The sequence below is a fragment of the Blautia sp. Sow4_E7 genome, from assembly GCF_052116245.1.
In the GTDB taxonomy this organism is placed as follows: domain Bacteria; phylum Bacillota; class Clostridia; order Lachnospirales; family Lachnospiraceae; genus Blautia_A.
The window spans coordinates 1-57,671 of the sequence record NZ_JBQKLL010000008.1 but is presented as its reverse complement, the minus strand read 5'-3'; the positions used below and the strand labels follow the sequence as shown (position 1 = coordinate 57,671).

52 protein-coding genes (1 of these 52 running past the window's edge) are annotated in these 57,671 nt (G+C 45.2%); 46 read left to right on the top strand and 6 right to left on the bottom strand.

Annotated features, from left to right (window positions below; translation table 11 throughout):
• On the top strand, window positions 1–1,550 hold the 3' portion of the coding sequence (locus ACTQ50_RS06975; protein WP_441483579.1) for an ATP-dependent helicase. The gene continues 601 nt to the left of window position 1, outside the view; only the last 1,550 of its 2,151 coding nucleotides appear in the window; the start codon falls outside the window, past its left edge; the stop codon is at window positions 1,548–1,550.
• A 3-nt stretch (window positions 1,551–1,553) separates the two neighbouring features.
• Here ACTQ50_RS06975 and ACTQ50_RS06970 read toward each other — a convergent pair whose 3' ends face one another.
• Complete coding sequence (locus tag ACTQ50_RS06970; RefSeq protein WP_441483578.1) at window positions 1,554–2,225, bottom strand: TetR/AcrR family transcriptional regulator; 672 nt, start codon at window positions 2,223–2,225, stop codon at window positions 1,554–1,556.
• 398 nt (window positions 2,226–2,623) lie between these two features.
• On the opposite strand from ACTQ50_RS06970, the gene ACTQ50_RS06965 reads away from it, so the two are divergent.
• The 25 genes from ACTQ50_RS06965 (at window position 2,624) to recN (ending at window position 29,429) form a co-directional block, all read left to right on the top strand.
• A complete protein-coding gene (locus ACTQ50_RS06965; protein ID WP_441483577.1) occupies window positions 2,624–6,229 on the top strand; it encodes a hypothetical protein in 3,606 nt (1,201 codons plus the stop codon).
• Window positions 6,230–6,444: 215 nt separating this feature from the next.
• The gene (locus ACTQ50_RS06960) at window positions 6,445–7,626 is read left to right on the top strand and encodes an FtsW/RodA/SpoVE family cell cycle protein (protein ID WP_441483639.1); all 1,182 of its coding nucleotides are present in this window, start codon (window positions 6,445–6,447) and stop codon (window positions 7,624–7,626) included.
• Between the two features lie 103 nt (window positions 7,627–7,729).
• Window positions 7,730–7,963 carry an acyl carrier protein gene (gene acpP / locus ACTQ50_RS06955; protein WP_021924300.1) on the top strand — a complete coding sequence of 78 codons (234 nt, stop codon included), beginning with the start codon at window positions 7,730–7,732 and terminating at the stop codon, window positions 7,961–7,963.
• A gap of 222 nt (window positions 7,964–8,185) precedes the next feature.
• Window positions 8,186–9,640 carry a glutamate--tRNA ligase gene (gene gltX / locus ACTQ50_RS06950; protein WP_441483576.1) on the top strand — a complete coding sequence of 485 codons (1,455 nt, stop codon included), beginning with the start codon at window positions 8,186–8,188 and terminating at the stop codon, window positions 9,638–9,640.
• Between the two features lie 18 nt (window positions 9,641–9,658).
• Window positions 9,659–11,485, top strand: coding sequence for an ATP-dependent helicase (locus tag ACTQ50_RS06945; protein ID WP_441483575.1), 1,827 nt, complete (start codon window positions 9,659–9,661; stop codon window positions 11,483–11,485).
• A gap of 75 nt (window positions 11,486–11,560) precedes the next feature.
• Entirely contained in the window at window positions 11,561–12,700 is a 1,140-nt protein-coding gene (locus ACTQ50_RS06940; protein WP_441483574.1) for a hypothetical protein, read from the top strand.
• 104 nt (window positions 12,701–12,804) lie between these two features.
• Window positions 12,805–13,728 (top strand): stage III sporulation protein AA, encoded by a 924-nt coding sequence (gene spoIIIAA, locus ACTQ50_RS06935; RefSeq protein WP_441483638.1) that lies wholly within the window; start codon window positions 12,805–12,807, stop codon window positions 13,726–13,728.
• The gene (locus tag ACTQ50_RS06930) at window positions 13,725–14,240 is read left to right on the top strand and encodes a stage III sporulation protein AB (RefSeq protein ID WP_441483573.1); all 516 of its coding nucleotides are present in this window, start codon (window positions 13,725–13,727) and stop codon (window positions 14,238–14,240) included. Before spoIIIAA ends, ACTQ50_RS06930 begins: the two co-directional genes overlap by 4 nt.
• Before the next feature lie 16 nt (window positions 14,241–14,256).
• Window positions 14,257–14,451: a stage III sporulation protein AC gene (gene spoIIIAC, locus ACTQ50_RS06925; protein ID WP_021924294.1), complete on the top strand. Its 195-nt coding sequence runs from the start codon at window positions 14,257–14,259 to the stop codon at window positions 14,449–14,451.
• A gap of 134 nt (window positions 14,452–14,585) precedes the next feature.
• Window positions 14,586–14,972, top strand: coding sequence for a SpoIIIAC/SpoIIIAD family protein (locus tag ACTQ50_RS06920; RefSeq protein ID WP_295305335.1), 387 nt, complete (start codon window positions 14,586–14,588; stop codon window positions 14,970–14,972).
• Window positions 14,969–16,225, top strand: coding sequence for a stage III sporulation protein AE (locus ACTQ50_RS06915; protein ID WP_441483572.1), 1,257 nt, complete (start codon window positions 14,969–14,971; stop codon window positions 16,223–16,225). The genes ACTQ50_RS06920 and ACTQ50_RS06915 overlap by 4 nt, the downstream gene beginning before the upstream one ends.
• Before the next feature lie 82 nt (window positions 16,226–16,307).
• Window positions 16,308–16,874, top strand: coding sequence for a stage III sporulation protein AF (locus ACTQ50_RS06910; RefSeq protein ID WP_441483571.1), 567 nt, complete (start codon window positions 16,308–16,310; stop codon window positions 16,872–16,874).
• The gene (locus tag ACTQ50_RS06905) at window positions 16,849–17,205 is read left to right on the top strand and encodes a hypothetical protein (protein ID WP_441483570.1); all 357 of its coding nucleotides are present in this window, start codon (window positions 16,849–16,851) and stop codon (window positions 17,203–17,205) included. Before ACTQ50_RS06910 ends, ACTQ50_RS06905 begins: the two co-directional genes overlap by 26 nt.
• 11 nt (window positions 17,206–17,216) lie before the next feature.
• Window positions 17,217–17,912 carry a SpoIIIAH-like family protein gene (locus ACTQ50_RS06900; protein WP_441483569.1) on the top strand — a complete coding sequence of 232 codons (696 nt, stop codon included), beginning with the start codon at window positions 17,217–17,219 and terminating at the stop codon, window positions 17,910–17,912.
• A 165-nt stretch (window positions 17,913–18,077) separates the two neighbouring features.
• Window positions 18,078–19,667, top strand: a complete 1,590-nt coding sequence (locus tag ACTQ50_RS06895; protein ID WP_441483568.1) for a peptide chain release factor 3 — start codon at window positions 18,078–18,080, stop codon at window positions 19,665–19,667.
• 140 nt (window positions 19,668–19,807) lie between these two features.
• The gene (locus ACTQ50_RS06890) at window positions 19,808–20,194 is read left to right on the top strand and encodes an Asp23/Gls24 family envelope stress response protein (RefSeq protein WP_441483567.1); all 387 of its coding nucleotides are present in this window, start codon (window positions 19,808–19,810) and stop codon (window positions 20,192–20,194) included.
• A gap of 85 nt (window positions 20,195–20,279) precedes the next feature.
• Complete coding sequence (nusB, locus tag ACTQ50_RS06885; RefSeq protein WP_441483566.1) at window positions 20,280–20,837, top strand: transcription antitermination factor NusB; 558 nt, start codon at window positions 20,280–20,282, stop codon at window positions 20,835–20,837.
• Window positions 20,830–22,044 (top strand): exodeoxyribonuclease VII large subunit, encoded by a 1,215-nt coding sequence (gene xseA, locus ACTQ50_RS06880; protein ID WP_441483565.1) that lies wholly within the window; start codon window positions 20,830–20,832, stop codon window positions 22,042–22,044. Before nusB ends, xseA begins: the two co-directional genes overlap by 8 nt.
• A complete protein-coding gene (gene xseB, locus ACTQ50_RS06875) occupies window positions 22,037–22,261 on the top strand; it encodes an exodeoxyribonuclease VII small subunit (protein ID WP_295310199.1) in 225 nt (74 codons plus the stop codon). Before xseA ends, xseB begins: the two co-directional genes overlap by 8 nt.
• Complete coding sequence (locus ACTQ50_RS06870) at window positions 22,245–23,141, top strand: polyprenyl synthetase family protein (protein ID WP_441483637.1); 897 nt, start codon at window positions 22,245–22,247, stop codon at window positions 23,139–23,141. Before xseB ends, ACTQ50_RS06870 begins: the two co-directional genes overlap by 17 nt.
• A 13-nt stretch (window positions 23,142–23,154) precedes the next feature.
• The gene (gene dxs, locus ACTQ50_RS06865; RefSeq protein WP_441483564.1) at window positions 23,155–25,026 is read left to right on the top strand and encodes a 1-deoxy-D-xylulose-5-phosphate synthase; all 1,872 of its coding nucleotides are present in this window, start codon (window positions 23,155–23,157) and stop codon (window positions 25,024–25,026) included.
• On the top strand, window positions 25,023–25,847 hold the full coding sequence (locus ACTQ50_RS06860; protein WP_441483563.1) for a TlyA family RNA methyltransferase: 825 nt from the start codon (window positions 25,023–25,025) through the stop codon (window positions 25,845–25,847). The genes dxs and ACTQ50_RS06860 overlap by 4 nt, the downstream gene beginning before the upstream one ends.
• An 85-nt stretch (window positions 25,848–25,932) precedes the next feature.
• Window positions 25,933–26,811 carry an NAD(+)/NADH kinase gene (locus ACTQ50_RS06855; RefSeq protein WP_441483562.1) on the top strand — a complete coding sequence of 293 codons (879 nt, stop codon included), beginning with the start codon at window positions 25,933–25,935 and terminating at the stop codon, window positions 26,809–26,811.
• A 123-nt stretch (window positions 26,812–26,934) separates the two neighbouring features.
• Window positions 26,935–27,390: an arginine repressor gene (gene argR, locus ACTQ50_RS06850; protein ID WP_441483561.1), complete on the top strand. Its 456-nt coding sequence runs from the start codon at window positions 26,935–26,937 to the stop codon at window positions 27,388–27,390.
• Between the two features lie 356 nt (window positions 27,391–27,746).
• Complete coding sequence (gene recN / locus ACTQ50_RS06845; RefSeq protein ID WP_441483560.1) at window positions 27,747–29,429, top strand: DNA repair protein RecN; 1,683 nt, start codon at window positions 27,747–27,749, stop codon at window positions 29,427–29,429.
• Between the two features lie 94 nt (window positions 29,430–29,523).
• On the opposite strand, the gene ACTQ50_RS06840 is transcribed toward recN, so the two are convergent.
• Entirely contained in the window at window positions 29,524–30,825 is a 1,302-nt protein-coding gene (locus tag ACTQ50_RS06840; protein ID WP_441483559.1) for a SpoIVB peptidase S55 domain-containing protein, read from the bottom strand.
• A gap of 503 nt (window positions 30,826–31,328) precedes the next feature.
• Here ACTQ50_RS06840 and spo0A point away from each other — a divergent pair.
• From spo0A to xerD, 9 genes are all read left to right on the top strand, one after another.
• On the top strand, window positions 31,329–32,135 hold the full coding sequence (spo0A, locus tag ACTQ50_RS06835) for a sporulation transcription factor Spo0A (protein WP_441483558.1): 807 nt from the start codon (window positions 31,329–31,331) through the stop codon (window positions 32,133–32,135).
• Between the two features lie 65 nt (window positions 32,136–32,200).
• The gene (glgA, locus tag ACTQ50_RS06830; protein WP_441483557.1) at window positions 32,201–33,646 is read left to right on the top strand and encodes a glycogen synthase GlgA; all 1,446 of its coding nucleotides are present in this window, start codon (window positions 32,201–32,203) and stop codon (window positions 33,644–33,646) included.
• A gap of 230 nt (window positions 33,647–33,876) precedes the next feature.
• On the top strand, window positions 33,877–34,062 hold the full coding sequence (locus ACTQ50_RS06825) for a hypothetical protein (protein WP_441483556.1): 186 nt from the start codon (window positions 33,877–33,879) through the stop codon (window positions 34,060–34,062).
• Between the two features lie 12 nt (window positions 34,063–34,074).
• On the top strand, window positions 34,075–34,323 hold the full coding sequence (locus ACTQ50_RS06820; protein ID WP_226819117.1) for a spore coat protein: 249 nt from the start codon (window positions 34,075–34,077) through the stop codon (window positions 34,321–34,323).
• Window positions 34,324–34,755: 432 nt separating this feature from the next.
• The gene (recA, locus tag ACTQ50_RS06815; RefSeq protein ID WP_441483555.1) at window positions 34,756–35,829 is read left to right on the top strand and encodes a recombinase RecA; all 1,074 of its coding nucleotides are present in this window, start codon (window positions 34,756–34,758) and stop codon (window positions 35,827–35,829) included.
• Between the two features lie 3 nt (window positions 35,830–35,832).
• Window positions 35,833–36,324: a regulatory protein RecX gene (locus tag ACTQ50_RS06810; protein WP_441483554.1), complete on the top strand. Its 492-nt coding sequence runs from the start codon at window positions 35,833–35,835 to the stop codon at window positions 36,322–36,324.
• A 188-nt stretch (window positions 36,325–36,512) separates the two neighbouring features.
• A complete protein-coding gene (gene rny / locus ACTQ50_RS06805) occupies window positions 36,513–38,057 on the top strand; it encodes a ribonuclease Y (protein ID WP_441483636.1) in 1,545 nt (514 codons plus the stop codon).
• A gap of 264 nt (window positions 38,058–38,321) precedes the next feature.
• Window positions 38,322–38,939 (top strand): stage II sporulation protein M, encoded by a 618-nt coding sequence (locus tag ACTQ50_RS06800; RefSeq protein ID WP_441483553.1) that lies wholly within the window; start codon window positions 38,322–38,324, stop codon window positions 38,937–38,939.
• 277 nt (window positions 38,940–39,216) lie between these two features.
• On the top strand, window positions 39,217–40,098 hold the full coding sequence (gene xerD, locus ACTQ50_RS06795; RefSeq protein WP_441483552.1) for a site-specific tyrosine recombinase XerD: 882 nt from the start codon (window positions 39,217–39,219) through the stop codon (window positions 40,096–40,098).
• Window positions 40,099–40,244: 146 nt separating this feature from the next.
• Here xerD and ACTQ50_RS06790 read toward each other — a convergent pair whose 3' ends face one another.
• Both ACTQ50_RS06790 and ACTQ50_RS06785 read right to left on the bottom strand, forming a co-directional pair.
• Window positions 40,245–41,276, bottom strand: a complete 1,032-nt coding sequence (locus ACTQ50_RS06790; protein ID WP_441483551.1) for a 3-deoxy-7-phosphoheptulonate synthase — start codon at window positions 41,274–41,276, stop codon at window positions 40,245–40,247.
• Between the two features lie 91 nt (window positions 41,277–41,367).
• Window positions 41,368–42,693 carry an MATE family efflux transporter gene (locus tag ACTQ50_RS06785; RefSeq protein ID WP_441483550.1) on the bottom strand — a complete coding sequence of 442 codons (1,326 nt, stop codon included), beginning with the start codon at window positions 42,691–42,693 and terminating at the stop codon, window positions 41,368–41,370.
• Between the two features lie 242 nt (window positions 42,694–42,935).
• Here ACTQ50_RS06785 and nifS point away from each other — a divergent pair, with 242 nt between their 5' ends.
• The 3 genes from nifS (at window position 42,936) to ACTQ50_RS06770 (ending at window position 47,550) form a co-directional block, all read left to right on the top strand.
• The gene (nifS, locus tag ACTQ50_RS06780; protein WP_441483549.1) at window positions 42,936–44,117 is read left to right on the top strand and encodes a cysteine desulfurase NifS; all 1,182 of its coding nucleotides are present in this window, start codon (window positions 42,936–42,938) and stop codon (window positions 44,115–44,117) included.
• 185 nt (window positions 44,118–44,302) lie between these two features.
• On the top strand, window positions 44,303–44,749 hold the full coding sequence (nifU, locus tag ACTQ50_RS06775) for a Fe-S cluster assembly scaffold protein NifU (protein WP_226819099.1): 447 nt from the start codon (window positions 44,303–44,305) through the stop codon (window positions 44,747–44,749).
• A gap of 209 nt (window positions 44,750–44,958) precedes the next feature.
• Window positions 44,959–47,550 (top strand): cation-translocating P-type ATPase, encoded by a 2,592-nt coding sequence (locus ACTQ50_RS06770; RefSeq protein WP_441483548.1) that lies wholly within the window; start codon window positions 44,959–44,961, stop codon window positions 47,548–47,550.
• 144 nt (window positions 47,551–47,694) lie between these two features.
• Here ACTQ50_RS06770 and ACTQ50_RS06765 read toward each other — a convergent pair whose 3' ends face one another.
• Complete coding sequence (locus ACTQ50_RS06765; protein WP_441483547.1) at window positions 47,695–48,528, bottom strand: histidinol-phosphatase HisJ family protein; 834 nt, start codon at window positions 48,526–48,528, stop codon at window positions 47,695–47,697.
• A gap of 365 nt (window positions 48,529–48,893) precedes the next feature.
• Here ACTQ50_RS06765 and gap point away from each other — a divergent pair, with 365 nt between their 5' ends.
• From gap to ACTQ50_RS06745, 4 genes are all read left to right on the top strand, one after another.
• Window positions 48,894–49,913, top strand: a complete 1,020-nt coding sequence (gene gap, locus ACTQ50_RS06760; RefSeq protein WP_117851616.1) for a type I glyceraldehyde-3-phosphate dehydrogenase — start codon at window positions 48,894–48,896, stop codon at window positions 49,911–49,913.
• Between the two features lie 144 nt (window positions 49,914–50,057).
• Window positions 50,058–51,251, top strand: a complete 1,194-nt coding sequence (locus ACTQ50_RS06755; RefSeq protein WP_441483546.1) for a phosphoglycerate kinase — start codon at window positions 50,058–50,060, stop codon at window positions 51,249–51,251.
• A 34-nt stretch (window positions 51,252–51,285) separates the two neighbouring features.
• Window positions 51,286–52,038: a triose-phosphate isomerase gene (gene tpiA, locus ACTQ50_RS06750; RefSeq protein ID WP_441483545.1), complete on the top strand. Its 753-nt coding sequence runs from the start codon at window positions 51,286–51,288 to the stop codon at window positions 52,036–52,038.
• A 432-nt stretch (window positions 52,039–52,470) separates the two neighbouring features.
• Window positions 52,471–54,279 carry a Na/Pi cotransporter family protein gene (locus ACTQ50_RS06745; RefSeq protein ID WP_441483544.1) on the top strand — a complete coding sequence of 603 codons (1,809 nt, stop codon included), beginning with the start codon at window positions 52,471–52,473 and terminating at the stop codon, window positions 54,277–54,279.
• A 265-nt stretch (window positions 54,280–54,544) separates the two neighbouring features.
• On the opposite strand, the gene ACTQ50_RS06740 is transcribed toward ACTQ50_RS06745, so the two are convergent.
• Entirely contained in the window at window positions 54,545–54,823 is a 279-nt protein-coding gene (locus ACTQ50_RS06740) for a helix-turn-helix domain-containing protein (protein ID WP_295306968.1), read from the bottom strand.
• 104 nt (window positions 54,824–54,927) lie between these two features.
• Between ACTQ50_RS06740 and ACTQ50_RS06735 the strand changes: the two genes are divergently transcribed.
• From ACTQ50_RS06735 to ACTQ50_RS06720, 4 genes are all read left to right on the top strand, one after another.
• Complete coding sequence (locus tag ACTQ50_RS06735; RefSeq protein ID WP_441483543.1) at window positions 54,928–55,146, top strand: hypothetical protein; 219 nt, start codon at window positions 54,928–54,930, stop codon at window positions 55,144–55,146.
• A gap of 297 nt (window positions 55,147–55,443) precedes the next feature.
• Window positions 55,444–56,310, top strand: a complete 867-nt coding sequence (locus ACTQ50_RS06730; protein WP_441483542.1) for a hypothetical protein — start codon at window positions 55,444–55,446, stop codon at window positions 56,308–56,310.
• A 19-nt stretch (window positions 56,311–56,329) separates the two neighbouring features.
• Complete coding sequence (locus ACTQ50_RS06725; RefSeq protein ID WP_441483541.1) at window positions 56,330–57,310, top strand: U32 family peptidase; 981 nt, start codon at window positions 56,330–56,332, stop codon at window positions 57,308–57,310.
• Window positions 57,291–57,569 carry a hypothetical protein gene (locus ACTQ50_RS06720; protein WP_441483540.1) on the top strand — a complete coding sequence of 93 codons (279 nt, stop codon included), beginning with the start codon at window positions 57,291–57,293 and terminating at the stop codon, window positions 57,567–57,569. Before ACTQ50_RS06725 ends, ACTQ50_RS06720 begins: the two co-directional genes overlap by 20 nt.
• The last annotated feature ends 102 nt before the right edge of the window (window positions 57,570–57,671 follow it).

The window sequence follows — 57,671 nt, the reverse complement described above, 5'->3', positions numbered from 1 at the left end:
TTACCCTGTATATCTTCGAAAATAACGAAGAAATCAAACAAAAATGGCAAAAACGCCTGGAATACATTATGATCGATGAGTTCCAGGATATTGATGATCTGCAGTACCGTCTCATGTGTGTATTGATGGGATATCACAAGAATCTGTTTATCGTAGGGGATCCGGACCAGACTATTTACACCTGGAGAGGTGCAAATGTGAAATATCTTCTTGATTTTCACCGGAATTTTCCAGATGTACAGACCATTATGATGATGGAGAATTACCGTTCCACGCCCCAGATCCTGAATGCAGCCAATTCCCTGATCAGCAGGAATCTCCTCCGTATGAAAAAGGACCTTCTTCCTACTCTGCCAGATGGAGAAACGGTACTTTGCGCCCATGGGGAGAATCAGGAGCAGGAGGCTCTCTGGATCGCAAAGGAGATTAAGAAACTAAAGAAAAGAGGCATTTCCTATAAGGATATTACCATTTTATACCGCGCCCACTATCTTACCAGAAGTATTGAGCAGGTCTTTTTGAAAGAAGAGATTCCTTATACCATTTACAGCGGGGTACAGTTCTTTGGCCGGATGGAGATTAAAGATGCACTTTGTTATCTGCGCATGATCGCTTATAAGGATGACCTGTCTTTCGTGAGAATTGCCAATGTTCCAAAGAGAAACCTTGGGGAGAGGAGAATGAAATTCATTCAGGAATATGCGGCTGAGAATGCGTGCAGCTTGTATGAAGCCATGTGCAGGAATCTGGACCAGGATATTTTTAAGGGCACAAAGGCCAGAGAGTTTGTGAAATTGGTGGAGACCTTTGCCTCTGATTACCGGGAAAGACCGGTATCGGAAGTGCTCTCAGCCATACTGGATCTGTTCGGATATGAGAGAATGCTCCGTACAGAAGGAAACCAGGAGAGACTGGATAACCTGGCGGAATTGAAGCAGTCTGTCTATGAATATGAGACGACCTGTGGGGAAGAAGCCACATTAGAGCATTATCTGGCTCATGTAGCTCTTTTTTCCAACAGTGACGTACAGCCAGAGCATGATAAGGTGAAGATGATGACGGTACACACCTCCAAGGGACTGGAATTCCCCTATGTGTTTCTTTGTGGACTGAATGAGGGAATCTTCCCATCCAGAAAGACAAGAACCAGGGAAGGAATGGAAGAAGAGCGCAGGCTGGCATTTGTGGCTATGACCAGAGCGAAGAAGCGTCTGTATCTTTCCGAAGCCAAGGGGCGGAATCTGGATGGTTCGCCCAGATATCCCTCCAGATTTATTCTGGAAATTGACCAGAACCTGCTGGAATACGCCCAGAAGCCAGAAGAGGGCTTAATAAAAGAGGCCAGGGAATATATTGAGCTGAGCAGCCGTTACCTTATGGAAGAGGAGGCACCGGCCCATTATCCAGCAGGACAGAAGATCCTGCATAAGATTTTCGGACCAGGCACCATTGTGGATGTGGATATTCAGAAGAGTGCCTATGCTATTCTTTTTGATGGAATGGAGACACCGCGGACCATATCCTTCCGGGTAAAATTGGAAAAAATATGAAAATTAATCCTTATCAAAATGCCGGTCCGGAATGACGTCCATCTGACTTACCGGAAGATAGTCTTCCCCGCCTGCACCATGAGTAAAGGCCTGCAGAATACAATCAATCGTCCGGTGGAGATAAGGGCGGTATTCATCAAGACAGACTGGTTGTGAATGAAGAATACAGCTATAGCTTGTGGAGCTTACCAGTTCAATGATGGTGAAGAGCAGCAGCTCTGGGGAATCGTAATGGATATCCGACTGTCCCAGAAGATTCAGGTATTCCTGAAAGAACGGAAAATCCTCTTCGTCTGCCTGTTCCTGAAAGGCATCTTTAAACACACCCCAGGACAGATTCTTGGAAATAAAGCCAAGCAGACTGCTTTCTGTCTGAAGACGGTCCAGAATATTATCTACAATAAAATGAAGCTGGGCAGTGAAGCCGGTAATATGGGCAGCTTCCAGAGCATCCCGGGCTTCCGAGAAAAGCTCGCCAGCCTTATGCGAGATCAGTTTATTCCGAATATCATATTTATCTTTAAAGTAGAGATAGAAAGTGCCTTTTGCAACCCCTGCATTTTCCACAATATCGGAAATGGTTGTCTTAGCAAGTCCTTTTGTAGTAAAGAGTTCAAAGGCAGTGTTGTACAGAGCACTTTTCTTTCTTTTCTTATTTAACTCCAGTTTTCCCATGCCTGTTCCTCCTAAAACCCTGTCTGCCGGGCAGACACTATATAAATAAAGGTAACTGTTCCGTACCTTCACATCTGCAAGCTTCGCGCTGCGCTTCTCAGCTTTTATGTGAAGACCGCAGCCGTAACGTTAAATATTTTACATTTATGACATTGCTGTCTGGATTTTCTACGTAATTACGCAGGTTTGATTTTTATTTTAAACAAAAATGACCAAAAGTCAATATCAAAACAGGAAAAGATTTGGATAAAAAACAGATATTGACTACTGGTCAGTTTTGTTGTATAACTTTCATAGGCTAAGAGATGACTAACTGATGTCGAAAAAAATAGGCTGCAAGGCAGTAGAAAGATTCACAGACGTCAGATATTTAACTAAGAATTAAGGAGTTGGCTAACATGAACCGAAATAAAAAAATTCTGAATGTTACTATGGCTGCTGGAATGGCTGCCGTCCTTGGAACTACACCAGTGATCGCTGCAGCACAGGAAGCAGACAATGCAGTGTCCAAGGAAGAAACCGTATATGTAAATGCCACTGCAGAAGGTGAAGTAAAGGACATCACCGTATCTGACTGGCTGAAGAACTCCGGATCTGCAGAGGGAGATGTATCCGATGTATCTGATCTGGAAGGAATCAAGAATGTAAAAGGTGATGAGACCTTTACCCAGGATGGCGACAAGGTTACCTGGAGTACGGACAGAAGCGATATCTACTATCAGGGAACATCCAATAAAGAGCTCCCGGTAGATATGAAGATCAAATATTATCTGGATGATCAGGAAATCACTCCTGACGAACTGGCAGGCAAGAGCGGTCATCTTCGTATGGAAGTTTCTTATACAAACAAATCCAAGAAAACAGTAAAAGTTGACGATAAAGACGTAGAAGTGTATTCCCCATTTGTTATGGTAACCGGAATGATCCTTTCTTCCGATAATTTTTCCAATGTTACCATTGACAACGGAAAAGTAATTTCAGACGGTGACAAAGAAATGGTTGTTGGTGTTGCAGTTCCTGGTCTGAAAGCCAGCCTGGATTTAAGCGATGACCTTTCCGATAAGATCGACATTCCAGAAGGCTTTACCATGGAAGCTGACGTTACCGACTGTTCCATGGGAAATACTTTTACCCTGGCAGTGACAGACCTGCTCAGCAGTCTGGATCTGGATGAGTCTGATGATCTTGATGACCTTCAGAATTCCCTGGATGAGCTGGACGACGCAGCTGTGAAGCTGGTAGACGGATCAAAAGATCTTTTCGATGGAACAAAAGAGCTCTATGATGGAACCAAGGATCTGAAGGATGGAACCAGCCAGCTTTATGATGGAGCGACGGATCTGGATGACGGAGCCAAAGAACTGGCAGACGGAACCGATACTTTATATGATGGAACGAAAGAACTGGATGATGGAGCCAAGACATTAAATACAGGTGCCGGAGAGCTTTATGATGGAACCTCTCAGCTGTACAGCGGAACCAAGACACTGTATGATGGAACCAGAACTCTTTATGGCGGCGCAAGCACACTTGCTTCCAGCTACAATGAGTTTGATGCAGGCGTTGCAAGTGCCAAGAGTGGTGCTTCCCAGTTAAACAGCGGAGCGAAATCTCTTCAGAGCGGTATTGCACAGTATACTTCCGGTGTAGGCAGCCTGGCATCTGGTGTAAACAGCTACACCAAGGGTGTTGATACTGTAAACAGCAACATGAAAGAGTATAATAAGGGAATGAAATCCCTGACAGATGGTGTGAACCAGTATGTGGCAGGCGGCAATCAGCTGGCATCTGGTGTGACTTCTTATGTAAATGGAGCCCTTCAGCTGACAGATGGTGTAAGCCAGTATGTAACAGGTGCACACAAACTTGCAGAAGGAACGAAGTCCTATGTAGATGGAACCAGCGCCCTGGTAGAAGGTGTTGGGAAGCTGGCACCTGGAATCCAGCAGGCTTCTGACGGACTTACAAGTGCGGCCGAAGAGTTATCTGGAATCGCAGCCAATGTAGCCAAAGCAGATATTCCAAATATGACTTCCAATCTGAAGACATATGCAGCAGGTGCTACTTCCCTTGCAACTGGAATCCAGCAGTATACTGCAGGTGCTGAAAAGATTGCCGAGGGAGCAGAGAGTGTAGCAGCAGGAGCACAGAGTGTGGCAGCAGGAGCACAGAGTGTAGCAGCAGGAGCACAGGACGTAGCAGCAGGAGCACAGGGCGTGGACGCAGGCGCAGGACAGCTTGTAACAGCGACTAAGAGTGTTAAAACTGGTGTGGACGGATTGGAAAGCGGACTTCAGAACTTGCAGGCTATGTTAAGCAATGATAATTCTTCCGCAGCAACTCAGCAGTTGAGTGGTCTTGCACAGTCTGTCCGTGACGCAGCAGAAGGAATCCAGACCAGCGTGAAGGTTGAGACAGCAGGTGTTTCTACAGATGCAGCTTCTGGTTCTGTAAACGGAGCACTTGGAACTCTGGAGGGAATTGATACTTCCAGTCTGGATGAGGGAACTGCAGCAGCAATCCAAAGTGCGATCAGCCAGTTGTATGGAGCACAGAGTGCTATCGAAAATATAGGAGCACAGTCAGGCGGCACTGTTACTGCACAGACAAACGGAGCTGATGTTCAGGCAACCTTAAATGCAATTGCAGATCAGATGGATGGCGCTGTCAGCACATATGCAGCTGACAATAATAGTGCTGCAATTACTGCAGTAAATCAGCTGATTGCAGCAGCTGGACAGGTATCAGATGGAGCTTCTGAGACAGTAAAAGGGGCTGAAACCTTAAAAGCAGGAACTGAAAAATTAAGCACAGGAGCTGCAAACTTAAATGATGGAGCCACAACCTTAAGTACAGGAGCCGCAAGCTTAAATGATGGAGCCGCAAGTCTTAACAGTGGCTTAAAGGAACTGACCAGCCAGGACGAAAAACTGAATAGCGGTGCAAAAGCTGTGATCGCAGCCGGTGACCAGGTTAATACCAGCGCAGACGCAGTAAGTGCAATTGCTTCTGAACTCACTGAAGAAAAAGTAAAAGAAATGCAGGCTCAGGTCAAAGCATTAAGTGACGGCGCAAAACAGATTTCTGAAGGCAATGAAACCCTTCAGGCAGGTTACAATAAATTACAGAAATCCGGTGCAGCGAAACAACTGACAGACGGAGCTGATCAGCTGCTCGCCAACGAGAGCACTCTTACAAACGGTATTACAGCCCTTCAGGGTAAAGATAATGCAAATGCAAACGCACTTCTTAGCGGTGCAAACACACTGCAGAAAGCAAAATCCAGTCTTGACAGCGGTCTTAGCTCAATCAGCAAGGCAACAAACCAGCTGGTATCCGGTGTTGGTACAATTGCTGCAAACAGCGTAGCACTTAGAAGCGGTGCATCCCAGCTGACTTCAAGCAGTGATGACCTGAATGATGGAGCAGCACAGCTGAAGGCAGGAACCAGCAGCCTTGTAAGCGGAGCTGGTACACTGGTAGCAGCCAGCGGACAGGTGAAATCCGGTATTGCCCAGTTAAAGAGCGGTGCTGGTGATCTTAGAAGCGGTGCATCTCAGCTTAGAAGCGGAGCAAACAGCGTAAATAACGGAACCCGTGAACTGAAGAGCGGTACAGCTTCCCTTGCAAGTGGAACCAGCGAACTGAAGAGTGGAGCTAAGGACCTGAATGACGGAGCCAAGACTCTGAAAGACGGAACCAGCACACTGAAAGACGGAGCTAAGGATCTGGATGATGGAGCTAAGGATCTGCAGGATGGAGCAAAAGAATTAAAAGACGGTGCAAAAGAGCTGAAAGACGGCGAGAAAGAATTCTATGATGAAGGTATCAAGAAACTGAAAGATACCATGGAAGATGATTTCCAGAGCGTTCTGGATCGTCTGGAGGCACTTCAGTCTGATGACTCAGCTTACACCTCCTTCACTGGAAAAGATGCGACTATGAGTGGAAATGTGAAGTTCATTATTGAAACCGAAGGCTTCGATGATGGCAGCGAAGACTGATCCACAGTCAGATAGATAACGGTTCATGGAACATAAAACAAAAAATAGAGGAAGGGGATAGGAGTAATTCTGCTCCCCTTCCTCTATTTTTATCTCATCCTTGCACCGCAAATAGGAGTCTGCTATAATGAAACAAACTAAAAAATCAGAAACAGATACAGAAAACAGGTGATGAAGTGGAGAACGTAAAGAAAAAATCCGCAAAACCCCAGTCAGTGAAAAGAAGCACTGGCTCTGCTCAGAAAGGCGGATCTTTGTTTTATAAACTGAAGTCTGATTATTACGATTTCAATTTAATAGCGGTGATCATCCTCATTATGTGCTTTGGACTGATCATGCTTTATAGTACAAGCTCGTACATGGCACAGATCAAAGAAGGGGATGATATGTATTATTTCAAAAAACAGGCATTATACAGTATTGGCTGTCTGTTCCTGGCTATTGTAGTGTCCTATTTTGACTATCATATTCTGGCGAAGCTGGCGTTCCCGATTTATTTGGCTGCTATTGTTCTTATGGCAATGGTTAAGACACCTCTTGGTGTTTCTTCACATGGCGCAAGAAGATGGCTGAAGCTGGGCGTACAGTTCCAGCCCGCAGAGATCGCCAAGATCGCGGTGATCGTTACCCTGTCCTATATGATCGTCCATATGGGAAAAAAGGTGAAGACCTTAAAGGCAGCCATGACGCTTCTTGGCTTGGGTGGAATTCAGGCGTTGTGTGCGTATGTGCTTACAGAGAACCTTAGTACAGCCATTATTATTTTCGGCATTACAGTAGGGCTTGTGTTTATTGCACATCCAAGGACCAAACCCTTTGTGATCATGGGAATTGTGGTGGTTGTTCTGCTTGCAATTCTGGTTTACAGCCTTTCCCATATGGATAAGAGCACTAATTTCCGTCTACGCCGTATTCAGGTATGGCTTCATCCAGAGGACTATGCCGGCGATGATGGATATCAGACAGTACAGGCATTGTATGCCATTGGTTCCGGCGGATTTTTCGGCAGAGGTCTTGGAAACAGTATTCAGAAGCTGGGAAGCGTTCCTGAGGCGCAGAACGATATGATCTTTTCCATTATCTGTGAAGAGCTCGGGGTATTTGGCGCGATCATGGTATTGTCGCTGTTTGCCTATCTTTTATACAGACTGTTTTTTATTGCACAGAACGCGCCGGATATGTTTGGCTCTTTGCTGGTAAGCGGGGTATTTGTACATATTGCTTTGCAGGTTATTATGAATGTGGCAGTTGTGCTGAATCTTATGCCGAACACAGGTGTTACCTTACCGTTTATCAGTTATGGAGGTACATCTATTTTGTTCCTGATGTCCGAGATGGGACTGGCGCTTAGCGTGGCCAGACAGATTAAATTTAAAGAGCCAGAGTTTATTTTATAATCCTCTTGACAAATGAGTCAGCAGATTATATACTTTCCGCAGTATATGACATACGGCTGTTTGTAAGCCGGTTTTCGAGATATTTATTAAAGGAGAATGAGCAATGTTAGAAAAGATGAGTGAAATGATCGCAGAGCAGCTTAACTGCGACGCAGAGACAATTACAGCAGACACTTCCTTCAAGGATGACCTGGGAGCAGATTCCCTTGACCTCTTCGAGCTGGTTATGGCTCTGGAAGATGAGTACAACATCGAGATTCCGGCAGAGGAGCTTACCGAGCTGAACACAGTTGGTGACGTGATCGACTATCTGAGAGATAAAGGAATCGACGCTTAATTATTTTTGCAGATGATGATCTCCCTGAGGCTGGGCTTCGGGGAGACTTTTTTATCTGTTCATATCCATAAAGGGCAGCTTTTTCCCTATGGACATTTTGAATGGATTAGGTATATAATGTGAAAAGACAGTTGTCATTCGGATCTGGTGGGTGAGTCCTGCCGCACATACGCGAATGACAGCAGAAGATAAGAAAGAATAAACAGGGAGAATAGAGAAGACATGACTAAGATCAGAACCAGATTTGCACCAAGCCCTACAGGCAAAATGCATGTTGGAAATTTACGTACAGCGTTATACGCATATCTTATTACCAAGCACGAAGGCGGAGATTTCATTCTCCGTATTGAGGATACAGACCAGGAGCGTTATGTAGAAGGCGCTGTTGATATTATTTACCGTACCATGGAGAAGACTGGCCTTCTTCACGACGAAGGTCCGGACAAGGACGGCGGATATGGCCCATACGTACAGAGCGAGCGCCAGGCCCAGGGAATTTACCTGAAATATGCCAAGCAGCTGGTAGAGCAGGGTGACGCCTACTATTGCTTCTGCCAGAAGGAAGAGTTAGAGAGCATGAAGCGTGTTGTTGCAGGCAAGGAGATCTCCATCTATGACAAACGCTGTCTGAAGCTTTCAAAGGAAGAGGTTCAGCGCCGTCTGGATGCTGGGGATCCGCATGTAATCCGTTTTAACATGCCGACAGAGGGAACGACTACCTTCCATGATGTTATTTACGGAGACATTACAGTAAACAACGAAGAGCTTGAGGATCTGATCCTGATCAAATCCGACGGATACCCAACCTATAACTTTGCCAACGTTGTAGATGACCACCTTATGGGAATCACACACGTAGTAAGAGGTAACGAGTATCTTTCCTCTTCTCCGAAATATAACCGCATTTACGAGGCTTTTGGCTGGGATATCCCGGTTTACGTACATTGCCCGCTGATCACAGATGAGACACATGCCAAGCTGTCCAAGCGTTCCGGACATTCCTCTTATGAGGATCTTCTGGATCAGGGATTTGTTTCCGAGGCAATTGTAAACTACGTTGCACTTCTTGGATGGAGCCCGGCAGATAATAACGAGATCTTCAGCCTTCAGGAGCTGGTTGAGAAATTTGATTATCACCACATTAACAAATCTCCGGCTGTATTTGATATCAACAAGCTTCGCTGGATGAACGGCGAGTACATTAAGAAAATGGATCCGGAAGTATTCTATGAGAGAGCACTTCCATATATGAAAGAGGTTCTGAAAGGCGACTTTAACTTCAAGAAGATCGCAGGAATGGTACAGACCAGAATCGAGACATTCCCGGACATCCCGGCACTGATCGATTTCTTCCAGGAGGTTCCGGAGTACGACGCAGCGATGTACTGCCACAAGAAAATGAAAACAAACCAGGAGACTTCCCTGGCTGTCCTGAAGGAAGTTCTTCCGCTTCTGGAAGCACAGGAGGATTACACCAACGATCCGCTGTTTGCTTCTTTAAGTGAATTTGTGAAGGAGAAAGGTTACAAGAACGGCTATGTAATGTGGCCTCTTCGTACAGCTGTTTCCGGTAAGCAGATGACACCGGCAGGTGCTACCGAGATCATGGAGATCATCGGCAAGGATGAGACCATCCGCCGTGTGAAAGCTGCCATCCAGAAGCTTGAAAACCTGTAAAGAGAAACCGTTTCCATTATGAAGAAAAATCCATCTCAATTAAGGGCAATCGCCCACCTGTCAGGACCGATGATGGTTCTGGCAGGCCCCGGTTCGGGGAAAACCTCAGTAATCGTTGAACGAACTGCATATATGACCGGTGAGGGGAAAATACCTGCTTCCTCTGTTCTTGTAGTGACTTTTTCACGGGCTGCTGCAAAAGAAATGAAGGAGCGGTTCCTGAAATTCACAGGACAGACTTCCACGGCTGTTACCTTTGGAACCTTTCACGGTGTATTTTATGGGATCCTGAAACAGGCCTATGGTCTGGGGGCTGGCAATATTCTGTCAGAAGAAGAGAAATATGCCATTTTGAAAGAAATGACACTGGAATTTGGCCAGGAGCTGGCCCAGGAAGGGGATTTCCAGGAAGATGTTGCCAAGGAGATCAGTGTGGTAAAAGGAAACCGTATTTCCCTGGATCACTATTATTCCTCCTGCTGCCCGGACGAGGTGTTCCGCCAGATTTACAACGGTTACCAGAAAACTCTGCGCCAGAGACGGAAGCTGGATTTCGACGATATGCTTCTTTGCTGCTATGAACTTTTTGACCAGCGAAAAGACATTCTGGCGGCATGGCAGAATAAATTTCAGTATATTATGGTGGATGAGTTTCAGGACATCAACCATCTCCAGTACGACATTGTGCGGATGCTGGCAAAGCCCAGGGATAACCTGTTCATAGTGGGGGATGACGATCAGTCTATCTACCATTTCCGTGGGGCGAAGCCCGAGATCATGCTGAACTTTACAAAAGACTATCCAAAGGCGGAAACAGTTCTTCTGAACATCAATTACCGCTGCACCAAAAATGTACTTCAGGCAGCCATGAATGTGGTAGACTGCAACCAGAAGCGCTTTAAGAAGCAGCTGTCCACTCCAAATGAACAGGGAAAACCTGTGAAAGTGATGGAATTTGACAATCCAAGAGAAGAATATGTGAAGGTGGCAGCCTTCCTGAAAAAACAGCTGGATGCAGGTGAAAAACTGGAAGATACGGCGGTCCTTTTTCGCACCAACCAGGAGGCGGAGGGCCTTGTGGGAGCTTTGATGGAATACCAGATCCCTTTTACCATGAAAGAACAGCTGCCCAATTTGTTCCGTCACTGGATCAGCCGGAATCTGATGGCTTATCTGAAAATGGCAACAGGAGACCGGACAAGAAAGACTTTCCTGGAGATCATGAACCGTCCGAACCGCTATATTGCAAGGGATGCGCTGACGCAGACGACTGTGGATTTCGCAGCTCTCCGGGAATTTTACAAGGACAAGGACTGGATGTGTGACCGGATCACCACACTGGAGACACACCTGCGCATTCTTTCCACGCTGGCACCTTATGCAGCGGTGAATTTTATCCAAAAAGGAATGGGCTATGAGCAGTATCTCATAGAGTATGCCCAGTACCGCAAGATCCGTCCAGAAGAGCTTCTGGAGGTTCTTGACCGTATCAAGGAAAGTGCAAAAGGGATGAAAACTCTGGAAGAGTGGGAAAATTACATTGAGGATTACACGAAGAAACTGGCGGAACAGGCGAAAAAGCAGGAAACCAAACGGGAAGGCGTTGTGATCTCAACCCTTCATGCGGTGAAAGGACTGGAATATGACAAGGTTTATATCATGAATGTAAACGAAGGCAGTATCCCTTATAAAAAAGCGGTCCTGGCGGAGTCCCTGGAAGAGGAACGCCGGCTTTTCTATGTGGGCATGACACGGGCTAAGAAAGAGCTGATGCTGTGTTATGTAAGACGTCAGTATGACAAAGAACGGGATCCGTCCAGATTCTTAGAAGAAACAGGGTTGTAAACATTAACAATATAAAGTATAATAATGTCTGTTGTGCAAAAACAGTAATTCAAATTGCGGAAGCAGTGCAAATAAATGACAAGAAAGATGAAATGGAGAAACCGCATTTTCTGGCTCAGGATCCTGGTTATGATTCTGGTCATTGCGGGATCTTATCTGGCGTATGCCTTTATATACAGAGGAAGAAATGAGCCGCCAACCAAGCGCAAAACCACCAATCAGGAAGCGGCCTATTACACCCTTCGGGGACAGATCCAGATGCTCTCCCAGAAAGAAGAGCTGATGGCATTTGCCTTTGAAGACCGGAAAAAAGAGCGGGAATACGGAACCTATATTATTCCCGGACTGAAAGCAACACGGACCCTCCTTACCAGCGAGGGTGATATGCCGGCCATGTGCACCACTATGACGCCACAGGGACTGGCTGTAACAGAGGATTATGTTTTTGTAAGTGCCTATTGCCATGCGAAAAAGCATAACTCTGTAATTTATATGATCAACAAAGAATCACATCGTTTTATAAAAGAAATTGTTTTGCCCGGTCAGCCCCATGTAGGCGGCCTGGCCTATGACAGTGAACATCAGATTCTGTGGTATTCCTCCAATACACAGGAGCTTGCCCAGGCGGTAAGCCTGACCATGGAATCCATCAAAAATTACGACTATGATGAGAGCCAGCGTCCCATAAGCACCAATCAGGTAGCCAGCCTTTACGGAATCGTCCGTGATTCCTTTATGACCTTTTACGAAGGCTGCCTGTACGTTGGCTGTTTTACAAAATATACAGACAGCGCCATCGCAAGATATGCAGTAGATGAGCAGGGAAACCTGGTAAATACCATGGACGAGGGACTGGGAATGAACTTTGAGATGGCAGTGCCCCTTGATTATTCCACTATTTCCGAGCAGGCCCAGGGAATGACTTTTTATAATGACAAGCTTTTGCTGTCCCATTCCTTTGGAATTTTGCCCTCCCGTGTGGTATTTTATGAAAAATCCGATAAACGTCTTTATGTAGATGAAAATTCTGCCATCAGTTACCGTTTCCCGGAGCGGATCGAGCAGATCTTTGTGGACGGGGATGACTTGTATGTGCTGTTTGAATCCGCTGCCTATGCATATAGTTCAGCGTCCGTAAATATTGTGGACAGGGTTCTGAAATTAAGCCTGCCGAGAATGGAAGAGTATCAGCAGAGTACACAGAATCAGTACTAAAGAATTTTTACAAACTCCAGACGAAAACCAGAGAGAAATCCAGTGTGTTTCTAAGAATGAATCCGGGATTGTCCACATATATTAAAATTGAGAGGTGATACAACATAGAAGCAGAGCAGATTCAGAACCTGTTTGCAGGCAATATCCGCAGACTGTTGATGAATGCAAACCTTGATTACGATAAAATATACGAGATACGCCTGAGGGTGGGACGGCCATTGTTCTACACCTATGACGGCGGTGAGGGGTTCCTTACGGATCACGACGGCAAATATGTGGTGACCAGGGAGGATCTGAAAGAAACCATGGAATATGTAAGCGGCTATTCCCTTTATTCTTATGAAGATGAAATGCGTCAGGGGTTTCTCACTGTTCAGGGAGGACACCGGGTGGGGGTTACCGGGAAGGTGATCTTAGATGGCAATGAGATCCGGGGAATGAAATACATTTCCTGTATCAATGTGCGGCTGGCTCATGAGGTGGTAGGCTGTGCAGATCCGGTAATGCCTTATATCCGCAAAAAGAACTGGGTAGCCCATACCTTGATCGTTTCCCCGCCAAGAGGAGGGAAGACCACCCTGCTTCGGGATATCATCCGCCAGCTGAGCAACGGGGAAGATAAGAAAAAGCTTCCAGGGATGACAGTAGGAGTTGTGGACGAGCGAAGCGAGCTTGCCGGTTCCTACCAGGGGGTGCCCCAGAATGACCTTGGCATGCGTACCGATGTGCTGGATGGCTGTCCGAAGGCAGAGGGAATGGAGATGCTGATCCGTTCCATGTCCCCGGCTGTTGTGGCTGTGGATGAGCTGGGACGAAAAGAAGATTTCAAAGCGGTGGAGTCTGTGATCCACAGTGGCTGCAAGGTGATCGCAACTGCCCATGGAAATTCCATCGAAGATGTGATCCACCAGCCCTATTTTGAAAAGCTGGTGAGAAGAAGAGTGTTTGAGCGTTACATTTTCCTTGACAAAGGAGATCATGCTGGAACCATAATGGGAATTTATGACAGAAACGGGAGGCCTTGTTGAAAACAGCAGGAATCATTCTGATCCTTTTTTCCGGAACGGGTCTTGGGCTTTGCAAAAGCATGGAACTTGGCACCAGACTGAAAATCCTGGAAACACTGATTCAGCTTCTTCTGTTACTGAAAGGAGAAATCCGCTGTACCGGGGCGGCATTGGAAGATGCATTCTTTGATGTGGCGGTAAAAATGCCAGGAGAGTACAGGCTGTTTATGGAAGAAACAGCTAAGCGGCTGCAGGAACGTCCTGGAATTACCTTTGGCAGTATTTTCCGGGAATGTGCCTTAAGGAATCTTCCGCTGCAGAAGATTTCCGCGGAAGAGAGGGAATGTTTTCTTTCCCTGGGAGAAAAACTGGGATATCTGGACCGGGAAATGCAGGTGGCACAGCTGACGCTTCTGGAGGAAGAACTGAGCCACCGTATAAAGACTCTGAAAAACGCTCTGCCAAAGCAGCAGAAAACCTATCAGAGCATGGGAGTCCTGGGTGGAATGCTGCTGGCGATCCTGTTATGGTAGGAGAAAGGAGGCCCCCTTGGAAGTCAGTATTATTTTCAAAATTGCGGCTGTAGGGATTCTGGTCTCCGTACTTTCCCAGGTGCTGAAGCACAGCGGCCGGGAGGAACAGGCATTTCTGGTCAGCCTGGCAGGGCTGCTGGTGGTGCTTTTCTGGATCGTGCCATATATTTATGAGTTATTTGACAGTATTAAGAAGTTATTTGAATTGTGATCCAGAGCGTGTCACAAAAATCATTTCTCCAACTTGCACGCTCTTATTCACCCACATTTTGAAAAGGCAGCAAAAAATCACGTATTTGTGTGCAGCGGGAGGCTGCCAGCCGCCAATTTTTATGGAGGTGGAAAATGGATATTATAAAGATTTCGTTACTAGGCGTATGCGGTGTTATGCTTGGATTCCTTATGAAAGGAACCAAACCGGAATACGCCTGTTTTATTACAGTAGGGATCGGTCTTGTGATCATGGGACTTGCTGTTGGGAAAATCCGTTATCTCTTTGAATCCCTGGGGAAAATCCAGGAAACACTTCCAGTAGATACAGAATACATTTCCACTTTGGTAAAAATGATCGGGATCACCTACATCGGACAGTTTGCCTCCGGAATCTGTAAGGATGCAGGCTACAGCACCACAGCAGCTCAGATCGAGCTGTTCTGCAAGCTGTCTGTGATGGTGCTGAGCATGCCGGTGCTGATGGCACTTCTGAAAACCATTCAGGAGTTTATGGTATGAGCGTTGGCGGAAGAAAACGAAAATTCTGGGTGAGTGCCATGCTGCTCATATTTCTGACTGGATTTTTGATGGAAAATCAGAAAATAGATGTTAAGGCGCAAAGAATTGTATCCAGTGAAATATCTGTAGGGACAGAAGAGAAAAATGAGGCAGAGTTTGTGAAATCTGATGTGGATGGAGCCGGATTGACAACTTCTGCAGGCATCACTGACCAGCTGGTCTCTGACATGTCCTTCCAGCAGGTCCAGACTCTGATGGATGAAATGCTTGGGGAAGACAGCTTCTCTATAGGAACAGCGTTAAAAAACATGATAAACGGCAAAACAGTATTTTCAAAAGAGGCGGTGCAGCAGTTTCTGCGCAGCCTCTTTTTTGACCGGCTGGAAAAAGAGCGGATCAATTTTTTCAGGATTCTTCTGCTGGTACTGGCGGCAGCAGTGTTCTCTAATTTTGCAGCAGTCTTTGAAAATGATCAGATTGGGGACGTCAGCTTTTATATGGTATATCTGCTACTGTTTACCATTTTTATGAACAGCTACCAGCAGCTGGGAGTTTCCCTTGGAAAACAGCTGGAATGGATGACACAGTTTATGAAAGGACTGGCACCAGCCTATTTTGTGGCAGTTTCCGCAGCTTCCGGGGCAGTTACGGCTTCCGTATTTTACCAGGGAGTTCTTCTTCTGGTATGGCTGGTGGAATGGATCCTTCTTACCCTGATCCTGCCGGGAGCAAATCTGTACGTCCTGCTTTGTCTGGTAAACCACCTTTCCAAAGAGGATATGCTAAGTAAGATGGCAGAGCTTCTGGAAACCTTGATCAGCTGGAGCCTGAAAACCATGCTGGGGGCGGTTCTGGGGCTTCAGGCAGTACGTGGTCTGGTGGCACCTGCAATGGATTCCATCAAGCGGACAGCCATAGGCAGAACAGCCGGGGCAATCCCAGCAGTGGGAAATGCTGTAAATGCAGTAACAGAGCTGATCCTGGCAGGTGCGATGCTGGTGAAAAACTGCCTTGGAGCTGTGGCTGTGATCGTGCTGTTTCTTGTGGGAGCCGGACCCGTGATCCACTACGGGCTCCTTTCTTTAAGCTACCGTTTCTTAAGTGCGGCTGCCCAGCCGGTATCAGATAAAAGAATCGTGGGATGCCTCAGCACAATGGGAGAAGGCTGTGCCATGCTCCTTCGGATCATGCTGACTGCGGAAATTCTGTGTGTGCTTACCTTCGTGGTACTTATGGCGTCGGTGGGAGGTTAGAGTGTGCAAAATATATGGAGAAGTGAAAGGGATTATATCACAAAGGTATGGGGCAAAAAGGGGACATGGGATGTGATAGAATATGAAAGAAGCTATTTATAGCTGGGTCAAATGTCTTGCTATATTTTACATTTTACTTACCATGATCATGCATCTGGTTCCAACGGAAAAATATCAGCGCTATGTGCGTTTTTTTATGGGCCTGGTGCTGATTGTTATGCTGATCACTCCGGTGCTCTCCATTCTGGAGAAAGCAAAGGCATTGCCGGAAAGCTTTTCCAGCCTTTATCAGCAGGAAGAAAAACAGCGCCTTACTTTGGATATGGAAAATCTCCAGAAAAGCCTTCTGGAAAAAGGAGTAGAAGAGCAGCTGGCCGGAAATATTCTGGAAACTTTGCAAAAGAAAGGAATAGAAGTGATGGTGTGTGAAGTACATATAGAAGGGGAGCTGTTAAAGGCCACTCTATGGACAAAGGAGGTGCCGGATACAAAGACAGAAAGGGGAATCAAGGATGAACTTGCAGCAAACTGGGGAATCCGGGAAGAAAACTGTGAAGTCCTTACTTGGGAAAATGGGCAGCAGGCAGTGGGTGATCCTTCTCCTTCTGGGATTGCTACTCACGGTGATCGCACTTCCAGCATCCAATAAAACGGACAGTTCTTCTACGGAAGGAAAAAACAGCCCGCTTTTCACAGATACTTCCTATGAAGAGCAGACTGCACAGCGCTCCCTGTTGGAAGAAAAACTAGAGGATCTTTTGTCCCAGGTAGAAGGCGTGGGAAAGGTCCGGGTGGTCCTTATGACCGGGGAACAAAAAGACAGCAGCAGCTTCTACAGTTCTGGAAACCAGGCAGTTACCGGAGTGCTGATCGCAGCAGAAGGAGCAGATAATTCTGTGGTTTCCAGGAATATTGTAGAGGCAGTTATGGCATTATTTCAGGTAGAAGCCCATAAAATTAAGGTAATGAAAATGAAATGAGGAGAGGTAAAGTGAAAAAAATTCTGAAAAAGAACCAGGTAATCATTACTTCACTGGCGGTTTTGATCGCAGTTGCAGGATACCTGAATTTCGCAGATGTAGATCTGGGGCTGAAGAATCAGGAGGCCAGCGCGGACAGCAGCAGTATCCTGGAGGATGTGAATTACGATCTTACCGATGAAACAGCCCTTCTGGATGAGAACGGGGCAGATAGCAGCCTTACAGATGTGCAGAACCAGACCACCAGCACACCGGGGGAAGCTGTACTTACTGCGGCCTCTGATTTTGCGGCCCAGGCCAAACTTTCCAGGGAGCAGATCCGTTCCCAGAATAAAGCAGACCTTCAGGCAATCATCAACAACCAGGATTTGGGGGATGACCAGAAGCAGGAGGCTGTGAGCACCATGGTTTCCATGGCAGACCTGACGGAAAAAGAGTCTGCGGCAGAGCTTCTTCTGGAGGCAAAAGGCTTTACAAATGTGATCGTAAACCTTACCGGTGAGACTGCAGATGTGGTAGTCCCGGAAGCGGATCTGACCGATGCGAAGAGGGCCCAGATTGAAGATATTGTGAAAAGGAAAACTGGAATTGCGCCAGAAAATATTGTGATCACTCCTTTAAATGAGAGTGAAGAAGAGTTAGTAAACAAAGATGAATCTCTGGAGACTTCTGTGGATATTGATGATGATACTACTGCGAATCCGTGAGAATACCCCTTGACAGTGCAGCAGTCCTTATACTAGAATAGGAATGCTGCAAAAATATAAGAATACAGGCGGATTTTTTCAGAAGCATTGTCTGGTGAGTGTTATGGCAATGTGAATTGGAGGTCTGTCAGTTTAGGAATATAGAATTCAAATAGGAGGCTAAACGTGTCGAAGTATACGAAAGAAATAGAAAAAAGAAGAACTTTTGCCATTATTTCCCACCCGGATGCAGGTAAGACCACTCTGACTGAGAAATTCCTGCTGTATGGCGGAGCCATTAATCTGGCCGGTAGCGTAAAAGGAAAGGCAACGGCCCGCCATGCAGTATCAGACTGGATGGAAATTGAGAAGGAGAGAGGTATTTCCGTTACTTCTTCCGTATTACAGTTCCATTATGATGGATATTGCATCAACATTCTGGATACTCCTGGACATCAGGACTTCTCTGAGGACACCTACCGTACCCTGATGGCAGCAGACTCTGCGGTCATGGTAATTGACGGTTCCAAGGGTGTTGAGGCACAGACCAGAAAGCTGTTTAAGGTCTGCGTAATGAGACACATTCCTATTTTTACCTTTATCAATAAAATGGACCGTGATGCCAACGATACCTTTGATCTTCTTGACGAGATCGAGAAAGAGCTTGGAATCGCAACCTGCCCCATCAACTGGCCAATCGGTTCCGGTAAAAAATTCCGCGGTGTTTACGACCGCAACACAAATAAAATCCTTACCTTCACAGATACCCAGAAGGGTACCAAGGAGGGAAATTTCGAGGAGATCGATCTGGACGATCCTCACGCACTTGAGGTTATGGATCCGGAGCAGAAGGAGCAGCTTCTGGAAGAAATCGAGCTTCTGGACGGTGCAAGCGCAGAGTTTGACCAGGAACTGGTAAGCAAGGGAGAACTGACTCCTGTATTTTTCGGATCTGCCCTTACCAACTTTGGCGTGGAGACATTCCTGGAGCATTTCCTGAAAATGACCACATCACCGCTTCCAAGAATGGCAGATACAGGTCTTGTAGATCCAATGAGCGACGATTTCTCAGCTTTTGTCTTCAAGATCCAGGCAAATATGAACAAGGCCCACCGTGACAGAATCGCATTTATGCGTATCTGCTCCGGCAAATTCGACGCTTCCCAGGAGGTTTACCATGTGCAGGGGGACAAGAAGATGAGACTTCTTCAGCCGCAGCAGATGATGGCAGAATCCCGTCACGTTGTAGACGAGGCTTATGCAGGGGATATTATCGGTGTCTTTGACCCGGGTATTTTCTCCATTGGAGATACCATCTGTACACCTGGAAACAAATTTGCATTTGAAGGAATCCCCACATTCGCACCGGAGCATTTTGCAAGGGTAAGACTTCTGGATACCATGAAGAGAAAGCAGTTCGTAAAGGGAATCAACCAGATCGCACAGGAAGGTGCTATCCAGATTTTCCAGGAGCTTTATGGAAATATGGAAGAGATCATCGTGGGCGTTGTTGGTGTGCTTCAGTTTGACGTTCTGAAATATCGTCTGGAAAACGAGTACAATGTAGAAATTCGTCTGGAAAATCTGCCTTACGAGCATATCAGATGGATCGCCAATAAGGATGAGATTGCTGTGGACAAGATCGTCGGAACCTCTGACATGAAGAAGGTTACAGACCTGAAAGGCAATCCGTTGCTTCTGTTTGTCAATGCATGGAGTGTTGGTATGACCGAAGACAGAAACCCGGATTTAATATTAACAGAATTCAGTAAATAACTCTTTTCATTTTTGACGCATTTTGCTATAATAGTAATACTTAGTGAAAGTATACCGCGGAGGCGGAAATGGATACCGGGGATGGGAAAGGGCAGAACTTTTTCCATATCTGGCAGATTAAACCTAGGAGGTTTGTAAGCATGGCAGAGAAGAGAACAACATATAAAATACAGGATATCGAAGGAATCGGAGAGGTTCAGATCGCAGACGAGGTGGTCACCATTATTGCCGGACTTGCTGCTACAGAGGTAGACGGTGTTGCATCCATGGCTGGTAATATTACCAACGAACTGGTAAGCAAGCTTGGAATGAAGAATCTTTCCAAGGGCGTTAAGGTCGAGATCGTAGACGGTGCTGTGAGCGTAGATCTTACCCTGAATATTGAGTATGGCATGAACATCCTTGAGACCAGCAAGAAGGTCCAGGAGAAAGTAAAGGCAGCCATTGAGAACATGACGGGACTTGAGGTTGCAGATGTCAATATTCATATTGCAAGCGTAGATATGGAGAACGAAAAAGGAAAGTAAACCTTTCCTTTTTTTTCTATGAAAGTCCACAGGACAGCTGGCTTTCATGACCGTTAAGAGGGAGTTATAGATAGTAGGAGGAAACATGAGAAGAAGGGAACAGAGAGAACACATTTTTAAGCTGCTTTTTATCAGCGAGTTTAATACACAGAAAGAAATGGAAGAGCAGCTTGCTTTATATTTATCTGATATTGAGAATCTGGAAGAGAGCGACAGAGACTATATCAGCCGCAAATATATGAACATTATGAAACACACAGCAGAGCTTGATGAGAAGCTGAACAGCATCAGTATGGGATGGAAGACCAGCCGTATGAACCGTGTTGACCTGACCGTACTCCGCCTGGCTGTGTACGAGCTTGAATATGAGAAAGAAGAAGTGCCGGTAGGAGTTGCCATCAACGAGGCCGTAGAGCTGGCGAAATGCTTCGGCTCCGAAGAGTCCGGCGCATTCGTAAACGGAATCCTTGGCAAGATCGCAAATCCGGATAAGAAGGTTGCTGCAAGAAAGGCTCCAGCCAAGAAAGAAGAGCAGGCTGCTGCAAGACCGAAGTCTGGCTTTAAGGTAAAAGATCCTTCCAAGAAGGTTGTTGTTGTCAACCGTAATGTAAGCTCCAAGGCACCGGAAAATAAGAATGAATAATGTTTATTCTGTTGGTCAGGTAAACCGCTATGTGAAGAACATGTTTACCCAGGACTATTTTTTACAGAATATTTATGTAAAAGGAGAGGTATCCAACTGCAAGTACCACTCCACAGGACACATTTATTTTACCCTGAAGGATGAAGGCGGCACACTGAAATGTGTGATGTTTGCCGGATCCAGGCGGGGACTGGCTTTCCGTATGAAGGACGGGGACAAGGTTGTAGCCGGGGGCAGAGTCGATGTTTATGAAAGAGACGGCGTCTATCAGTTCTATGCGAAGGAAATCACCTTAGAAGGCGCTGGTGCGCTTTACGAAAGATATCTGGCACTGAAGCAGGAACTGGAAGATATGGGAATGTTTGCACAGGAGTACAAGCAGCCCATTCCGGAATTTGCCCACAGGGTAGGTATTGTAACCTCTCCTACAGGAGCTGCCATCAAGGATATTATCAATGTTTCCAGCAGAAGAAATCCTTTTATCCAGAGTATTCTTTATCCTGCTCTTGTGCAGGGAGAGGAAGCTGCAGACAGCATTGTACGCGGAATCCGTATGCTGGATGAAGCTGGTGTGGATGTTATCATTGTAGGAAGGGGCGGCGGCTCCATTGAGGAATTGTGGGCCTTCAATGAGGAGAAGGTTGCCAGGGCGATCTTTGAGTGCCGCACACCTGTGATCTCAGCAGTAGGACATGAGACGGATTTTACCATTGCGGATTTCGTGGCAGATCTTCGTGCGCCAACCCCGTCGGCTGCGGCAGAGCTGGCTTATTTCGACTGCCGGAGCATTCTGAATTCCATGCAGGGATATCAGGAACGAATGGAGCGTGCGGTCTGGAATAAAATTGATGTGAACCGGGCAAGGCTGGAACGATACCGGACGAAGCTTTCCTATCTGAATCCGGAGAGCCGTCTGCGTGACCGTCAGCAATATGTGGCAGATATGCAGGACCGCATTCAGTCTGCCATGGAACAAAAGATAAAAGACAAAAGACACAGGCTGTCCCTCTATCTGGAGCGTTTTCATGGCCTTTCCCCACTTCGGAAGCTGAATCAGGGCTATTCCTATGTTTCAGATGGGGAAGGGAAGACTTTGACAAGCGTTTCACAGGTAAAACAAGGGGATAGTCTGCTGGTTTATGTGACAGATGGCACCATAGAGGCATCTGTAAAGAATACAAAGAAGGAGGTGCGGGACGATGGCTGATGAGAAAAAAGAAGAGAAAACTCTGGAGGAGGCTTTTTCAGAGCTGGATGTTCTGGCTGGCAGGTTAGAAGACCGTGAGACCTCCCTGGAGGATTCCTTCCGTCTGTATAAGCAGGGAATGGAGCTTCTGAAATTTTGCAACGAGAAACTGGATACTGTAGAGAAGAAAATGCTGCAGATGAATGAGGATGGTAGCCTTGGTGAATTTTCAAGATGAATTAAAGAAAAGAACAGATGAAATCGAGAGCGTGATCGCGTCTTATCTTCCGGCAGAGGAAGGCTTTGCAAAGACTATGGAAGAGGCTATGAATTACAGCGTTCTGGCCGGAGGCAAGCGTCTGCGCCCCATGCTGATCCTGGAGACCTTGCGGATGTTCGGCGGTGACGAGACCATTGCCTATCCGTTTATGGCGGCGATGGAGATGATCCATACCCATTCACTGGTTCATGATGACCTTCCGGCACTTGATAACGACGATTACCGGAGAGGCCGCCTTACCACTCACAAGGTTTATGGAGAGGCTATGGGCGTGCTTAGCGGTGTGGCACTTCTGAATTATGCCTATGAGGTGATGCTTACAGCTTTTGACAAGGCAGATACACAGGAGAGCCAGGCACATGTGATCCAGGCTTTAAAGGTGATGTCCCATAAGACAGGGCTTTACGGAATGCTTGGGGGACAGAGTGTGGACGTGGAAAATGACGGCAAGCCTATGAGCCGTGAGATGATCGATTATATTTATGAGAATAAGACTTCTGCACTGATCGAAGCTTCCATGATGACAGGAGCCATCCTTGGAGGCTCTGCTGCAGAAGAGACTGCTACAGTAGAAAAGGCAGCGAAAAATATTGGTCTTGCTTTCCAGATCCAGGACGACATTCTGGATGTGACAAGCACTGCGGAAGAGCTTGGAAAGCCCATCCACAGTGATGAGAAGAACCATAAGACCACTTATGTGACTCTTATGGGAATCGAGGCGGCATCACAGCAGGTGAAAGCACTGTCCGATGAGGCAGTTTCCCTGCTGGAAGGACTGAATAAGAAAAACGAATTCCTGTTTACCCTGGTGAAAGAACTGGTGGGACGCAGGAAGTGAAAGAAGGATACAAATGATTCTGGATAAAATAAAAAAGCCCAACGATATTCACAAAATTCCTCTGGCTGAATTTCCCCAGCTGGCTGATGAAATACGAAGCTTTTTGATTGAATCCGTCAGCAGGACAGGAGGACATCTGGCATCCAATCTCGGAGTGGTGGAGCTTACACTGGCACTGCATAATGTACTGGATTTTCCAGATGACAGGCTGATCTGGGATGTAGGCCACCAGGCTTACACTCACAAGATCCTCACCGGACGGAAGGGAGAATTTGAAACCCTGCGTAAAGAAGGCGGACTTAGCGGTTTTCCAAAAAGAGGAGAGAGCAATTGTGACTCTTTTGATGCGGGACACAGCTCAGATTCTATTTCCGCAGGCCTTGGCTATGTGCGGGCAAGAGACCTTCTTGGTGAAAAATATCACGTAGTTTCCGTGATCGGAGATGGTGCGCTTACAGGCGGTATGGCATATGAGGCGCTGAACAATGCGGCTGATCTGGAGACAAACTTTATCATTATCTTAAATGATAATAATATGTCTATTTCTCCCAATGTAGGAGGAATGTCAAATTATCTCAGTGCCATTCGTACCGCGGAAGCATACACCGGAATGAAGATGAGCCTGAATAAAGCAGTGAAGAAGATCCCCCGTGTGGGAACTGCCATGGTAGATGCCATGCGAAGGACAAAAAGCAGCATTAAGCAGCTTTTTATCCCGGGAATGCTCTTTGAAAATATGGGACTGACTTACCTTGGCCCTGTAGATGGCCATAACATGCGCCAGATGATGAGGCTTTTTAACGAGGCCAAGCGTGTGAAGGGACCTGTTGTGGTCCATGTACTCACAGAAAAGGGCCGTGGCTATGAGCCTGCCAGACAGAATCCGGATATGTTCCACGGAATCGGACCATTTGATATAAAGACTGGAAGACCAGTTCAGAAGAAGGTCTGTCCAGGCTATACGGATGTTTTTGCAGATGCTTTGTGTGAAGCGGCAGCAGAGGAAGAGAAGCTGGTGGCGATTACGGCGGCTATGCCGGACGGTACCGGACTTAAGAAATTTTCCCAGAGATTTCCAGACCGTTTCTTTGATGTGGGGATCGCAGAGGAACATGCGGTTTCCTTTGCGGCAGGACTAGCCCTTGGTGGCGTGATCCCGGTGGTTGCCATCTATTCCTCCTTTTTGCAAAGAACGGTGGATCAGATGCTTCATGATGTTTGTATGCAGAAGCTTCATGTGATCTTTGCTGTGGACAGAGCTGGTCTTGTGGGCGCAGACGGGGAGACACATCAGGGAAATTTTGACATTTCCTATCTGAGCATGATGCCAGGAATGACGGTGATGGCGCCAAAGAATGACTGGGAGTTAAAAGAAATGCTCCGCTTTGCAGTGAAAGCGGACGGTCCTGTGGCAATCCGTTATCCGAGAGGAGATGCTTATCAGGGCTTGCAGGAGTACCAGATCCCTGTGGAGCTTGGAAAAAGCGAAGTCCTTCACAGAGGAAGCCAGGTAGCAGTTCTGGCCCTTGGCAGTATGGTGGAGATCTGCCAGGATGTTGCCAAAGAATTAGAAAATGCCGGATTTGATCCAACTTTTGTAAATGTCCGCTTTGTAAAGCCAATGGATACAGCTTTGCTGGACCAGCTGGCAAAAGATCACAGTCTGGTAGTAACAGTGGAAGAAAATGTGCAAAATGGTGGTTTTGGACAGCATGTGTGCGGTTATATGGAGGAATACCATCCTGACATCCAGGTGCTGCCAGTGGCAATCCCAGACCGTTTTGTGCCCCATGGAGGCGTGGACAGCCTTCGGGCACAGCTGGGCCTTAGTGCCCCTGCTATTGCAGATCAGATAAAGAAATTTTCGGAAGGAATAAGAGAATGAAGAAACGATTGGATATGATGCTGGTGGAGCGCGCTCTTGCACCTTCCAGAGAAAAAGCAAAAGCATATATCATGGCCGGACAGGTTTATGTAGACGGCCAGAAAGAAGATAAAGCAGGCTCCATGTTTGCAGAGACAGTGAAGGTGGAAGTAAGAGGAAACACTCTTCCCTATGTAAGCCGCGGCGGACTGAAGCTTGAGAAGGCAATGAATGAATTTGACGTGACCCTTGAGGGCAAGGTATGCATGGATGTGGGAGCTTCCACTGGAGGATTTACAGACTGTATGCTCCAGAACGGCGGAGTGAAGGTGTATTCCATTGATGTGGGATATGGCCAGCTGGACTGGAAGCTTCGCAATGATCCAAGGGTTGTCTGCATGGAGAAGACCAACATCCGTTATGTGGTGCCGGAGAACATTCAGGAGAAGCCTGCATTTTCCTCAATCGACGTTTCCTTTATTTCCCTGACAAAGGTACTGGGACCTGTGAGAAATCTTCTTACAGAGGACGGCGAGATCGTCTGCCTGATCAAGCCCCAGTTTGAAGCTGGCAGGGAGAAGGTTGGAAAAAAAGGGGTTGTCCGCGATCCGGCAGTCCATCAGGAAGTGATCGAGAAGGTAAGGGACTTTGCCATGAGCATTGCCCTTGAGCCCTGTCACCTTTCTTTTTCCCCGATCAAGGGACCGGAGGGGAATATTGAATACCTGCTGCATCTGAAGAAAAGACCGGAAGGAACGGAAGTTCCGGACAGCCTTACTGTGAAAGTGGAGGATGTGGTGGCCCAGGCTCATGGGGCGCTGGATAAACCGGCAGCGAACTGACAGGTGCTTTGTCAGTAATAGAATAAGACGGAAAGTCATCTGATATCAGGGAGTTTTCCAGTAAACGGACACAGGAACTTAAGTTATGAATAATTTTTATATTATAACGAACAGTGAAAAAGATAAAAATCTGGAATTTACAGACCGGGTAGTGGATTACCTTGGAAAAAGAGGCGGACATTGTGAGGTCCAGCTGGCAGGAAGACAGCCTGCGGGACCGTTCCATTATACGGATCCAAGAAAAATTCCGGAAGAAACACAGTGCATTATCGTACTTGGCGGTGATGGAACCCTTCTGCAGGCTGCAAGGGATATTCAGGCGGCTCATGATGAGAAGCGCAGCCAGATCCCTCTTCTTGGTGTGAACCTGGGCAATCTGGGGTTCCTTGCAGAAGTGGACAGGCAGTCTGTTTATCAGGCTCTTGATAAGCTGACTGCAGATGTTTACGAGGTGGAAGAGCGGATGATGCTCTCCGGTACGGTTTACCGTGGGGATCAGGTTATTGGCGAAGACATTGCCCTGAATGATATTGTAATTGCAAGGGAAGGCCCTCTTCGTGTGGTAAGATTTAAGAATTTTGTCAACGACGAGTATCTGAACTCTTATAATGCGGATGGAATCATTATTTCCACCCCCACAGGTTCTACTGGATACAGTCTTTCCGTAGGCGGTCCCATTGTTTCCCCAAGCGGTGAAATGACCATTATGACACCGATCGCACCTCATACACTGAACAGCCGAAGCATTGTGTTCCCGGCTGAGGATGTGATCACAGTGGAAATGGGAGAGGGACGTCACCAGGATTGTGAAAAAGGCCTGGCTTCTTTTGATGGGGATTCTGAGATCCCAATGATCACCGGGGACAGGATCGTAATCCGTAAGGCAGAAGTGAAGACCAGGATCTTAAAGCTGAATCATTTAAGCTTTGTTGAAGTATTAAGGCAGAAAATGAGGGATAGCTGAGAACGCCAGTCTGTTATCAGAAAAGTAATGATAATAGAGTTTCTGGTATTTGGTGAAAGGATATCATTGGAAACAATTGCAGATAATCCGGCAATCCGAGGATTTTTGCAGGGAGGTTAAAACGTGAAATTAGCAAGACATGAGAAGATCATCGAACTGATAAAAGAATATGACATAGATACACAGGAAGAGCTTGCGGCCAGATTAAATGAAGCCGGTTTTAAGGTGACACAGGCTACGGTTTCACGAGATATCCGTGCACTGAAAATGACCAAGGTTGCAGGAAAAGACGGGAAATCCCGTTACGCCATCCTGCAGGATACCCAGCCGGGGCTGGGGGATCAGTATACAAGGGTGTTAAATGATGCAGTAGTGTCCATTGATGTGGGACAGAACCTGGTGGTGATCAAGACCGTTCCAGGTATGGCCATGGGAGTTGCCACTGCTTTAGATGCCTTGAAATGGCCGGAAATCCTGGGCTGTATTGCAGGAGATGACACCATCATGTGCGCCTGCAAGAGCTCTGAACTGGCAGAAGGCGTGATGGACAAGCTGGGCAGCATTTTGAACAGAAGATAAGAATGGAAACAGTCTGTGCGGATAAGTTTTTTAACATGCTTTTGGACAGACTGAGAACATAAAGTGGGTCGGGCAGGGATTTCCTGCTCGATTGTTGTTATCTGAAGGGCATGTGCTGTTCTTGCGGCACAATATTGCCTGACAGTACATAGGGACCAGCTGGTCCTGTTTTTGTTACTGTTCACTGGTAACGTTCCGCGAGGTGCTTTTTGTGAACATAGTTCACAGAAAACCCGAGAATTGCGGCGCGAAATCATGCGAATGCATGATTTCTGTGCATCGCGAAGCGGCTACTGGTCACGGAGTGAACAGTAACCTGTTTTTAGAAGTATGAGCGAACAGTAAGGAGGTCAACTTTGTTAGTACATTTACACGTAAAAAACCTTGCACTCATAGATGAAATCGAAGTGGAATTCGGACCTGGGCTTAATATCCTCACTGGTGAGACTGGTGCGGGTAAGTCTATTCTTCTTGGTTCCATGCAGCTGATCCTGGGAGGGAAGACATCCAGAAGCATGATCCGGGAAAATGCCCCTTATGCACTGGTAGAACTTTTATTCCAGGTAGAAAATACAAAGGCAAAAGAGGCACTTGCCGCACTTGACATTTACCCGGAGGACGGACAGGTCCTCATGTCAAGAAAGATCATGGACGGCAGGAGCATTAACAAAATAAATGGGGAGACAAGCACTGTGGGTCAGATGAAAGCTGCAGCAGCCTGCCTTCTTGATATCCACGGACAGCACGAGCACCAGTCCCTTCTCTACGAGGAGAAGCAGCTGGAAATCCTGGATGCCTATGGACGTGAGAAAATCCTTCCAGAAAAAGAAAAGGTGAAAGCAGCCTATCAGGAATATAAGAAATGTCAGGCGGAGCTGAAATCCCTTGATATGGACGAAGAGCAGAAAAACCGGGAAATGGCGTTTCTGGAATTTGAGATCAATGAGATCGAGAAGGCAGCCCTGGTTCCTGGAGAGGACGAGGAACTGGAAAAGCAGTACCGGAAGCTGTCAAATGGGCGCAGAATTATTGATTCCCTGCAAAGCGCCCATGCCCTTACCGGATATGACGGACAGGGGGCTGGTGAAGCTGTGGGAGAAGCACTTCGGGAGCTTTCCAGAGTGACAGAATATGATGAACAGCTGGAATCCCTTTCCCAGACCCTAAGTGAGGTTGACGGGCTTCTCAATGATTTTAACAGGGAACTGTCCTCCTATATGGATGATATGACTTTTGACGAATCTGTATTTTATGAGACGGAACGCCGCCTGGATCTGATCAATGGTTTGAAAGCAAAATATGGACAGCGGATCGAAGAAATTCAGGAGTACCAGAAGAAACAGCAGGAGAAGCTGAATAAACTCCAGAAGTATGAAGAAATTTTCGAAGCTGCCAAAGAAGAATTGAAAAAGGCAGAAAAAAAACTGGAAGCGGCCTGCAGCCGTCTGTCAGAGGTTCGCAAAGAATACAGCCGTCAGTTAGAGGAAAAGGTGATCCAGGGATTGAAAGACTTAAATTTCCTGGATGTACAGTTTGCCATCACATTTGCCAGAAGAAGCAGCTTTACAGACAATGGCTTTGATGAGATCCAGTACGAGATTTCCACAAACCCGGGAGAGAGCCTGAAACCTCTTGGCAAGATCGTATCCGGCGGTGAGCTCTCCCGAATTATGCTTGCCCTGAAGGCAATCCTGGCAGACCGGGACCAGATCGAGACTTTGATTTTTGATGAAATTGACACCGGAATCAGCGGCCGTACCGCCCAGAAGGTTTCCGAGAAAATGGCAGTGATCGGTCACCATCATCAGGTACTTTGCATTACCCACCTGCCTCAGATCGCAGCTATGGCAGATTCCCATTTCGAGATCGAAAAGCAGGTAGAAGGCACCAAGACCACCACCCAGATCCACACACTCGACGAAGAAGCCTCCATCCGCGAGCTTGCCCGTCTCCTTGGCGGCGCCCAGATCACAGGCGCTGTGCTGGAAAATGCAAGGGAGATGAAGAAGCTTGCCGGGGAGTGCAAGGCTGGATTGTAGCATATTAACAAAATGGGAAAGATGTCCATATTCTAAATCTTTCCCATTTTTCTATAGGGAGAAAAAATTCGTAGAGTGTATTTTATCTCATCTCTTAGTTCTCTAGCATATTCTCGATAAAGATCCCATACCCACTTGCTGCGTCCTGGACGAAGACATGGGTAACCGCGCCGATCACTTTTCCATTTTGAAGAATGGGGCTTCCGGACATGCCCTGGACGATGCCGCCGGTGGTGTTAAGAAGCTCCTGGTCAGTAATGCGGATCACGAAGCTTTTGTTGGTGTCCTCGTGGTTCATGTCGATTTTGGTAATTTCTGCGTCGTATTTTTTTACCCCGTTGCCTACGTCACATAGAACGGAGGCAGGTCCGGTCTGTACTTCCTGCTTGTAGCCGATCTTCATCTGGCGCAGGGAAATCTGCTGATCGGAATCAGTGGAGAAGTCATCTGCGAAATCCAAAATAAAATTACGATTCTGTTCAGTGTCAGAAACATTTCCAGTAGAGTCAACGGTATAATTTTCTGTAAGTTTATCCATAATATTTCCATAAATCCCATTTACTGTGTTCGCGCTGATCTGCCCGATCACATTGTCATTTCTGTAACGGATCAGCCCGGAAAGCTCTCCGGGGCTTCCTTTTTCCCCCTTTTGCACCCCAAGGATCTGGGCGCAGTAAAGCTTTCCTCCTTTTATAGACAAAAGATTCCCAGTGTCGATATCGCTGATCCCATGTCCAAGAGCACCGAAATCTCCATCCTTTGTCACATAGGTAAGGGTGCCGATTCCCTGGGTATCATCCCTCACCCAGATCCCAAGCTTGTATTTGCCTGAAGAATCCTGCACAGGAGTAAGAGAAACAGGGATGGTATTGTTATCCCGCCGTACATTTACGGTAACCGGATTCCCGTCAATCTTTTCCAGATCCTGGATCAGATCCTGCTTACAGGATATTTTCTGCTGATTGAAACCAATAATATAGTCACCAGGCTTTAATCTGCTTTTGGCAGGATCCTGTAACTGCCCGTCTTCAGAAAGAATTTCCCCGGTGTCGATCACCAGAACCCCGGCTGTTTCCATGTAAATTCCCACAGTGCTTCCGCTGACCAGAATGCTGTCGGCTTCTGTTGGTGTCACTTTGATATCCTTAAAAGGGATTTTTCCAAAAAGCGTACATGACAGCTGGTAACTGCCTTCCCCGGAAGCAGTGATGGAATCTCCAAAAGAGACAAATGGGGGATTGGAGAGCTGGGACAGGTCCAGTCCTGAATTTCTGTCAATGTGTACTTCATCCGGAATTTTCCGGTCCAGATAACGATACCCCAGAAATACCATTGCCAGAAGGTCAAGAATGAGACAGAGCAGGATAAAAGCTTTATATTTTCGTTTCTGGTACATGTTTTCACATCCTTTTCTTTTGTTTTTTTGCAAAAAATCTTTTGCAGATTTCACTTTTTAGTATGGAGCAAATTACAGATTTCAATCTTGTATTTTTATGAATGGATTCCATTTCCTGCAATTCAAAACTCGAAAAAAAGAAAAATCCGATTAAAATGAAGGGCTTTGTAAAATGCTGTCTTATTATAAAAAAATCATCAGAAAAACAGGATCTTTTGTCTTGAAAATAGGCTAAAAAGCTCGAAACAAATCGAACGAAAATGCAGTAAAATCGGCACTTTCGGCTTGATTTCCCCATGTCAGTTCCACTATAATAGACGTTGTTACAGCAAAGGAAAATTTTTCTGAAAAATGTGCAAGAGCAAACAGGGCCCTGCTGTTTTGTACAGGTGATGGAAGATATTGGAGATAAAAGGCCATTTGTTTCCGATATCGGGAATATAGTAAAACTTCGGCTATAGAATGCCGGAGAATTTTCAAAATAGTAGGAGGAGAATAGCCTCATGGAAAAATTAAATGTGGCAATTGCGGACGATAATGAGAAAATGGTGGAAGTACTGAGTAAGATCATTGACCAGGACGAAGACCTAAAACTGGTTGGAAAAGCACATAATGGAGAAGAAATCTGTAACATCATCAGGGAAAAACAGCCCGATGTGGTTGTTCTGGATATTATTATGCCGAAAGTCGACGGACTTTCTGTGATGGAGCGTTTCAGTCACGATGAGAATCTGAAAAAGGTGCCGTCATTTATTGTAGTTTCAGCGGTGGGACAGGAGCGGATCACAGAGGACGCTTTTGATCTTGGAGCAGATTATTTTATGCTGAAGCCTTTTGACAACAAAATGCTGCTGAACCGGATCAAGCATATCCGCAGGGCTGGAGAGCGGCGCGCCAGAGAAATGAACCGTCCAAGACCGAAGGAAGAAGAAAGCGCATGTGGTCTGGGCAATCTGGAAACAGATGTGACGGATATCATACATGAAATCGGAGTTCCGGCACATATTAAAGGATATCAGTATTTGCGGGATGCCATTATTTTATCCGTAAATGATATGGAAATGCTGAATTCGATCACAAAAATTTTATATCCCACCATAGCCAAGCGCCACCAGACAACACCAAGCCGCGTGGAGCGTGCCATCCGGCATGCGATTGAGGTAGCCTGGAGCCGGGGGAAAATGGACACCATTGACCAGCTGTTTGGCTACACAGTAAGCAATGGGAAAGGAAAACCCACCAATTCTGAGTTTATTGCCCTGATCGCGGACAAAATCCGGCTGGAATATAAAAATCGTTCTTTCCAATAAGGAAATTATGGGGTATAATATAAGTTATAAGAAGCTATTCGCTATTACTAAGGAGGGTTTTTTGGATGAAAAGAATTCTTTTTGCAACATCAGAAGCAGTGCCTTTTATAAAGACCGGCGGGTTAGCTGACGTAGCTGGTTCACTGCCGAAATGCTTTGATAAACGTTATTTTGACATTCGTGTGATCTTACCGAAATATGCCTGCATGAAGCAGGAATGGAAAGATAAAATGGAATATGTCACACACTTCTATATGGATCTGGGGTATAAGAACTGTTACGTAGGTGTTCTTCAGATGGAGTATGATGGCATTCAGTTCTACTTTATAGATAATGAATATTATTTCAGCGGTCCGAAGCCATATGACAGCGCGCCGTGGGACCTGGAGAAATTCGCATTCTTCTCCAAGGCAGTGCTTTCCGTACTTCCGGTAATCGGATTCAGACCTGACATTATTCACTGCCACGACTGGCAGACAGGCCTTGTTCCTGTTTACCTTCATGACAGCTTCCAGCAGAATCAGTTCTTCTGGGGCATTAAGACCATCATGACCATACATAACCTGAAATTCCAGGGTGTATATGATGTGAAGACCATCAAAGAGCTTACCGGACTTTCCGATTATTACTTTACACCGGACAAGCTGGAAGCATACAAGGATGGTAACTTCCTGAAGGGTGGTATTGTATTTGCAGATGCAGTTACTACAGTAAGCAATACTTATGCAGATGAGATCAAAACACCATTCTATGGCGAGGGCCTGGATGGACTGCTCCGTGCACGTTCCAACAGCCTCCGCGGTATTGTAAATGGTATTGATTATAACGACTTTAATCCAGAGACAGATAACAATCTGACTGCACGCTATAATGCCACAACCTTCCGCAAGGAGAAGGTGAAGAATAAGATCCAGCTTCAGAAGGATTTAGGTCTTGAGCAGGATCCGAAGGCAATGATGATCGGTATTGTTTCCCGTCTGACAGACCAGAAGGGATTTGACCTGATCGCATATATCATGGATGAGCTTTGCCAGGATTCTGTACAGATCGTAGCTCTTGGCACCGGTGACGAGCGCTATGAGAATATGTTCCGTCATTTTGACTGGAAATACCATGGCAAGGTATCTGCACAGATTTATTATGATGAGAGCATGTCTCACAGAATCTATGCAGCTTCCGATGCATTCCTGATGCCGTCCCTGTTTGAGCCATGCGGATTAAGCCAGCTGATGAGCCTTCGCTATGGTACACTTCCGATTGTCAGAGAGACCGGCGGTCTGAAGGATACAGTAGAGCCTTACAATGAATTTGAGGGAATCGGAACAGGATTCTCCTTCAGCAATTACAATGCACATGAGATGCTTTCTATCATCCGTTATGCTGAGCATATTTACTATGACAAGAAGCGCGAATGGAATAAGATGGTAGACCGCGCTATGGCGAAAGACTTCTCATGGGGCAATTCCGCACGCCAGTATGAAGAGATGTATAACTGGCTGATCGGGGAATAAAAGACACCAGAATCTGGTTTCGCTTGGATTTTGGGGCATAAGATTTGTTACATAATAAGATGAAAATGCGGGCATACTGCTTCTTGTAAGGTGTCCGGTTCAGGATACAGGAGGAAATTATTTTCTCCTGTATTTTGCTGTGAGGGACTCAGATACAGCCTTGCTGATCTGGAAAATTTATAGATACCGGACATTTTGGAAAAGAATTTTATGAACAGGAGGCAGGTTATATGAACCAGATTTCAGAATTGGATTTACAGAATTTAAGACACCTGATCGGTGGATTTGACACAACCCACTGTAAAATGGATGAGTACGCAAGCCAGGCTACAGATGCCCAGGTGAAGCAGTTTTTCCAGAAGTCTGCCCAGTCAGCGGTAGATTGCAAAAATCAGCTTATGCAGTATTTACAGTAGGAGGTGACACACATGAATGAAAAAGTGATGGTTGCAGATACACTTGCAGGAATCAATGGGGAGCTGACACGTTATGGGGAAATGATCCCTCAGACAGAGAATCCACAGCTGAAACAGACCCTGAAGCAGATGAGAAACCAGTGTGAGATGTCACAGGAGGAAATCTACCAGATTGCACGTGCAAGAGGCTATTATGTGCCTGCAGCACAGGCTACAAGGGAAGAAGTGGAGCATGTGAGAAGCGTGCTGAGCCAGGGATAAGGAAAAGCGGTTAATAAGGAAATCCGGAATTGCAGGAAAATGTTCTTGTAATTCCGGATGTTTTGCTATATAGTAAAGTTACTGACAGGAAAGCGGCAGTTTAAAAGCTGCGCAGGTCTATCTCAAATTTACCGGAGGTTTATCTGGCTCCGGCATACAGAAGAATTTCACACCCGTATTCCGGGATGATTCCACAGGTGAAAATAAAGTATTGCAAAAAAGAAATTTTTATATGGCGAGTAGGGGCTTGACAAGTGAACGGATTTAAGATACTATGTACTACAGAAAGAAACGAACATAGGTTCGTATTTGCAAGAGCAAGAGTGTTATACAGTCCGATTAATGTTACTGGTCTGCAGTGGACAGTAAGAATTGAATAGCTGCAGAGATCACCGCGGACTGACGGATTATAAAGAATAGGAGATCTGAATCATGATAAATGAAGAGAAGAAGAAAGCGCTGGAAGCAGCCCTTGGACAGATTGAGAAGCAGTACGGTAAGGGCTCTGTAATGAAGCTTGGCGAGTCCAGTGCCAATATGCAGGTAGAGACAGTTCCTACCGGTTCTTTAAGCCTTGACATTGCACTTGGCGTAGGCGGTGTGCCGAAGGGACGTATTGTAGAGATTTATGGACCAGAGTCCAGTGGTAAGACCACAGTTGCCTTACATATGGTAGCTGAGGTACAGAAGAGAGGCGGAATTGCAGGTTTCATCGATGCGGAGCACGCACTTGATCCGGTATATGCCAAGAATATTGGTGTAGATATTGATAACCTTTATATTTCCCAGCCGGATAACGGTGAACAGGCTCTGGAGATCGCAGAGACCATGGTACGTTCCGGTGCAGTAGATATTATTATCGTAGACTCCGTTGCAGCTCTGGTTCCCAAGGCTGAGATCGACGGCGATATGGGCGACAGCCACGTAGGTCTGCAGGCACGTCTGATGTCCCAGGCTCTTCGTAAGCTGACTGCCATTATCAGCAAGTCCAACTGTGTTGTGATCTTTATCAACCAGCTTCGAGAGAAGGTTGGCGTTATGTTCGGTAATCCGGAGACCACTACCGGTGGACGTGCCCTTAAGTTCTACTCTTCCGTACGTCTGGATGTGCGCCGTGTAGAGACCTTGAAGCAGGGCGGCGAGATGGTTGGTAACCATACCAGGATCAAGGTTGTTAAGAATAAGGTGGCTCCGCCATTTAAGCAGGCTGAGTTTGATATCATGTTTGGTACCGGTATTTCCAAGGAGGGCGATATCCTTGATCTTGCTACTGAGAATTCCATTGTGAATAAGAGCGGCGCGTGGTACGCATATGAGGGCAATAAGATTGGCCAGGGACGTGAGAATGCCAAGCTGTTCCTGAAGGAGCATCCGGATATCTGTGACGAGATCGAGCGTAAAGTCCGTATTCATTACAATCTGCTCCCAGGAGAGGAAGAAGAGCAGGATGCGAAGAAGACAGATGCAGCACCAGCAGCTGACACTCCAGCATCTGAAGAGGAATAAAATATGGCGGTTACACCTGAAGAGCAGAAGAATGCCAGGAGAAAGGCGATGCTTCTTCTGGAGCATATGGACCGCACAGAGAAAGGCCTGTCTGACCGGCTGCGTCAGGCAGGCTTTTCAGCAGAAGCGGTGGAGGACGCCATGAATTATGTGCGTTCCTATGGTTATCTTAATGACCAGCGGTATGCAATGAACTATATTTCCTTCCGAATGGGAACCAAGAGCCGCCAGAAGATCCTCCAGGAGCTGGCCGGGAAGGGCATTGACAGGGAGACTGCCCTTGCAGCCTGGGAGGAAGCCGCAGAAGTAGAAGAGCCAGACGAGCTGGCTGTTCTTCGTGCCACTGTAGAGAAGAAATGCCAGCCGGACACCGCGCTGGATGAGAAGGCAATGCGCAGACTTCAGGGATTCCTCCTTCGAAGAGGCTTCTCCTACGGGGATATTTCCTACGTGCTGGACGAGATGAACATTACCTGTGAGAGAAGCTATGAATAGGCGGTTCTGCCTTCTTTCCCGGCTGTGCATATAGCCATGCGTGAGTGGAGCTGCAGCGCCCCGCCGAAATTAAAATTTTCTTTTTCAGTAGAAAAACTTGACATAATTCTAAAAAAAAGATAAACTTGTATTGTTGTGATTGCACAATGAAAACTAAATATTGAGGAGGTGCTCCTGTGACAACAATTATTGTTGCAGTTGTCGCTGTAGTAGCCACTCTACTGATTGCAGTTCCTATTACTAGTAAAGTTTCTGTGGATAACAAAGTTAAGAAAGACGCAGAAACGATTGGGTCAGCTGAAGAAAAGGCCAGAGGCATCATTGATGAAGCCTTAAAAACGGCCGAAACAAAGAAACGTGAAACTTTATTGGAAGTAAAGGAAGAATCTCTCCGTACCAAGAATGAACTGGAGAAAGAAACCAAGGAACGTAGAAACGAACTGCAGAAATATGAGAAGCGTGTCTTAGCGAAGGAAGAAACCGTCGATAAGAAAGCTGAAGCAGTTGAGAAGCGCGAGGCAGAGTGCACAGCGAGATTTGCTGAATTGCAGAAGAAAGAAAAGAGAGTAGATGAACTCGAGCTGAAAGGAGTACAGGAACTGGAACGTGTTTCCGGTCTGACCTCCGAACAGGCAAAAGAAGAATTGCTCAGATCTGTGGAAGACGATGTGAAAGTTGATGTTGCCAGACTTTACAAGGAACTTGAAAGCCAGGCGAAGGAAGAAGCAGGAAAGAAAGCCAAAGAATACGTGGTAAATGCCATTCAGAAATGTGCAGTAGACCATGTTGCTGAGACCACTATTTCCGTAGTACAGCTTCCAAGCGACGAGATGAAGGGACGTATTATCGGACGTGAGGGACGTAATATCCGTACCATGGAGACACTGACAGGTGTAGACCTTATCATTGATGATACCCCTGAGGCAGTTGTCCTCTCATCCTTTGATCCTATCAGACGTGAAGTGGCAAGAGTAGCACTTGAGAAACTGATCGTAGATGGACGTATCCATCCGGCCAGAATCGAGGAAATGGTTGAAAAAGCACAGAAAGAAGTTGAGACTCAGATCCGTGAGGATGGTGAGAATGCAGCGATGGACGTTGGAGTCCACGGCATCCACCCAGAGCTTCTGAAACTTCTTGGACGTATGAAATTCCGTTCAAGCTATGGACAGAATGCATTGAAGCATTCCATCGAGGTTGCACAGCTTTCTGGTCTGCTTGCCGGTGAGATTGGTGTGGACGTACGCATGGCAAAACGTGCAGGTCTTCTTCATGATATCGGTAAATCCATTGACCATGAAGTTGAGGGATCCCATATTGAGATTGGTGTAAACCTTTGTAAGAAATATAAGGAATCACCGCTTGTGATCAATGCGGTAGCCGCACATCATGATGATGTGGAGCCAGAGAGTCTCATTGCTTGTATCGTGCAGGCAGCAGACGCAATTTCTGCAGCACGTCCAGGTGCCAGAAGAGAGACACTGGAGACTTATACCAACAGGCTGAAACAGCTTGAGGATATTACAAACCAGTTCAAGGGTGTAGAGAAATCCTTTGCAATCCAGGCTGGTAGAGAAATCCGTGTTATGGTAGTTCCTGAACATGTGAACGATTCTGAGATGGTACTTCTCGCAAGAGATATCGCGAAGCAGATTGAGGCTGAGCTTGAATATCCGGGTCAGATCAAGGTTAATGTGATCCGCGAGAGCAGAGCCGTTGATTATGCCAAATAATCGGAGTTAATTTACATTAGAAATTAAGAGACCGCTTCCGCATTTTTCATACGATATGAAAGATGCGGAGGCGGTTTTTTATGTGCTAGGAAATTCCGTTGGAATTCCCTAGTACATAAAAAAGCCCTACCGGGCAGGATCGCACTGCGGCGGAAAGGTAGATGTCGCCGAGGGCGACCCGCCGCAGGCGGAGAATCCTGCAAAGCAGGATTCTTTCTTGTGCCATATGAAATGCCAACATAATCAGGAACAAACCAGCGTACAATGGTACAGGGTGAATATATGGAAACTGTACTCAGTACCAAAATAAAAAACTCTTTTCCAGGACTGGCCTTGCTGATGGCCGGGTTCCTTGCAGGCCTGTTGATTCCCAATTTTATTTATCGTTTTTCCTGGAAGCAGCAGGCATTTTCCGCAATTTATCTACTAACTGCTTATGGAAAAACAGGGGTAGAGGGAACCGATTATCTGCTGCAGATCATATGGATGCGAGGCAGCTTCTTTTTCCTTTCCCTGTTATGTGGTTTCACTGTATTTGGGGTTCCAATAGCAGTGGGGGCAATGCTTTTTACAGGGCTTGAATTGGGAATGGTATTCTCCATGTCCATTTTGCAGTTTGGGCTCACTGGCGGAGCGGTTGCAGCTACGCTTCTTTTTCCACATTATCTGATCTATCTGCCATTATGGAATGTGGTTTATCAGATGATCTACAGGGAGTCTATGGGAATCTGGCGCAACCACGGCATTTTCCCCCGGAAGGTGAGTGATTATCTTCTGAAAGTATTCCTGTATACAATGTTGTATGGTGTGGGAATTTTCCTGGAATGGCGTGTGAATCCGTGGATTTTAAACAAAATTCTGGATTTTTCGAAATTTTTTTAGGGGAAAACAACAGAAAAATTACAAGATATAGTGATGGTTACCATAAAATCTGCTTTATTTGGTAAAAATGATGAAAAAGCCCTGTTTTTATACGATTTCAGAAGGAAAAAAAGATTTGATTTTATGTTAATTACAAAGTATAATACAGGTACATTTTAAAAATGGTTATTGTGGGGAGGTAGCCCGTCCTTACAATATATGGCGTAAAACGGAAGATTCGAATGTACAGGGCCTCATGAATTGAAATCCACAACTAGAGAGACAGGAAGTAAACAATATGGAACAGGAAATACGCGAGTTTATAGAATACCTACATAATACGAAAAAAACATCCCAGAATACAGAGGTTTCCTACCAGCGTGATCTGAATAAAATGTCCGCATATCTGGAAACAAAGGGGATTACTGCTGCGGCAGACGTCCGTGAATTTGATCTCCTGGGATATATGGATTATATGGAAAAAGAGAACTTCGCGTCATCTACGATTTCCAGAAGCGTTGCTTCCATGCGTGCTTTTTTTCAGCATATGTTTGCACTGCGGAAGATCCAGGAGAATCCTACGGACAATCTGAAATCACCCAAGGTTGAGAAGAAGCTTCCTGAGATCCTCAGCATTCAGGAGGTGGACGACCTTCTGAAACAGCCAGATCTGACTACCCCTAAGGGAATCCGGGATAAAGCCATGTTAGAGCTTTTGTATGCAACTGGTATGCGGGTAAGTGAACTGATCCATCTGGAGACTACAGATGTGAACCTGCAGCTTGGCTATGTGGTATGTCAGGAGAACAAAGAGCGTATTATTCCAATCGGAAATGTAAGTAAAGAGGCATTGAACCTTTATCTGGAAGAAGGACGTAAGGTATTTGTGAAAGACGATGCAGAGCATGCCTTGTTCACCAATTGCTCCGGCAAGGCCATGAGCCGCCAGGGATTCTGGAAAATGCTGAAGGGGTATGCACAGGATGCCGGAATCCACAGAGATATTACGCCCCATACCTTAAGACATTCCTTTGCAGTCCATATGCTGCAGAATGGAGCGGATATCCGAAGCGTCCAGGAGATGCTGGGACACTCTGATATTTCCACTACTCAGGTGTATTTAAGCATGAATATTAACCGGATGAGAGATGTGTATATGAAGGCACATCCGAGACACTAGAAAAGAAAGAATAAAATGCTAACACAACTGTCCATGGAGTTTAAAATCCGTGGGCAGTTTTTGTATAAAAAATCTCCTGCATTCCAAAGAACGAATGCAGGAGACAAATCACTTCTTGAAAATGTAAAATCAAGACAATCCTATCGTTAGCACATCTCAGCAATTGTATACAGCAGCTTCTCAGATTCTTCCCATCCAAGGCAGGCATCTGTAATGGATTTGCCATATATATGGTTTGGTCCGATCTTCTGGTTGCCTGGCTCGATGTAGCTCTCGATCATAAGACCCTTTACCAGTCCTCGTACATCAGAATCAACCTGACGGCTGTGAAGAACTTCCTTGGCAATACGGATCTGCTGCTCATACTGCTTATTGGAGTTGGAATGGTTGGTATCTACGATGGTAGCCATGTTCTTCAGGTTCTTAGCAGAATATTTCTCGAAAAGAAGACGAAGATCTTCGTAATGGTAGTTCGGAATTGCCTCTCCATGTTTGTTTACAGCACCACGAAGAATGGTATGTGTTAACTCATTTCCAGTAGTCTCAACTTCCCATCCTCTGTAAATAAAGGTGTGGCTTCCCTGGGCTGCAACAACAGAGTTCAGCATAACGCTGAAGTCACCACTTGTTGGGTTCTTCATTCCAGCTGGTACGTCCATACCGCTGACTGTCAGGCGGTGCTGCTGGTCCTCAACAGAACGCGCACCTACAGCAACATAGGAAAGAAGATCGGACAGGTAACGCCAGTTCTCCGGGTAGAGCATTTCGTCTGCACAGGTAAATTCACTCTCCTCGATAGCACGAATGTGCATTTTACGGATTGCAACAAGGCCGGCAAGCATGTTTGGCTTTTTCTCCGGGTCTGGCTGGTGAACCATTCCTTTATAACCTTCACCTGTAGTACGCGGTTTATTTGTATAAACGCGAGGAATGATTAAAACTTTATCCGCGATCTTGTTCTGAACTTTGCGAAGTCTCAGCAGATAGTCGCATACAGCATCTTCATTATCTGCAGAGCAGGGACCAATGATTGCAAGAAATTTATCGGATTTTCCAGTGAATACGTCACGGATCTCCTGATCACGTTTCTCTTTCAGTGCCTTGATCTTTGCATCAATGGGATATTGGTTGCGGATCTCGTCGGGTGTTGGAAGCTTTTTGATGAATTCAAATCCCATGGTATTTTCTCCTTTTATCGGCAAAATTTGCTTTCGATTCAATATTATAGACTATGATGGAAAAAATGTCGATAGGCAAATTTCGTGAAAATTACTCGGATAATTCCATCCTATTTAGGTAAATGAAATGAAGCAAAGTGAGAATCAGCTGGGAAAGGAGCATTCCATAGAAATACCCCCGGATCCCCAGCAAAGGAATGGAAAAGAAAACAAATCCAATTCGGATGCACACACCTGCAATATTATGAAAAAGGCAGGCATCCGGCCGTCCAAGCCCGTTTAATATACTCTCCAATGCAGTATTCGTATAAAGAAAAGGACAGATAAAAGCCAGTGTCCTTATGTAGATTCCCGCAGTCTCACTGTGAAAAAGAAAATTTCCCAGTGATTTTCCAAAAAGAAAGAAAAAGAAGGTACAAAAAGCTCCAAATAAAAAGCAGGTTTCACAGGTGCGGCGGATCACATGACGGATCCTTTTTTCGTGGCCAAGTGCCTGTAAGCCAGCCACAGAGGGCATCAGCATAACAGAAGCAGAGTTGGTGATGGTTGCTGGAAAAAGAATCAGCGGCAGCGCCATTCCGGTGAAAATTCCGTACACCGACAGAGCATCCGCCTGGTTCATTCCTGACAGGAGCAGCCGTTGGGGGATAAGAACCATCTCAATGCCAGAGAGCAGAGTGAGCAGCAGCCGGTTCACAGAGTGTGGGACGGCAATCCGGGTAATCTCCCTGGTGAGTGAATGGAAATGTTTCAGCAGTCCATCCAGAAGCCGGTAGTTTTCCCTGGAAAAATTAAGTCCAAGCGCCAACAGGCAGGCTGCCGCAGCCACAACCTCACTAAAAAGGGCACCTCCGGCAGCCATTACAGGGGTAATCTCTTTTTCCTGGGAAATCAGGATCAGGTAGATCATATAAGTGCTGCCAATCCTGGAGCTTTGTTCAAGAAGCTGGATAAAAGCTGGAATCCCTGTTTTTTTCCTGGCATAATAAAAGCTGTTTATGCATGAATGCAAGGCAGAAAGGGGAAAGCTAAAGGAAAGAATACGAAGCAGGATCCCCGTACGCGGTTCTTTTAACAAAGCAGAAGCTACAAAATCTGCATTCCGATAGACCAGGAAAGAGAAGAGTCCGCAAAGCGCCACCGAAAAAAAGGTTCCAAGAAGCAGCGCATACCTGGATTCTTTTTCTTTCCCAAGGGCAGTAAAAGAGGCACACAGTCTGGAAATGGCTGCCTGAATCCCCATACAGCAGGCAGCCAGTACGATCCCGTGAACCGGAAGGGTGAGCTGGTAAATCCCTACGCCCTGTGCACCAATGGTGTGAGATAAGAATATTCTATAGAAGAAACCCATAAGGCGGCTGGCAAGGCCAGTGAGAGTAAGGATCAGGGTCCCTTTGATGAAAAGTCTGTCAGACATAAGAATCCGCCTATCTGGTTATGGCTTGAAGCAGTCACCATACAGGTCCATAACCACTCCGTCTTTTTAGTTAGTTTATGCTGTAAATGTGCCTTGACAGAACTGTTATTATCTGGTAAAGTGGGATAGAAATCCAAGCAATTTACTAGGAAATAGAAAAGTACCTAAGGAGATAGATGAAACAACCCTTTCCCGGGAGTCTTTCATATCGAATTGATACCAATAAACCAGGAGGAAGAAAAATGGGAAAAATGATATATCTGGATAATGCGGCAACCACCAAGACCGCTCCGGAAGTAGTAGAAGCAATGCTTCCTTATTTTACCGAAATGTATGGAAATCCATCCAGCATTTATGATTTCGCATCCAAGAGTAAAGAGGGCGTCAGCAAGGCAAGAGGCCAGATCGCAGATGCACTTGGTGCCAAGAAAGAAGAAATCTATTTCACAGCTGGCGGCTCAGAGGCTGATAACTGGGCACTGAAAGCCACTTTTGAAGCATATAAATCCAAAGGAAACCACATCATCACCACCAAGATCGAGCATCATGCGATCCTTCACACCTGTGAATATCTGGAGAAAGAGCGCGGAGCAAAGATCACCTACCTGGATGTAGATGAGAATGGTATTGTGAAGCTTGACGAGCTTGAGAAAGCCATCACACCGGAGACCATCCTGATTTCCGTTATGTTTGCAAACAATGAGATCGGATCCATCCAGCCGATCAAGGAGATTGGTGCAATTGCCAAAGAGCATGGCATCCTTTTCCACACAGATGCAGTACAGGCTTTTGGACAGGTGCCGATTAATGTAGATGAGTTAGGAATCGATATGCTCAGCTCCAGCGGACATAAGCTGAACGGACCGAAGGGAATCGGATTCCTTTATATCCGCAAGGGCGTTAAGATCCGTTCCTTCGTACACGGCGGAGCTCAGGAGAGAAAGCGTCGTGCAGGTACAGAGAATGTTCCGGGAATCGTAGGCTATGGTGTAGCAGCAGAGCGTGCAATCCGCACCATGGAAGAGCGTACTGCCAAAGAAATCCAGGTGAGAGATCATTTTATCGAGAGAATCCTGGCTGAGATCCCATATGTGAAATTAAATGGTGACCGTACCAAACGTCTTCCAAACAACGTAAACGTAAGCTTCCAGTTTATCGAAGGAGAGTCCATGCTGCTTATGCTTGACAACTATGGTGTCTGTGCATCCAGCGGTTCCGCCTGTACATCAGGTTCCCTGGATCCGTCCCATGTGCTTCTGGCAATCGGACTTCCTCATGAGATCGCACATGGTTCCCTGCGTATGACCTTAAGCGAGGAGACTACCATGGAAGATGCTGATTTCGTAGTAGATAAGCTGAAAGAAATCGTAGCATATCTGCGATCAATGTCTCCATTATATGAAGATTTTATTAAAAAACAGTAACTGTTCAGTACCTTCACAGTTACACGCTTCGCGATGCACAGAAATCATGCTTTGCATGATTTCACGCCGAGATTCTCGGGTTTTCTGTGAACTACGTTCACAAAAAACACCTCGCGGAATAGTACCTACTGAATAGTAAAAAAAACAAAAAATTTGATTAAAACACTTGCCAGGAGGAAAAAAAGATGTATAGTGAGAAAGTAATGGATCATTTCCAGCATCCACGTAATGTTGGGGAAATAGAGAATGCAAGCGGTGTCGGTACAGTAGGAAATGCCAAATGCGGCGATATTATGAGAATTTTCCTGGATATCGATGATGAGACACATATTATCAAAGACTGTAAATTCAAAACCTTCGGCTGCGGTGCTGCAGTTGCAACCAGCAGTATGGCTACTGAGATGGTAAAAGGTAAGACCATCGAGGAAGCTATGAAGCTTACCAACAAGGCTGTTATGGAGGCTCTTGATGGACTTCCGCCAGTGAAAGTACACTGTTCTCTTCTTGCTGAGGAGGCTGTACATGCTGCACTGTGGGATTACGCACAGAAGCATCACATTGAGATCGAAGGTCTGAAGAAACCGAAGTCTGACATCCATGAGGGTGAAGAGGCAGAGGAAGAAGAGTACTAATTGTCGTCATCGATATTTCAAAAGAATAATATTTTTTACAGGAAACCGAATCCTTAAGCAGATTTATTTCGTTACAGATAAATAGGTGGTAAAGATGAGGCAGACCGTAAAGTGAATTCATCAGGGCGGATGTTATCATCTGCCCTGATTTTCATATAACGGGAAAGCAAAAAGAGTAAAACTGAAACATCCTTAAAGAAAACATAAGAATGAAGGAAGTAACGATGACAGGACTGACAAACGAACAGGTACAACAAAGAATTGAAGAGGGGAAGGTCAACGCCAATGAGAACCCCAATACGAGGAGCTATAAGCAGATCGTAAGGGAAAATGTGCTTACATTTTTCAACTTTCTGAACCTGGCTCTTATGATCATGGTGCTGCTGGTTGGTTCCTATAAGAATTCCATGTTTATGGGAATTATTGTGATCAACACGGTGATCGGAATCATCCAGGAGGTCCGGGCGAAAAAAACTCTGGATAAGCTGGCCATCCTCACGGAGAGCAAGGCTGTGGTCTTGCGTGAGGGGAAAAAATGGACCATTTCCACGGAGAAACTGGTGCTGGATGACATCCTTTTTCTGAAAACAGGAGATCAGGTGCCGGCAGATGCCAAGGTGCTGGAGGGCAGCATTGAAGTCAATGAATCCCTTTTGACCGGTGAATCCGATAACCTTCAGAAAAATGAAGGAGACGAGCTTTTTTCCGGAAGCTTTGTCACATCTGGTGAGGCATGCTGCCAGGTGATCCACGTTGGCAAGGACAATTACGCATCCCAGATCACCAGTGAGGCCAAGGAATTTAAGCGTCATAATTCAGAACTTCGAAACTCTCTGAACGCGATTTTAAAGACCATCAGTGTGATTATCGTTCCTATGGGAATGCTGCTGTTTTACAAGCAGTATTACATTGCAGGAAATGGAATCCGGGATGCAGTTGTGAATATGGTAGCAGCTGTTCTGGGAATGATCCCTGAGGGGCTGGTGCTTCTTACCAGTGTGGCGCTGACTCTTGGTGCGCTGGCGCTGACAAGGAAGAATACTCTGGTGCAGGAGCTGTATTGTATTGAAACTCTGGCAAGAGTAGATACTCTTTGTCTGGATAAGACCGGAACCATCACTGCCGGAACCATGTGTGTGGAGCAGGTACAGCCCTATGTGGAAGGGATGGAGATCAAGGCTCCAGATGGGGCGAATGAGAGTGAAAATGAAAGTACCATAAATGGGACTGTAGAGCCAGAACTGGCTGCTGCGGAAGTGAAGTCTGGAACAGCAGCTGCAACAGGATTACCGACGGAGTCTGGCATGGAAACATTAGAGGGAACAGTTCAGAGGAATACTGAAACTGACTTAGCCATCAGCAGTGCCCAGCCAGAACTGACCATGGGCGAGATCGAGCGCGTCATGGCAAATATGATGTCCGTTTTAAAGGACAAGAACGCCACCGCAGATGCCCTTCACAAGCGTTTTTCCAGACGAACGGACATGCCGGTAGACCACTGCATTCCGTTTTCCTCAGACCGCAAATACAGCGGTGTGGCCTTTAAAGAAGAGGGAACCTACCTGATGGGTGCAGCCCAGTTCCTTTTCCCAGATGGAAATGAGGACCTGATAGGGCAGTGCGCTGCCTATGGAAAAGAAGGCCTGCGTGTTCTGGTACTGGCTCACAGCCCCAATCTGAACCAGGAAAATGAACTTCCAGAAGGCCTGAAACCAGTTGCCTTATTTATGCTTACCGATATTATCCGGGACAATGCACCTGAGACGCTGGCATTTTTCAAGGACCAGGGCGTAGACCTGAAAGTGATCTCCGGTGATGATCCGGTGACCGTTTCTGCCATTGCGAAAAAGGCAGGCCTGGAAAAGGCAGATAAATATATTGATGCCACCACCATTACCACACCGGAGGATATGGAGCGTGCCGTCGCAGAGTGTTCCGTATTTGGCCGTGTAACCCCGCAGCAAAAGAAAGAGATGGTGCTCGCTCTTCAGAAGCAGAAACACACAGTTGCAATGACTGGTGACGGTGTAAATGACGTTCTGGCGCTGAAAGAGGCTGACTGCAGTGTGGTTATGGCAGAGGGAAGCGATGCGGCCAAGAATATTGCGAATGTAGTGCTCATGGATTCCAATTTTGCAGCTATGCCGGAGATTGTGAACCAGGGACGCCGCGTAGTAAACAACATCCGTACTGCAGCATCCATGTTCCTGATCAAAACTATTTTTTCTGCGCTGCTTTGCCTGATTACCATTTTCTGGGGCGAGAGCTATCCATTCGAGCCGATCCAGATGTCCCTGATCAGCGCCTGCGCAGTGGGTATCCCAACCTTCCTGCTTGCCCAGGAAAACAACTTTAACAAGATCGAAAGCGGTTTCTTACGGTATGTATTTATGAATGCATTTCCGGCAGCAGTTACCATCACGGGATGTGTATTTACCATTATGCTGGTCTGCCAGAACGTTTACCACAGTAATGTAATGCTGAGTACCGCCTGTTTCCTGGTAACCGGATGGAACTACATGGCAGCTTTGAAGACCGTATATGCGCCTCTGAGCAAGTACCGGAAGACCATTATTTACGGCATGCAGTTCATTTTCTTCTTTGCAGCTGTATGCGTACAGAACCTGCTGGCACTTGGTTCCCTGGAGTTTGGAATGATCATCCTGGTATTTATCCTGATGACCTTCTCCCCAGTGGTGATTGAAGTTATCACCGAATGGTGCAGATCCCTGTACGACAAGGCACATGAGAGGGAAAAGAAAGGGCTTATTGCTTTGTTTTTGGAAAAAGTGCAGAAATAGTACTATAAAAAGAAAAAAATGCTCCATCGTCAGGTGATTCTGGCGATGGAGTATTTTTTTACATGATGGGCAAGCTGGGGGGAGGAGAACTCTTGGCATTTACTGAAATATGGAGCAGAAGTTGCGGAGTGCGTTCTAATTTTGTCATAGTTTCATAAAGTTTGGTTTTCGCTCTTTAAATACCGTATAATATTCAAATCCACATTCTTTCAGAACCTGTGCAGCCTTGTTAAAAGAGTAGCCGATTTTATCTGGTGTATGTGCATCCGCACCGATGGTGATGATTTCACCTCCCAGTTCTTTATATCGTCGAATGATATCCGTACACGGGTTGGGTTCTCCAAGACCGTAGTGATAGCCGCCGGTGTTGACCTCAAGTCCCACATTTGTGTCCACCAGCTTTTTCAAAATCGCATCCAGAATATCCTGGTATTTTTCATAAGAATAGAACTGGTTTTTATTCGGACCATAGCGGACGATATAATCCAGATGTCCATAAGTGTCCATTTCATGGAAGGCATCCAGATTCTCTAGAATGGATTGGAAATATTCAAGGTATGCCTGTTCCTCGTCCCTGCCCTGGAAAAATTCGGGATAGTAGGGGTCAGCGCCGTGAACCACATGTGAAGAGCCAATCACGAAATCGAAAGGATATTCCTTCAAAAGATTGTGAAAATATTGTCCAAGGTGAAGCTGCAAGCCAATCTCAATACCGAAATGGATGACAATCTGATCCTTGTAGGCTTCCTTCAGTTCCATAAGCCGGGAGTAATAGGCGGGAAGATCCAGGGAAAATTCCAGGTTATCCGGAGTTGGCGGATAGTCTGGATCCAGATGTTCTGTAAAACAGATACCTTTGAGACCGCAAGCTATGGACTGACGGATCATATCTTCTGTGGGAGTGCCGGAATCTGCGGAAAATTCAGAATGCATGTGGCAGTCCCACAAAACTTCGGGGGAGTTGGAAAGTATTTTCATAATAACCTCCTTATAAATTATAACTAAGAGAAATATTCTCAAAATATATTTTCTGTAAATATAAAGATATATTTTATAGATGAGTGTACAGCGAAGGAACACGTGAAAAATTTCTTCTTGCACGAAAAAGACAGGAAAAAACGCACATGAATGCTGCCACTGTGTCATAAAAGGGACTTAGCTGTCTCATTTGAGAGCAGTATATCATATCAGAGGATATTTGTGGCAATTTGCCTGTTATTTTTTTGAAAATGGGGTTGAATTTTTGTTCAGAATTAGGTACAATACGCTATAGGTTGATGTTTCTTTCACAAAGAATGAAGCACTCACATAATTTTTACCATTTTTCATAGGAGGAATTTATCATGGCAGTAAAAGTTGCAATTAATGGTTTTGGACGTATTGGTCGTCTTGCATTCCGTCAGATGTTCGGTGCAGAAGGATTTGAGATCGTTGCTATCAACGACTTAACATCTCCTAAAATGCTCGCTCACTTATTAAAATATGACTCAACTCAGGGAAGATATGCTCTTGCAGATACAGTTGTAGCTGGCGAGGATTCCATCACAGTTGACGGAAAAGAAATCAAAATTTATGCAAAAGCTAACGCTGCTGAGCTTCCATGGGGAGAGATCGGTGTAGACGTAGTTCTTGAGTGTACTGGATTCTATACATCCAAAGACAAAGCTCAGGCTCATATCGATGCAGGTGCTAAACACGTTATCATTTCCGCTCCGGCTGGAAACGACCTTAAGACAATCGTTTACAATGTAAACCATGAGACTCTTACAAAAGAGGATCACATCATTTCCGCAGCTTCCTGTACAACAAACTGCTTAGCTCCAATGGCTAAAGCACTTAATGACCTTGCTGCAATCAAATCCGGTATCATGTGCACAATCCACGCTTACACAGGCGATCAGATGACACTTGACGGACCGCAGAGAAAAGGCGATCTGAGAAGATCCCGTGCAGCTGCAGTTAACATCGTTCCGAACAGCACAGGTGCTGCTAAAGCAATCGGTCTTGTTATCCCAGAACTGAACGGCAAACTGATCGGTTCCGCACAGCGTGTTCCAACCCCAACAGGTTCTACTACAATCCTTACAGCAGTTGTTGAAGGAAATGTTACAAAAGAGCAGATCAACGCAGCTATGAAAGCAGCTTCTAACGAGTCCTTCGGATACAACGAGGATGAGATCGTATCCAGCGATATCGTTGGTATGAGATTTGGTTCCCTGTTCGATGCTACTCAGACAATGGTTCTTCCACTTGAGAATGGCACAACAGAGGTTCAGGTTGTTTCATGGTATGACAATGAGAACTCCTACACAAGCCAGATGGTTCGTACAATCAAACACTTTGGTAAACTGCTTAACGCTTAATTAATAGCAGAGTAGGGTTTTCGGATGCTGGCAGTCTGATTGATCTGACGGCATATGAATAAGACTCAGAGAAGGGTCCGGTCTGAATAGGACCGGACCCTTTTGTCTGTATAAAAAGTTAAATTTATAAGGAGGCATAACAAGATGCTGAATAAGAAATCTGTTGATGACATCAACGTAAAAGGCAAAAAAGTCCTCGTAAGATGCGACTTCAATGTACCTCTGCAGGACGGCAAAATTACAGATGAGAACCGTCTGGTAGCAGCTCTTCCTACAATCAAGAAGCTGATCGCAGATGGTGGAAAGATTATCCTTTGCTCCCACCTTGGCAAACCGAAGGGAGAGCCGAAGCCTGAGTTATCTCTTGCACCTGTTGCAAAACGTCTCACAGAGCTTCTCGGACAGGAAGTTAAATTCGCTGCTGATCCAGAAGTAGTAGGACCAAACGCAAAAGCTGCAGTAGCAGAGATGAAAGACGGAGATGTTATTCTTCTTGAGAATACACGTTACCGTGCAGAAGAGACTAAGAACGGTGATGAATTCAGCAAGGAACTTGCTTCTCTTTGCGATGTATTTGTAAACGATGCATTTGGTACCGCTCACAGAGCACACTGCTCTAACGTTGGTGTTACCAAATATGTAGATACAGCTGTTGTTGGATATCTGATGCAGAAAGAAATCGATTTCCTCGGAAATGCTGTAAACAATCCTGATAGACCATTCGTAGCTATCCTTGGCGGTGCTAAGGTTTCCAGCAAGATCTCTGTTATCAACAACCTTCTTGACAAGGTAGATACCCTGATCATCGGTGGTGGAATGTCCTACACATTCTCCAAGGCTATGGGCGGACATATCGGAAGATCCCTTTGCGAGGATGATTATCTTCAGTATGCATTAGACATGATGAAGAAAGCAGAAGATAAAGGCGTTAAGCTTCTTCTTCCTGTAGATAACAGAATCGGAGATGACTTCTCCAACGACTGCAACATCCAGGTTGTAAAACGTGGCGAGATTCCGGATGGCTGGGAAGGAATGGACATCGGACCAGAGACAGAGAAGCTTTTCTCTGACGCTGTAAAAGATGCTAAGACAGTTGTTTGGAACGGACCGATGGGCTGCTTCGAGATGCCGAACTTCGCTCATGGTACAGAGGCTGTTGCTAAGGCTCTTGCTGATACAGACGCTACAACTATCATCGGTGGTGGTGATTCCGCAGCAGCAGTAAATATCCTTGGCTATGGCGACAAGATGACCCACATCTCCACAGGTGGCGGTGCTTCTCTTGAGTTCCTGGAAGGAAAAGAGTTACCAGGTGTAGCAGCAGCTAACGATAAATAATAAGGCACTTAATGAGTGCAAAAGGAGATATATAATGTCTAGAAAGAAAATCATTGCCGGAAACTGGAAAATGAACATGACTCCAAGTGAGGCAGTTAAATTAGTAGAAACCTTAAAACCATTAGTAGCAAACGATGACGTTGACGTAGTATTCTGCGTACCGGCTATCGACATCCTTCCAGTAATTGAGGCTGCAAAAGGCTCCAACATCCAGGTAGGTGCTGAGAACATGTACTTCGAGGAGAAAGGTGCTTTCACAGGCGAGATTTCCCCGAACATGCTTACAGACGCTGGTGTTAAATATGTAGTTCTCGGACATTCCGAGAGAAGAGAGTACTTCGCTGAGACAAGTGAGACCGTAAACAAGAAAATGCTCAAAGCATTCGAGCACGGCATCACTCCAATCATGTGCTGTGGTGAGACTCTTGCTCAGAGAGAGCAGGGCGTAACTATGGACTTCATCCGTCAGCAGGTTAAAGTTGGTTTCCAGAACGTTACAGCTGATCAGGCTAAAACAGCCGTTATCGCTTACGAGCCAATCTGGGCTATCGGAACCGGCAAAACAGCTACAACTGAGCAGGCTCAGGAAGTTTGCCAGGGAATCCGTGCCTGCATCGCAGAAATCTACGATGAGGCAACTGCAGCAGCAATCCGTATCCAGTACGGCGGATCTGTAAACGCTAAGACTGCACCAGAGTTATTCGCTCAGGCAGACATCGACGGCGGTCTGGTAGGCGGCGCATCTCTGAAACCAGAGTTCGGTGATATCGTAAACTATAACAAATAATTAAATTTTGAATAAAAAATAGCAGGATCTATACATTCTGCTAAGTGTCCAAGCGTTGAAAACGCCACGAAAGAGAAAATGAAACCATAAAAGTTTTAGTTTTCTTTTCGTGGCGTTTTTGTTATACATTTATGGCAAAAATAAAATGTGGAAATTTTGTAGATCCACTGTGACACTTATTGGACAGTGCTTTTGGAACTTTATTTTCGAAAGCAAAATTTCGTCAGATTATACATAAAAGTGGAATTTTTGCACCACAAAAAATTACGATTAGAAATTAATCCAATATTGTAATCGGCCTATGATTATGGCATAATAGTTAAGGATATGTAAAAATTGAGAAAAATCCACGTTAACAAAAAGAAAATACTTTGAGAAGAAAGGTCGCCCCTGCAGAATTGGCAGAGGGAAACGACGACAGAGGATTAAAACATGGCAATTTTTTCAATGGTTTTATCTTTGCTGTGCGGAGTGTCATTTTTCCTGTTTGGAATGTCTCTTATGGGAGACGGACTGAAGTCCGTTGCCGGCAATAAGCTGGAAGCATTCCTTTACAAAATGACCAATACCCCGCTGAAAGGTGTAGCACTTGGAACAGGTGTTACCAGTGTAATTCAGTCATCATCCGCCACTACCGTTATGGTGATCGGTTTTGTTAACTCCGGTATGATGAAGCTGAAACAGGCAATTGGTATTATCATGGGTGCAAATATCGGAACCAGTATTACAGGATGGATCTTGTGTCTGTCTTATATCCAGGGCTCCGGTGGAATTGCAAGTATTCTTTCTACAGCCACTATTTCAGCAGTAGTTGCTGTGATCGGTATTGTGCTCCGTATGTTCTGTAAGAGATCTGTACACAGAAATATCGGTAACATCATGCTGGGTTTTGCTATTTTGATGAATGGTATGCAGATGATGAGTGGAGCTGTTTCCCCTCTTCGTGAGAGCCCGGTATTTATTGATATGCTGACAATGTTCTCCAACCCTATTGCAGGTATTCTGGTAGGTATTGCATTTACAGCAGTGCTTCAGAGTGCATCTGCTACAGTTGGTGTGCTGCAGGCTCTTTCCGTAACCGGAATCCTTACCTTTGCCAGCGCATTCCCGATCGTTCTTGGTATCGGTGTTGGTGCAGCCTGTCCAGTACTGATCTCTGCAATTGGAGCAAATAAAAATGGTAAAAGAACAGCTCTTGTATACCTTTTGAACGACTTATTTGGTTTGATTCTGTGGTCAGTTGTATTCTATACATTGAATGCTTTTATCCATTTTGGATTTATGGATATGATCATGAGCCCGGTATCAATTGCATTTTTGAACACCATTTTCCGTGTTGCTACTGTAGTGGTACTTTTCCCATTCATTCCTAAGATAGAGAAGTTGGTATGCTATCTGGTCAAGGACAGCGCAGAAGAACTGGAGGACGAGGCAGACTTCGATCTTCTGGAAGAGCGTCTTCTGAACTATCCTGCACTTGCAATCGGACAGTGCCATCGTGCTATGAACGGTATGGCAAAGAAGCTTCGTAAGAATGTAAACAGAGCCATGAACCTTCTGAATGATTATCAGCAGGACAAATATGACAAGGTGCAGCGTAAAGAAGACCTGATCGACAAGTACGAGAGCCGTCTTGGCGAGTATCTGATCCAGCTCACCAAACGTGAGATGAATACAGCCCAGACACGTCAGACATCCCTTTATCTGCACACCATCAATGACTTTGAGCGAATTGGCGATCACGCTTCCTACATTGCACATATGTCCAATGAAATGCATGACAACCACACCACCTTCTCCCAGACAGCATGGGATGAGCTGAACGTAGTCATGGATGCAGTCCGTGAGGAGATCAATGTGACCTGCAACGCCTTCATGAACGACGACAAAGAAGCCGCACAGCGTGTGGCACCTCTTGGCGTAGTGATCACCAGACTTTGCGATGAGTTGAAAATGCGCCATGCAGAGCGTCTCAGCCAGGGCAAATGTGGTCTGGAAGAGGGAACCGTATTCAGTGATATCCTGAACAGCTTCGGACGTATTGCTTCCCACTGTGCAAGTGCCATGACAGCACTGATGAAGAGTGGAGAAGAGACCACCGATATCCATATTCATAACTCCAAGATTTACCCTACCGACAGCCTGGAGTATTATACCTATTTTAAGGAATACAGACAGAAGTATGATATTGGCACAGAAGTAGAGCATAAGCTGAGTATGGAGCCGGAAGAAGTAGAATAAATTAGAACGCAATAAACCTCGCTGCGCCAGCAGCAAATAATACGAAACCAAAACACCGTCAGATGAAAATTCCCGAATAAAGCAGGGAATATCGTCTGACGGTGTTTTGTTATTTTGTGTATGGAAAAACAATAAGAACAAAATGCTCTAACAAACTATAAAAAATCCTATGATGTTTCAACCTTTTTCTATAAAACCGTGTTTTACCAAAGATTGATACGTATATAATATGTATGATTTTATCTCTTGGGAGATTGAGCTGCCGTTACATTACGGAAAGATGCTCGGTGATAGTCGCTGCAGCCTCTTTTCTGGCACGCTTGGCATTTGTATTTTCAGCAAGTTCATCGGGGACGTATTCTACAATGTCTTCTAAATCACAGTTCAGGACACGGCAGATACGGTCTAAGGAGAAAGTTTCTACATTCTCGTTTTTGCGAAGCCGATGCAGCAGCTTTTTATCAATTCCGCACTTTTCGGTAAGATAATATTGTGAAATATGGCGTTTTTTCAAGGTCTCCCAGAATCTGTCGTATTTAATCATCGTTCAAATTCCTGTCCATTTTGTTCTTGCCATATCTCTATTATGGGTATAAAATTGAAAATATAACAGGGTGATTATAAACACCCTATCTGGGAGGATAGATCATGCGAAAAGCATTAAAAATAGCTGGTTCCACGGTTTTTGTACTCTTTTTATCCGGGAGCCTTTTTTACTGTATGGTAGCCGGAGCCGGCACTGGTGCTGGGGCATTGGCATATGTGATCATGGCGGCCGTGCTGTCAGTGCTTATTTCCGTAACCCTTTGCCTGGGGTTTCACTATATCCGCCGTTTGAAAAAGCTGCTTAAAGAAATTAAAGGATGAGCCTTTGACAATTGTTTTCATAGATGATTTCTATTTATTTAACTATTAAACTCCACAATTTGCATTGACAAATATAACATAATAAAACTATAATACTAAAAGTAAGAAGGCATTCTTGGAGTAATGGATATTAGATCCCTTAATTGTTGAAGAAAATGTTATAAATCAGGTATGAACAGGTCAGAAAAATATAAGGTTGTTGTATCAGAGCAGGCGAAACAAATGATTGGAGTTCATATTCGTTTTATTGCATAGGTGAATAAAGATACTGAAAGAAATAAGAAAAAGGAAATTTCTATGTTAAAGATAAACGAATATGCATATAATGCATGTGAAAGAAATGGTACTTTAGAATCATATGCATTATTTGAAAAAAGAATTTGTGAGTTAAAGAATTATCATTTGGGAAAACAAAATGCAACCTACAGTTGGATTTATTTGGGATTTGAATTTTGCGAGAACATGATGAGGATATGTGATATCTTGCAGATGGAAAAGAAGATTGAGACAGCTGTGAAAAGGGGATATAAAGTAGCGTTCGTATTTCCACCAGTATATCAGAAAAGTATACCGATGGTAAAGCAATGGATAGAACGTTTGAAGAAATTGAATTTGATCAGCGAATGGGTTGTGAATGATTTTGGCATGTTTGCATTATTAGCGGAGGCTGGAATTACGAAGAATTTTGTGTTGGGACGCTTGTTTGAGAAGGCAATTCGCGAAACAAGACAGAATATTTTAGAAATACCGGAAGTGGCAAAAAATTTTGAAATTCTCCAACCGACAGAAAGTATGAAAAGTATTTGCAGAATTTTAGAAGAAAAATATATGATATGTGGTGCTGAAGTTGATACATTTCCAGATGGAATGCTTAAACTGACAGATCAACATTTGGAATACCGAGTCCATTATCCGGATATCTTTTTGTCGTATTCTCCTTATTGCGAATATGCAAATGTGAATCATGAGGAAAAAGGGTGCTTTGTGCTGCATCAGCTATGTGGTGCAGAATGTTGTTTATATGAACAGAAAATTTCTGCTCCGAAAAGAAATGAATTTTATAAAACGGGAAATGTAATGTTAGGAAGACAAGTAAAGTGTCCAGAAGAATGTATAGAAGGCTGTTGCAGGTTTGTGTATTCAGAACGGATTCATTTGAAATAGATGTATGAGGACCAATGGAATGAAGATTATAGCACCAGTAAAATCAACAGAAGATTTACAGAAATATAAAGAAGCAGGTGCAGAAGAATTTTATGGCGGTATTCTAGATGAACGTTGGTATCATGAATATGGAAAGTATATTGAATATAATCGTCGTGGAAGTTATGCAGAGAAGGCAAATTGCACAGATTGGAAGGAAATGGAAAAGATGGTACAGTTATCTTTTGATTACAGTACCCCATTTTATCTGACGGTCAATGCAATTCGTATTGTTGAAGAGCAGATGCCGATTTTACAACAGCTTCTGGCTGATTATAAAAGTATAGGTGGAGAAAAAGTGATCATTAGCGATATTTCTTTAATGAAAACGTTAAATGAAATGGGACTTGCAGTAACGATTAGTTCATGTGCAAACATTCGTAACCAATATTCTGCACAATTAATGAAAGAATTAGGATGCGAGAGGATTATTTTTCCAAGGGATATCACGATAGAAGAAATTCGTGAAATAAAAGAAAATGTTCCAGAGGTAGAATATGAAGTGTTTTTATCAAATTCCGGATGCAAGTTTTCGGATGGAAATTGTCTAGGGCTTCATGGAACAGAGGTGGGGGCATTATGTGACTATTGCAGAAAAGCAGTTCCAGAGTTTTATCAAGTGAATGGTGCTGCATTGACAGGCAAAGAACAAATGTGCTTACAAAAACAGAATCATCAGTATAATAAATTATTTTCTCATGCCTGTGCACAGTGTGCAATTTATCAGTTGAAAGATTGTGCTGATTCGGTGAAAATTGTAGGTCGCGCAGCAAATGAACAAAAAATCTTGGAAGACATTTTACTTACAAAACAAAATATTATTATTGCTGAAAGTTGTAAGAATAACGAAGAGTATTTGCAAAGAGTTATTCGTCCGGAAAATGGAAAATGGTGCATTGAGTATAAGAACTGTTATTATTGTACGGATATGGTGAAGAAATATGGAACAGGACGAGGATAAATTAGAACAGGATTATTGGAAATTCTATCAGAATGAAGGAATTGAAAATAAGAAAGAAGATATTGAATATTTAGGGATCAATTTATCTTCAGAAAAAGAAGAGATTGAAGTTAAGGTATATTATAAGGATAAATATAGTAGAAAAGAATTACATCCAATTATAGAAAAACTAAATACAGAACATATGATAAGAACGCTTACGCAGATTGTTGATACAAAAAATGGAATCTGCAGGCGCTTTGATATTGGATGTTACTGACAACCGGTTTTGTCCAAAACCATCCGGTATTTTTTGCCCGGAATCAGACGGAATTTCTGTCCGCCAGAGACTTTTATTTAAATTTCTGGCGGACATTTTTCT

What these genes read in the sequence shown, in the direction of transcription:
- ACTQ50_RS06970 (WP_441483578.1), bottom strand. Translation starts at nt 2,225, where the DNA reads ATGGGAAAACTGGAGTTAAATAAGAAAAGAAAGAAAAGTGCTCTGTAC.
- ACTQ50_RS06965 (WP_441483577.1), top strand. Translation starts at nt 2,624, where the DNA reads ATGAACCGAAATAAAAAAATTCTGAATGTTACTATGGCTGCTGGAATG.
- acpP (WP_021924300.1), top strand. Translation starts at nt 7,730, where the DNA reads ATGTTAGAAAAGATGAGTGAAATGATCGCAGAGCAGCTTAACTGCGAC.
- gltX (WP_441483576.1), top strand. Translation starts at nt 8,186, where the DNA reads ATGACTAAGATCAGAACCAGATTTGCACCAAGCCCTACAGGCAAAATG.
- ACTQ50_RS06945 (WP_441483575.1), top strand. Translation starts at nt 9,659, where the DNA reads ATGAAGAAAAATCCATCTCAATTAAGGGCAATCGCCCACCTGTCAGGA.
- ACTQ50_RS06940 (WP_441483574.1), top strand. Translation starts at nt 11,561, where the DNA reads ATGACAAGAAAGATGAAATGGAGAAACCGCATTTTCTGGCTCAGGATC.
- ACTQ50_RS06920 (WP_295305335.1), top strand. Translation starts at nt 14,586, where the DNA reads ATGGATATTATAAAGATTTCGTTACTAGGCGTATGCGGTGTTATGCTT.
- ACTQ50_RS06915 (WP_441483572.1), top strand. Translation starts at nt 14,969, where the DNA reads ATGAGCGTTGGCGGAAGAAAACGAAAATTCTGGGTGAGTGCCATGCTG.
- ACTQ50_RS06910 (WP_441483571.1), top strand. Translation starts at nt 16,308, where the DNA reads ATGAAAGAAGCTATTTATAGCTGGGTCAAATGTCTTGCTATATTTTAC.
- ACTQ50_RS06890 (WP_441483567.1), top strand. Translation starts at nt 19,808, where the DNA reads ATGGCAGAGAAGAGAACAACATATAAAATACAGGATATCGAAGGAATC.
- nusB (WP_441483566.1), top strand. Translation starts at nt 20,280, where the DNA reads ATGAGAAGAAGGGAACAGAGAGAACACATTTTTAAGCTGCTTTTTATC.
- xseA (WP_441483565.1), top strand. Translation starts at nt 20,830, where the DNA reads ATGAATAATGTTTATTCTGTTGGTCAGGTAAACCGCTATGTGAAGAAC.
- xseB (WP_295310199.1), top strand. Translation starts at nt 22,037, where the DNA reads ATGGCTGATGAGAAAAAAGAAGAGAAAACTCTGGAGGAGGCTTTTTCA.
- dxs (WP_441483564.1), top strand. Translation starts at nt 23,155, where the DNA reads ATGATTCTGGATAAAATAAAAAAGCCCAACGATATTCACAAAATTCCT.
- ACTQ50_RS06860 (WP_441483563.1), top strand. Translation starts at nt 25,023, where the DNA reads ATGAAGAAACGATTGGATATGATGCTGGTGGAGCGCGCTCTTGCACCT.
- ACTQ50_RS06855 (WP_441483562.1), top strand. Translation starts at nt 25,933, where the DNA reads ATGAATAATTTTTATATTATAACGAACAGTGAAAAAGATAAAAATCTG.
- ACTQ50_RS06840 (WP_441483559.1), bottom strand. Translation starts at nt 30,825, where the DNA reads ATGTACCAGAAACGAAAATATAAAGCTTTTATCCTGCTCTGTCTCATT.
- spo0A (WP_441483558.1), top strand. Translation starts at nt 31,329, where the DNA reads ATGGAAAAATTAAATGTGGCAATTGCGGACGATAATGAGAAAATGGTG.
- glgA (WP_441483557.1), top strand. Translation starts at nt 32,201, where the DNA reads ATGAAAAGAATTCTTTTTGCAACATCAGAAGCAGTGCCTTTTATAAAG.
- ACTQ50_RS06825 (WP_441483556.1), top strand. Translation starts at nt 33,877, where the DNA reads ATGAACCAGATTTCAGAATTGGATTTACAGAATTTAAGACACCTGATC.
- ACTQ50_RS06820 (WP_226819117.1), top strand. Translation starts at nt 34,075, where the DNA reads ATGAATGAAAAAGTGATGGTTGCAGATACACTTGCAGGAATCAATGGG.
- recA (WP_441483555.1), top strand. Translation starts at nt 34,756, where the DNA reads ATGATAAATGAAGAGAAGAAGAAAGCGCTGGAAGCAGCCCTTGGACAG.
- ACTQ50_RS06810 (WP_441483554.1), top strand. Translation starts at nt 35,833, where the DNA reads ATGGCGGTTACACCTGAAGAGCAGAAGAATGCCAGGAGAAAGGCGATG.
- ACTQ50_RS06800 (WP_441483553.1), top strand. Translation starts at nt 38,322, where the DNA reads ATGGTACAGGGTGAATATATGGAAACTGTACTCAGTACCAAAATAAAA.
- xerD (WP_441483552.1), top strand. Translation starts at nt 39,217, where the DNA reads ATGGAACAGGAAATACGCGAGTTTATAGAATACCTACATAATACGAAA.
- ACTQ50_RS06790 (WP_441483551.1), bottom strand. Translation starts at nt 41,276, where the DNA reads ATGGGATTTGAATTCATCAAAAAGCTTCCAACACCCGACGAGATCCGC.
- ACTQ50_RS06785 (WP_441483550.1), bottom strand. Translation starts at nt 42,693, where the DNA reads ATGTCTGACAGACTTTTCATCAAAGGGACCCTGATCCTTACTCTCACT.
- nifS (WP_441483549.1), top strand. Translation starts at nt 42,936, where the DNA reads ATGGGAAAAATGATATATCTGGATAATGCGGCAACCACCAAGACCGCT.
- nifU (WP_226819099.1), top strand. Translation starts at nt 44,303, where the DNA reads ATGTATAGTGAGAAAGTAATGGATCATTTCCAGCATCCACGTAATGTT.
- ACTQ50_RS06770 (WP_441483548.1), top strand. Translation starts at nt 44,959, where the DNA reads ATGAAGGAAGTAACGATGACAGGACTGACAAACGAACAGGTACAACAA.
- ACTQ50_RS06765 (WP_441483547.1), bottom strand. Translation starts at nt 48,528, where the DNA reads ATGAAAATACTTTCCAACTCCCCCGAAGTTTTGTGGGACTGCCACATG.
- gap (WP_117851616.1), top strand. Translation starts at nt 48,894, where the DNA reads ATGGCAGTAAAAGTTGCAATTAATGGTTTTGGACGTATTGGTCGTCTT.
- ACTQ50_RS06755 (WP_441483546.1), top strand. Translation starts at nt 50,058, where the DNA reads ATGCTGAATAAGAAATCTGTTGATGACATCAACGTAAAAGGCAAAAAA.
- tpiA (WP_441483545.1), top strand. Translation starts at nt 51,286, where the DNA reads ATGTCTAGAAAGAAAATCATTGCCGGAAACTGGAAAATGAACATGACT.
- ACTQ50_RS06745 (WP_441483544.1), top strand. Translation starts at nt 52,471, where the DNA reads ATGGCAATTTTTTCAATGGTTTTATCTTTGCTGTGCGGAGTGTCATTT.
- ACTQ50_RS06740 (WP_295306968.1), bottom strand. Translation starts at nt 54,823, where the DNA reads ATGATTAAATACGACAGATTCTGGGAGACCTTGAAAAAACGCCATATT.
- ACTQ50_RS06735 (WP_441483543.1), top strand. Translation starts at nt 54,928, where the DNA reads ATGCGAAAAGCATTAAAAATAGCTGGTTCCACGGTTTTTGTACTCTTT.
- ACTQ50_RS06730 (WP_441483542.1), top strand. Translation starts at nt 55,444, where the DNA reads ATGTTAAAGATAAACGAATATGCATATAATGCATGTGAAAGAAATGGT.
- ACTQ50_RS06725 (WP_441483541.1), top strand. Translation starts at nt 56,330, where the DNA reads ATGAAGATTATAGCACCAGTAAAATCAACAGAAGATTTACAGAAATAT.
- ACTQ50_RS06720 (WP_441483540.1), top strand. Translation starts at nt 57,291, where the DNA reads ATGGAACAGGACGAGGATAAATTAGAACAGGATTATTGGAAATTCTAT.